The organism is Candidatus Ruminimicrobiellum ovillum (assembly GCF_002392975.1).
Lineage (GTDB): Bacteria > Elusimicrobiota > Endomicrobiia > Endomicrobiales > Endomicrobiaceae > Ruminimicrobiellum > Ruminimicrobiellum ovillum.
The window spans coordinates 57,672-107,328 of the sequence record NZ_DGIC01000003.1 but is presented as its reverse complement, the minus strand read 5'-3'; the positions used below and the strand labels follow the sequence as shown (position 1 = coordinate 107,328).

At 34.2% G+C, this 49,657-nt stretch carries 53 protein-coding genes and 1 pseudogene (1 of these 54 running past the window's edge); 52 read left to right on the top strand and 2 right to left on the bottom strand.

Translation table 11 applies throughout. The annotated features are described in order from the left end of the window. From tuf to B2Y85_RS01715, 34 genes and pseudogenes are all read left to right on the top strand, one after another. Positions 1 to 326 (top strand): annotated as a pseudogene (gene tuf / locus B2Y85_RS01880) (elongation factor Tu); the annotation flags it as partial. A 21-nt stretch (positions 327 to 347) separates the two neighbouring features. After that, a complete protein-coding gene (rpsJ, locus tag B2Y85_RS01875; RefSeq protein ID WP_372518780.1) occupies positions 348 to 680 on the top strand; it encodes a 30S ribosomal protein S10 in 333 nt (110 codons plus the stop codon). A gap of 103 nt (positions 681 to 783) precedes the next feature. Then, complete coding sequence (gene rplC, locus B2Y85_RS01870; RefSeq protein ID WP_372518779.1) at positions 784 to 1,455, top strand: 50S ribosomal protein L3; 672 nt, start codon at positions 784 to 786, stop codon at positions 1,453 to 1,455. A gap of 26 nt (positions 1,456 to 1,481) precedes the next feature. Continuing rightward, positions 1,482 to 2,102 (top strand): 50S ribosomal protein L4, encoded by a 621-nt coding sequence (gene rplD, locus B2Y85_RS01865; RefSeq protein ID WP_372518778.1) that lies wholly within the window; start codon positions 1,482 to 1,484, stop codon positions 2,100 to 2,102. Positions 2,103 to 2,113: 11 nt separating this feature from the next. Continuing rightward, positions 2,114 to 2,398: a 50S ribosomal protein L23 gene (gene rplW, locus B2Y85_RS01860; RefSeq protein ID WP_372518777.1), complete on the top strand. Its 285-nt coding sequence runs from the start codon at positions 2,114 to 2,116 to the stop codon at positions 2,396 to 2,398. Positions 2,399 to 2,548: 150 nt separating this feature from the next. Continuing rightward, positions 2,549 to 3,379, top strand: coding sequence for a 50S ribosomal protein L2 (rplB, locus tag B2Y85_RS01855; RefSeq protein WP_372518776.1), 831 nt, complete (start codon positions 2,549 to 2,551; stop codon positions 3,377 to 3,379). A gap of 23 nt (positions 3,380 to 3,402) precedes the next feature. After that, positions 3,403 to 3,687, top strand: a complete 285-nt coding sequence (gene rpsS / locus B2Y85_RS01850) for a 30S ribosomal protein S19 (RefSeq protein WP_372518775.1) — start codon at positions 3,403 to 3,405, stop codon at positions 3,685 to 3,687. 52 nt (positions 3,688 to 3,739) lie between these two features. Next, positions 3,740 to 4,231, top strand: a complete 492-nt coding sequence (gene rplV, locus B2Y85_RS01845) for a 50S ribosomal protein L22 (RefSeq protein WP_372518774.1) — start codon at positions 3,740 to 3,742, stop codon at positions 4,229 to 4,231. A gap of 25 nt (positions 4,232 to 4,256) precedes the next feature. Next, on the top strand, positions 4,257 to 4,970 hold the full coding sequence (gene rpsC / locus B2Y85_RS01840) for a 30S ribosomal protein S3 (RefSeq protein ID WP_372518773.1): 714 nt from the start codon (positions 4,257 to 4,259) through the stop codon (positions 4,968 to 4,970). A 15-nt stretch (positions 4,971 to 4,985) separates the two neighbouring features. Further along, positions 4,986 to 5,399 (top strand): 50S ribosomal protein L16, encoded by a 414-nt coding sequence (gene rplP / locus B2Y85_RS01835; RefSeq protein WP_372518772.1) that lies wholly within the window; start codon positions 4,986 to 4,988, stop codon positions 5,397 to 5,399. 15 nt (positions 5,400 to 5,414) lie between these two features. Beyond that, positions 5,415 to 5,618 carry a 50S ribosomal protein L29 gene (gene rpmC, locus B2Y85_RS01830; RefSeq protein ID WP_372518770.1) on the top strand — a complete coding sequence of 68 codons (204 nt, stop codon included), beginning with the start codon at positions 5,415 to 5,417 and terminating at the stop codon, positions 5,616 to 5,618. 19 nt (positions 5,619 to 5,637) lie between these two features. Beyond that, positions 5,638 to 5,892: a 30S ribosomal protein S17 gene (rpsQ, locus tag B2Y85_RS01825; RefSeq protein WP_372518769.1), complete on the top strand. Its 255-nt coding sequence runs from the start codon at positions 5,638 to 5,640 to the stop codon at positions 5,890 to 5,892. An 11-nt stretch (positions 5,893 to 5,903) separates the two neighbouring features. Then, positions 5,904 to 6,272 (top strand): 50S ribosomal protein L14, encoded by a 369-nt coding sequence (gene rplN, locus B2Y85_RS01820; protein ID WP_372518768.1) that lies wholly within the window; start codon positions 5,904 to 5,906, stop codon positions 6,270 to 6,272. Positions 6,273 to 6,294: 22 nt separating this feature from the next. Beyond that, positions 6,295 to 6,606 (top strand): 50S ribosomal protein L24, encoded by a 312-nt coding sequence (rplX, locus tag B2Y85_RS01815; RefSeq protein WP_372518767.1) that lies wholly within the window; start codon positions 6,295 to 6,297, stop codon positions 6,604 to 6,606. 18 nt (positions 6,607 to 6,624) lie between these two features. Further along, entirely contained in the window at positions 6,625 to 7,179 is a 555-nt protein-coding gene (rplE, locus tag B2Y85_RS01810) for a 50S ribosomal protein L5 (RefSeq protein ID WP_372518766.1), read from the top strand. Between the two features lie 60 nt (positions 7,180 to 7,239). Further along, the gene (locus B2Y85_RS01805) at positions 7,240 to 7,425 is read left to right on the top strand and encodes a type Z 30S ribosomal protein S14 (RefSeq protein WP_372518765.1); all 186 of its coding nucleotides are present in this window, start codon (positions 7,240 to 7,242) and stop codon (positions 7,423 to 7,425) included. Positions 7,426 to 7,469: 44 nt separating this feature from the next. After that, positions 7,470 to 7,865 (top strand): 30S ribosomal protein S8, encoded by a 396-nt coding sequence (gene rpsH / locus B2Y85_RS01800; protein ID WP_372518764.1) that lies wholly within the window; start codon positions 7,470 to 7,472, stop codon positions 7,863 to 7,865. A gap of 22 nt (positions 7,866 to 7,887) precedes the next feature. Continuing rightward, positions 7,888 to 8,448: a 50S ribosomal protein L6 gene (gene rplF, locus B2Y85_RS01795; RefSeq protein WP_372518763.1), complete on the top strand. Its 561-nt coding sequence runs from the start codon at positions 7,888 to 7,890 to the stop codon at positions 8,446 to 8,448. Positions 8,449 to 8,474: 26 nt separating this feature from the next. Next, positions 8,475 to 8,834, top strand: coding sequence for a 50S ribosomal protein L18 (rplR, locus tag B2Y85_RS01790; RefSeq protein ID WP_372518762.1), 360 nt, complete (start codon positions 8,475 to 8,477; stop codon positions 8,832 to 8,834). A gap of 50 nt (positions 8,835 to 8,884) precedes the next feature. Continuing rightward, positions 8,885 to 9,403: a 30S ribosomal protein S5 gene (gene rpsE, locus B2Y85_RS01785; RefSeq protein WP_372518761.1), complete on the top strand. Its 519-nt coding sequence runs from the start codon at positions 8,885 to 8,887 to the stop codon at positions 9,401 to 9,403. Beyond that, positions 9,403 to 9,849, top strand: a complete 447-nt coding sequence (gene rplO, locus B2Y85_RS01780; RefSeq protein ID WP_372518784.1) for a 50S ribosomal protein L15 — start codon at positions 9,403 to 9,405, stop codon at positions 9,847 to 9,849. Before rpsE ends, rplO begins: the two co-directional genes overlap by 1 nt. Before the next feature lie 27 nt (positions 9,850 to 9,876). After that, positions 9,877 to 11,220, top strand: coding sequence for a preprotein translocase subunit SecY (secY, locus tag B2Y85_RS01775; protein WP_372518760.1), 1,344 nt, complete (start codon positions 9,877 to 9,879; stop codon positions 11,218 to 11,220). 17 nt (positions 11,221 to 11,237) lie between these two features. Beyond that, positions 11,238 to 11,885: an adenylate kinase gene (locus B2Y85_RS01770; protein ID WP_372518759.1), complete on the top strand. Its 648-nt coding sequence runs from the start codon at positions 11,238 to 11,240 to the stop codon at positions 11,883 to 11,885. A gap of 10 nt (positions 11,886 to 11,895) precedes the next feature. Next, positions 11,896 to 12,654 carry a type I methionyl aminopeptidase gene (gene map, locus B2Y85_RS01765; protein WP_372518758.1) on the top strand — a complete coding sequence of 253 codons (759 nt, stop codon included), beginning with the start codon at positions 11,896 to 11,898 and terminating at the stop codon, positions 12,652 to 12,654. 60 nt (positions 12,655 to 12,714) lie between these two features. After that, a complete protein-coding gene (infA, locus tag B2Y85_RS01760; RefSeq protein WP_372518757.1) occupies positions 12,715 to 12,933 on the top strand; it encodes a translation initiation factor IF-1 in 219 nt (72 codons plus the stop codon). 10 nt (positions 12,934 to 12,943) lie between these two features. Next, on the top strand, positions 12,944 to 13,057 hold the full coding sequence (gene rpmJ / locus B2Y85_RS01755) for a 50S ribosomal protein L36 (protein ID WP_372518756.1): 114 nt from the start codon (positions 12,944 to 12,946) through the stop codon (positions 13,055 to 13,057). Positions 13,058 to 13,120: 63 nt separating this feature from the next. Continuing rightward, on the top strand, positions 13,121 to 13,519 hold the full coding sequence (rpsM, locus tag B2Y85_RS01750) for a 30S ribosomal protein S13 (RefSeq protein ID WP_372518755.1): 399 nt from the start codon (positions 13,121 to 13,123) through the stop codon (positions 13,517 to 13,519). Between the two features lie 37 nt (positions 13,520 to 13,556). Further along, positions 13,557 to 13,949: a 30S ribosomal protein S11 gene (rpsK, locus tag B2Y85_RS01745; protein ID WP_372518754.1), complete on the top strand. Its 393-nt coding sequence runs from the start codon at positions 13,557 to 13,559 to the stop codon at positions 13,947 to 13,949. Positions 13,950 to 13,997: 48 nt separating this feature from the next. Further along, entirely contained in the window at positions 13,998 to 14,621 is a 624-nt protein-coding gene (rpsD, locus tag B2Y85_RS01740) for a 30S ribosomal protein S4 (protein WP_372518753.1), read from the top strand. Between the two features lie 46 nt (positions 14,622 to 14,667). After that, positions 14,668 to 15,636, top strand: a complete 969-nt coding sequence (locus tag B2Y85_RS01735; RefSeq protein ID WP_372518752.1) for a DNA-directed RNA polymerase subunit alpha — start codon at positions 14,668 to 14,670, stop codon at positions 15,634 to 15,636. Continuing rightward, the gene (gene rplQ / locus B2Y85_RS01730; RefSeq protein ID WP_372518751.1) at positions 15,636 to 15,989 is read left to right on the top strand and encodes a 50S ribosomal protein L17; all 354 of its coding nucleotides are present in this window, start codon (positions 15,636 to 15,638) and stop codon (positions 15,987 to 15,989) included. Before B2Y85_RS01735 ends, rplQ begins: the two co-directional genes overlap by 1 nt. A gap of 162 nt (positions 15,990 to 16,151) precedes the next feature. Continuing rightward, entirely contained in the window at positions 16,152 to 20,726 is a 4,575-nt protein-coding gene (locus tag B2Y85_RS01725; RefSeq protein ID WP_372518750.1) for an autotransporter domain-containing protein, read from the top strand. A 70-nt stretch (positions 20,727 to 20,796) separates the two neighbouring features. Then, positions 20,797 to 21,264 (top strand): Cys-tRNA(Pro) deacylase, encoded by a 468-nt coding sequence (ybaK, locus tag B2Y85_RS01720; RefSeq protein WP_372518749.1) that lies wholly within the window; start codon positions 20,797 to 20,799, stop codon positions 21,262 to 21,264. A gap of 74 nt (positions 21,265 to 21,338) precedes the next feature. Beyond that, a complete protein-coding gene (locus tag B2Y85_RS01715) occupies positions 21,339 to 21,695 on the top strand; it encodes a hypothetical protein (RefSeq protein ID WP_372518748.1) in 357 nt (118 codons plus the stop codon). A 79-nt stretch (positions 21,696 to 21,774) separates the two neighbouring features. On the opposite strand, the gene B2Y85_RS01710 is transcribed toward B2Y85_RS01715, so the two are convergent. Next, a complete protein-coding gene (locus B2Y85_RS01710) occupies positions 21,775 to 22,959 on the bottom strand; it encodes a SurA N-terminal domain-containing protein (protein ID WP_372518747.1) in 1,185 nt (394 codons plus the stop codon). A 60-nt stretch (positions 22,960 to 23,019) separates the two neighbouring features. After that, on the bottom strand, positions 23,020 to 25,317 hold the full coding sequence (locus B2Y85_RS01705) for an AsmA family protein (protein WP_372518746.1): 2,298 nt from the start codon (positions 25,315 to 25,317) through the stop codon (positions 23,020 to 23,022). 208 nt (positions 25,318 to 25,525) lie between these two features. On the opposite strand from B2Y85_RS01705, the gene B2Y85_RS01700 reads away from it, so the two are divergent. The 18 genes from B2Y85_RS01700 to B2Y85_RS01615 form a co-directional block, all read left to right on the top strand. After that, positions 25,526 to 26,149 (top strand): site-2 protease family protein, encoded by a 624-nt coding sequence (locus B2Y85_RS01700; protein ID WP_372518745.1) that lies wholly within the window; start codon positions 25,526 to 25,528, stop codon positions 26,147 to 26,149. Between the two features lie 13 nt (positions 26,150 to 26,162). Continuing rightward, positions 26,163 to 27,143: a tryptophan--tRNA ligase gene (gene trpS / locus B2Y85_RS01695; protein WP_372518744.1), complete on the top strand. Its 981-nt coding sequence runs from the start codon at positions 26,163 to 26,165 to the stop codon at positions 27,141 to 27,143. A gap of 162 nt (positions 27,144 to 27,305) precedes the next feature. Continuing rightward, a complete protein-coding gene (locus B2Y85_RS01690; protein WP_372518743.1) occupies positions 27,306 to 28,172 on the top strand; it encodes a segregation and condensation protein A in 867 nt (288 codons plus the stop codon). Beyond that, positions 28,162 to 28,956 carry an SMC-Scp complex subunit ScpB gene (scpB, locus tag B2Y85_RS01685; protein ID WP_372518742.1) on the top strand — a complete coding sequence of 265 codons (795 nt, stop codon included), beginning with the start codon at positions 28,162 to 28,164 and terminating at the stop codon, positions 28,954 to 28,956. Before B2Y85_RS01690 ends, scpB begins: the two co-directional genes overlap by 11 nt. A gap of 105 nt (positions 28,957 to 29,061) precedes the next feature. Beyond that, entirely contained in the window at positions 29,062 to 32,043 is a 2,982-nt protein-coding gene (locus B2Y85_RS01680) for a serine/threonine-protein kinase (protein WP_372518741.1), read from the top strand. Between the two features lie 26 nt (positions 32,044 to 32,069). Then, complete coding sequence (locus tag B2Y85_RS01675; RefSeq protein ID WP_372518740.1) at positions 32,070 to 34,343, top strand: hypothetical protein; 2,274 nt, start codon at positions 32,070 to 32,072, stop codon at positions 34,341 to 34,343. After that, positions 34,340 to 35,596 (top strand): FlgD immunoglobulin-like domain containing protein, encoded by a 1,257-nt coding sequence (locus tag B2Y85_RS01670; protein WP_372518739.1) that lies wholly within the window; start codon positions 34,340 to 34,342, stop codon positions 35,594 to 35,596. The genes B2Y85_RS01675 and B2Y85_RS01670 overlap by 4 nt, the downstream gene beginning before the upstream one ends. 1 nt (position 35,597) lies before the next feature. Next, entirely contained in the window at positions 35,598 to 36,635 is a 1,038-nt protein-coding gene (locus B2Y85_RS01665; RefSeq protein ID WP_372518738.1) for a hypothetical protein, read from the top strand. 10 nt (positions 36,636 to 36,645) lie between these two features. After that, positions 36,646 to 38,715 carry a hypothetical protein gene (locus tag B2Y85_RS01660; protein ID WP_372518737.1) on the top strand — a complete coding sequence of 690 codons (2,070 nt, stop codon included), beginning with the start codon at positions 36,646 to 36,648 and terminating at the stop codon, positions 38,713 to 38,715. Positions 38,716 to 38,729: 14 nt separating this feature from the next. Continuing rightward, the gene (locus B2Y85_RS01655; protein WP_372518736.1) at positions 38,730 to 40,949 is read left to right on the top strand and encodes an FHA domain-containing protein; all 2,220 of its coding nucleotides are present in this window, start codon (positions 38,730 to 38,732) and stop codon (positions 40,947 to 40,949) included. Further along, positions 40,946 to 42,373 carry a PP2C family protein-serine/threonine phosphatase gene (locus tag B2Y85_RS01650; RefSeq protein ID WP_372518735.1) on the top strand — a complete coding sequence of 476 codons (1,428 nt, stop codon included), beginning with the start codon at positions 40,946 to 40,948 and terminating at the stop codon, positions 42,371 to 42,373. Before B2Y85_RS01655 ends, B2Y85_RS01650 begins: the two co-directional genes overlap by 4 nt. Before the next feature lie 13 nt (positions 42,374 to 42,386). Further along, positions 42,387 to 42,764: a response regulator gene (locus B2Y85_RS01645; RefSeq protein ID WP_372518734.1), complete on the top strand. Its 378-nt coding sequence runs from the start codon at positions 42,387 to 42,389 to the stop codon at positions 42,762 to 42,764. Continuing rightward, on the top strand, positions 42,761 to 44,911 hold the full coding sequence (locus tag B2Y85_RS01640; protein WP_372518733.1) for a hypothetical protein: 2,151 nt from the start codon (positions 42,761 to 42,763) through the stop codon (positions 44,909 to 44,911). Before B2Y85_RS01645 ends, B2Y85_RS01640 begins: the two co-directional genes overlap by 4 nt. After that, positions 44,908 to 45,897 carry a galactose-1-phosphate uridylyltransferase gene (locus tag B2Y85_RS01635; protein ID WP_372518732.1) on the top strand — a complete coding sequence of 330 codons (990 nt, stop codon included), beginning with the start codon at positions 44,908 to 44,910 and terminating at the stop codon, positions 45,895 to 45,897. The genes B2Y85_RS01640 and B2Y85_RS01635 overlap by 4 nt, the downstream gene beginning before the upstream one ends. Further along, positions 45,898 to 47,382 (top strand): glycogen synthase GlgA, encoded by a 1,485-nt coding sequence (glgA, locus tag B2Y85_RS01630; protein ID WP_372518731.1) that lies wholly within the window; start codon positions 45,898 to 45,900, stop codon positions 47,380 to 47,382. After that, positions 47,379 to 48,104 (top strand): hypothetical protein, encoded by a 726-nt coding sequence (locus B2Y85_RS01625; RefSeq protein ID WP_372518730.1) that lies wholly within the window; start codon positions 47,379 to 47,381, stop codon positions 48,102 to 48,104. The genes glgA and B2Y85_RS01625 overlap by 4 nt, the downstream gene beginning before the upstream one ends. Further along, positions 48,097 to 49,227 carry a murein hydrolase activator EnvC family protein gene (locus B2Y85_RS01620; protein ID WP_372518729.1) on the top strand — a complete coding sequence of 377 codons (1,131 nt, stop codon included), beginning with the start codon at positions 48,097 to 48,099 and terminating at the stop codon, positions 49,225 to 49,227. Before B2Y85_RS01625 ends, B2Y85_RS01620 begins: the two co-directional genes overlap by 8 nt. 67 nt (positions 49,228 to 49,294) lie before the next feature. Further along, positions 49,295 to 49,657, top strand: the start of a protein-coding gene (locus tag B2Y85_RS01615; protein ID WP_372518728.1) for a S41 family peptidase. 993 nt of this gene lie beyond the right edge of the window; 363 of the gene's 1,356 nt are visible here — the first part of the coding sequence; the start codon lies at positions 49,295 to 49,297; its stop codon lies off the right edge, out of view.

The following is a 49,657-nucleotide window of genomic DNA, read 5'->3' as shown; positions in this document are numbered from 1 at the left end:
TAGAAAGAGGACAAGTATTAGCAGCACCTGGAACAATACACCCACACAAGAAATTCAAAGGTCAAGTATATATATTGAAGAAAGAAGAAGGCGGAAGACATACACCATTCTTTAACGGATACAGACCACAGTTCTATTTTAGAACGACCGATGTAACCGGAGTAGCACATTTACCGGCAGGAACCGAAATGGTAATGCCAGGTGATAACGTAGAAATGGAAGTAGAATTGATAATGCCGGTAGCAATGGATGAACAATTGAGATTTGCAATCAGAGAAGGCGGAAGAACAGTTGGATCAGGCGTTGTTACAAAGATCATTGAATAATTAAAATACAGGAAAAATAATATGTCAAACGAAAAAGTAGCAGTAAACAAAACAGATAGAATAAGAATAAAACTTCGTTCTTACGATTGTAAAATGTTAGACGATTCTTTAAAGAAAATTGTAGAAACAGCAAGAAGAACAGGTGCAACAATAACCGGTCCTATGCTTTTGCCTACAAACATAAAGAAATATACGGTTAACAGATCAGTTCATACTGATAAGAAATCGAGAGAGCAGTTTGAAATGAGAGTTCATAAGAGATTGGTTGATATCTGTGAACCTTCAGGAAATACGGTGGAAGAATTGATGAAATTGGATCTTCCTGCCGGAGTAGATATTGAAATAAAAATGTAATTTTGCGAAAGCAAAGTTGCGAGGTATAGAGGGATAAAAGTATGGAATTTTGTTTCCATACATCCTCGATACATTAAACTAAAATTTAAAGTAGAGAGAAAATATGTTAAAGTCAATAATTGGTTCAAAAATAGGTATGACACAGGTTTTTGATGAAAAAGGCAAACTTGTGCCGGTAACAGTTATAGAAGCAGGACCATGTGTAGTTACTGCTATTAAAACTGTTGAAAATGACGGTTATAATGCCGTTCAGTTAGGTTTCAAAGATGTTGCAGAAAAGAAACTTACAAAAGCTCAATTAGGGCATTTAAAGAAAAATAATATAGCTCCTAAAAAAATCTTGAGAGAGTTCAGAACTGATGATGTTTCCGGATATACAGTAGGTCAAGAAATAAAAGCTGATATTTTTAAAGCAGGAGACTATGTTGATGTTAGCGGTATTTCAAAAGGTAAAGGTTTTGCCGGTGTTATAAAAAGACACAATTTTGGAATGCAACCGAGAACAAGAGGTCAATCTGATAGAATGAGAGCAAGAGGTTCATCAGGCGGACAAGGCCCTCAAAAATTGTTCAAAGGCATGAGAATGTCTGGACATATGGGTCAAGAATATGTTACAATACAAAAATTGCTTGTTGTAAATGTTGATGCAGAAAAGAACGTACTTCTCGTTAGAGGAGCAGTTCCTTCTGTTAAAACAGGTACTCTTATTGTTAATAATACAATAAAGAAAGTTCCTGTTAAAGTAGAAGAAAAGAAAGCAGCAAAGAAAAAATAAAAATTAGTAAATAGGACAAAAAGATAATGGATACAATAGTTTATACCGTTGAAGGTAAAGAAAAAGGAAGATATGAACTTCCGGAATATTTTAATACAGAAGTTAAAACAGCTCTTCTTCATGAAATTACAACAGGTTATCTTGCAAACTTGAGATCCGGAACACATGCTACCAAGACCAGAGGAGAAGTTTCTTTCTCAGGTGCAAAACCTTGGAAGCAGAAAGGTACAGGTAATGCAAGAGCAGGACAAAGAAATTCACCTCTTTGGAGAAAAGGTGGTATCGTATTTGGTCCTCAACCGAGAGATTATTATCAGAAGATGCCTAAACAAAAAAGAAAACTTGCATTAAGTATGGCATTTGCTAACTTAGCACAAGAAAACAATTTGGTTTTGGTTGATTTGATAAAATTTGAAGAAGCTAAAACAAAGAATGTAGCAACATTCTTAAAGAATTTGAAAGTTGACGGAAAGAAAGTTATTATCGCACTTTCAAAGAAAGATGATGTTGTTAAAACAGCAGCAAAAAATATAAAAGATGTTGTTGTAGAACAAATTGCAAATTTGAATGCTTATCAAGTTATGTGGGCAGATAAAATCGTTACAACACCTGAAGCAATTGATAGCATAAAAGAAAAGCAAGCATAAGAGAGAGTAAAATGGATATAAGAAACATTATTAAGAAACCTCTTGTAACAGAAAAAGCAGCTGTTGCAAAAGAAAAAGAAGGAAAATATACTTTCGTAGTTGATAAAGATGCTAACAAATATCAAATCAAACAAGCAGTAGAAGAAATGTTTGGTGTAAATGTAGTTAGTGTTCATACCGCAATTTTTAACGGTAAAACAAAAAGAATGGGTATGCACGAAGGTACAAAAAGTGACTGGAAAAAAGCTATAGTAAAGCTTAAAGAAGGTCAGGAAATAACAATAGAAGAAGCTTAATTTAGTTAAGCAAAAAAAATATGGGTCATCTCTTAGAAGTTATATTGTAAAAGATAGAAGTCTAAGCAGGTAATAAAGAGAGAGCTAATTCAGATAAGAATGAACATTCGGTATTGAATAGCTTTTCCGCCCGAAAAAAAGGAAAAAAAGATGGCAATCAAAACGTTTAAGCCGTACACTCCCGTAAGAAGATTCATTACGGTAGAAGATTTTTCAGAAATCACAACAAAGAAACCTGAAAAGTCTTTGATTGTTCCCGCAAAGAAAACCGGCGGCAGAAATAATACCGGTCAAGTAATGGTAAGATTTAGAGGCGGTGAACACAAAAGATACTACAGAATTATTGATTTTAAAAGAGATAAAATCAATATGCCTGCAAAAGTTCTTTCTATTGAATACGATCCTAACAGATCGAGCAGAATTGCTTTGGTTCAATATGAAGACGGAGAAAAAAGATACATAATACAACCTAAAGGTTTAAAGGTTGGGGATGTTGTAATGTCCGGTCCGAATGCCGAGATAAAAGAAGGTAATGCACTTCCTCTTTCCGCTATGCCTGTAGGTACGTTTATCCATAATTTGGAATTAGTTCCGGGTAAAGGAGCACAGTTGGTAAGAACTGCTGGTTCTTCTGCGCAGTTACTCGCAAAAGAAGACGAATATGCTCACGTAAGAATGCCTTCCGGAGAAATAAGACTAGTTCTAGTTAGGTGTTATGCAACAGTGGGACAAGTTGGAAATGTTGAACATGAAAACATGTCAATAGGTTCAGCTGGAAGACATCGCCACTTCGGTAAGAAACCTCATGTGCGTGGTACCGCCATGAACTCAGTTGACCATCCGCACGGTGGTGGTAGAGGTAGATCAAAAGGCAACAATCAACCTCGCAGTCCATGGAATCAACCAGCAAAGGGTTTCAAAACAAGACCAAGAAAAGTTTGGGATTGGATGATTGTAAGTCACAGAAACAAAGCTAAGTAATTTTAGCAACAGGAGTTTAACAGATGAGTAGGTCAATTAAAAAAGGACCTTATGTAGATGCGAAACTTTTAAAGAAAATGCAAAAGTTAAATGAGTCCGGCGAGAAAAAGATTATAAAAACTTGGGCAAGAGCATCGGTTATTACACCGGATTTTGTAGGACATACATTAGCTATACATAATGGTAAAAAATTTCTTCCGGTATTTATATCGGAACAAATGGTTGGACACAAGCTTGGTGAATTCGCACCTACCAGAATTTTTAAAGGTCACGGTGGAATGACAAAGCAAGAAACATCATTAACATAATGATGAAAGTTGAAAAATAGAGACGAATAAAAAAAGGCAAAGGACGAAAAAGATGGAAGCAAGAGCAATAGCAAGATTTGTAAGATATGCTCCTAGAAAAGTTAATCAAGTTTTGACTGTTATAAGAAATCAAAGAGTTGATAAAGCATTTGAAATTCTTTCTTTCTTACCTAAAAATGCAACTGAACTTGTAGAAAAAGTTTTGAAAAGTGCAGTAGCAAATGCAGGCAAACTTAAAGACCTTTCTAGCATCAAGATTAAAGAAGCTTGGGTAGGTCAAGGTCCTACATTGAAAAGAATGAGACCTGGTCCTATGGGCAGAGGTTTAGGTTACAAGAGAAAAACATCTCACTTAACAATAATTGTTACGGATGAAGGTGTTGTTCCGGCAAAAAGAAAGAAAAAAGCAGCAGCAGTTAAAGCTCCTGTAGCTCCTGCAGATGCAGCAGCAACAGAAGAAAAAGCTCCTGCAAAAAAGACAAGAAAAACAGCTGTTAAAAAAACAGCAAAAAAAGCAGAAAAAAAAGAAACTGCTGAAAAATAGAAAATTTAGTAAAAGGTAAGGAAATATGGGTCATAAAATTCATCCTAAGAGCGTTAGAGTCGGTTACATTAAGGATTGGGATTCTAAATGGTTTAACCTAAAAGAAATGCCTGACTTTATAGAAGAAGATTTTAGAATAAGAGCTTATTTGAAAGAAAAATTGAAAATGGCTTCAGTTTCAAAAATCGGACTTGAAAGAGCAGGAAAATATATTAGAGTAAACATCTATACTTCAAGACCCGGTATCGTTATCGGTAAAGGCGGTCAGGGTATAGAAAACATTAGAATGGAAGTTGAGCAAATGACAGGAAGAAAAGCTTTCGTTAATGTTATGGAAATTAAGAGAGCTGAAATCGATGCTCAGCTTGCCGCTGATGGTATTGCTTATCAATTGGAAAAACAAGTTGCTTTCAGAAGAGCAATGAAAAAAGTTATTGAAAAAGCAATGGCAGCAGGTGCTCAAGGTATAAAAGTTATGTGTTCTGGAAGATTAGGCGGAGCCGAAATCGCAAGAACAGAATGGTTGAAAGAAGGAAGAGTTCCTCTTCAAACATTCAGAGCAGAAATTGATTACGGTTTTTCCGAAGCAAACACAACAATGGGAAAAATCGGAATAAAAGTTTGGATATTCAAAAAAGAACATTTCCAAAAGACAGCAAAAGAACTTTTGGAAGAAGCTAAACTTGTTGAAAATGTTGAAGAAGTAGGTGCTTCACAAGTTGGCCAAGATAATAAGTAAGGAAGGACAAAATATATGTTGATGCCAAAGAGAGTAAAATACAGAAAGACTCAAAGAGGAAGAATGAAAGGGTATGCAAAAGGCGGAACAACTCTTTCTTTTGGTACTTTCGGACTTCAAGCTCTTGAGCCGGTTTGGTTAAACAGTAACCAAATCGAAGCAGCTCGTATAGCTTTGACAAAATACACAAAAAAAGGCGGAAAAATCTGGATAAGAGTATTCCCGGATAAAGCTATTACGAAGAAACCTGCAGAAACCAGAATGGGTAAAGGAAAAGGAGATCCAGCATTTTGGGTAGCCGTAGTTAGACCCGGCAGAGTAATGTTTGAAATGGAAGGTATTCCTGAAGCAGACGCAAGAGCAGCATTGAAACTTGCTTCAGATAAACTTCCGATACATTGCAAAATTTTAGTAAGACAAGAAATATAATAACGGAAGAGAAAGATGAAACAGAAAAATTGGCAAGAAATAAAAAGTATGTCATCGGTTGAATTGAATGCTAAACTTGTTGAATTAGAAGATAAATACTACAAGTTAAAGTTTAGAAACTCAACGGCACCGGTAAAAAATCCTCTCGAAATAAGAGAGATGAGAAGAACAATAGCAAGAATAAAAACTCTTCTTGCTGAGCAAAAAAAGGGAAACTAATTCCCGATAGGAAGGAACAATGGAAGCTAGAGGAAAAAGAAAAGTAATGCAAGGAATAGTAGTTAGCGACAAGTCTTCTAAAACAAGAGTTGTAGCTGTTGAAAGAACAATTAAACATCCATTGTATGGCAGAATAATAAGAGTAAAATCTAAATTTTCTGTTCATGACGAAAAAAATGAGTCTAAAATGGGTGATTTAGTTTCTATAATGGAATCAAGACCTATGTCAAAAACCAAAAGATGGATTTTGACGGCAGTTGTAAACAAAGCATAAGGAAAAAGACAATGATTCAAGAAAGAACAATTTTAAATGTAGCAGATAATTCAGGAGCAAAAAAAGTAAGATGCTTCAGAGTTATGAAAGGTTTGAAAAGAAGATATGCCGGCCTCGGTGATGTTGTAATGGCTTCTGTTCAAGATGCTATACCTCACGGCAACATTAAAAAAGGTGATGTTGTTAAGGTTGTTATCGTTAGAACAGCAAAAGAATATCGCAGAGAAGACGGAACATATATCAGATTTGATGATAATGCAGCAGTAATCATCAACGACGAAGGGGAACCAAAAGGTACTCGTATATTTGGCCCTATAGCAAGAGAGTTGAGAGAAGCAAATTATCTTAAGATTATTTCTCTTGCACCGGAAGTAATATAATTAAGTTTAACGGGATAGAAATATGCTTAACATTAAGAAAAAAGATAAAGTTGTAGTTTTAGCAGGAAAAGACAAAGGTAAAGAGGGCGAAGTTTTAAAGGTTTATGATGAAACCAATAAAGTTGTCGTTTCTAAAGTTAACTTTGTTAAAAGACATACAAAACCTACACAGAGAGACCCGGGTGGTATAAAAGAAAAAGAATCACCTATTTCAATCTCAAATGTTATGTTGGTATGTCCGAAATGTAATAAACCTAACAGACCTAAATTTGACAAATTGTCAGACGGAAAGAAAGTTAGAGTTTGCAGAAAATGCGGAGAAATTATAGTTTAGTTATAAGGAAAGATAAATATGAATCAAGTTCCTAGATTAAAAGAATTGTATGTAAAAAATGTAATACCGGCCTTGGAAAAAGAGTTCGGTTTTAAGAATGCAAACGAAGTTCCGAAAGTTTCAAAAGTTGTTATAAACATCGGACTTTCAGAAGCAAAAGAAAATGTTAAAGTTTTGGAAACAGCAAGTGCGGAACTTGCAGCTATAACCGGTCAAAAACCTGTTACCTGCAGAGCAAAAGCATCAGTTTCCAACTTTAAAATCAGAGAAGGTATGCCGATAGGTGTTAAAGTTACTTTAAGAGGAGCAATGATGTTTGAGTTCTTAGACAGACTCATGAACATCGCAATGCCTAGAATCAGAGATTTTAGAGGTGTAGAACCTAATAAATTCGACGGTAGAGGAAACTTTAATATCGGTCTTACGGAACAATATATATTCCCTGAAATCAACGTTGAAAAATCCGATAAACCCAGAGGAATGAATATAACAATCGTAACGACGGCAAAGAAAGACGAACATGCAAAGGCATTATTGGAATTTTTAGGTATGCCTTTCAAGAAAAGAAAATAGTAGTTATTGACGGACATTGTAGTAAACAATGTATATAAATTTTAAAAAATAGAGGCGTTTATGGCAACAACATCAGCAGAAGCAAAAATGCGCAAACCTCAAAAGTTTGCAACTAGGTTCAGGAATAGATGTCGCCTGTGCGGAAGACCTAGAGGCTACTACAGAGATTTCGGTTTATGCAGAATATGCTTTCGTAAACTTGCACACAACGGTGAAATACCGGGTGTTTCAAAGTCAAGTTGGTAATTTGCAGTTAGAAGTAATTTAAAATTAAAAAGAGGTTAGGTGTAATGATTACAGATCCTATATCAGACATGTTTGTTAGAATTCGCAATGCGAATGCAAAACTTCATGAAAAAGTTGATATCCCATCTTCAAAAGTAAAAACAGAAATAGCAAGAGTTTTGAAAGAAGAAGGATATATTGCAAACTATAAACACATTGAAGATCAAAAACAAGGTGTTTTAAGAGTTTATTTGAAGTATGATGTAAACGGAAAGGCAGTTCTTCAGGGAATAAAAAGAAGCTCAAAACCAAGCTTGAGAATTTTCAAAAGAGCTGAAGAATTGAAAAATGTTCTCGGCAGTTTCGGTGTAGCAATAATTTCTACATCAAAAGGAATGATGTCGAGCAAAAAAGCAAAACAAGCCGGAGTCGGTGGCGAAGTAATCGGATATGTTTGGTAAAATTTAAATATGAGGTTTTGAAATGAGTCGCTTAGGAAAAAAACCAATAACAATACCTGAAAAAGTAAAAGCAGAATTCAAAAACGGAATTTTGGAAATTTCGGGTGCAAATGGAAAACTCTCTCAATTAATCGACGAGAGAATAAATGTAAAAATTGAAAATTCAACTGTTACATTGGAACAGAAAGCAGAATCAAAAGAAGCAAATATGATGCAAGGTCTTATGAGAGGTCTTGTTTGCAATATGATTGAAGGTGTAACAAGCGGATACAAAAAAGAACTTGAACTTGACGGTTTGGGTTTTAAAGCTGTTATTAGCGGGAAACAAATCACTTTGACAGTAGGTTATTCTCATACAGTAACATTGGATATTCCCGAGGGAATAAAAGTTGTTACCGGTATGACACAAGACAAAATTCCTACATTAACAATCTCTGGTGCAGATAAACAAAAAGTAGGAGCTTTTGCAGCACAAGTCAGAGCTGTGAAACCGCCGGAACCATATAAAGGATTCGGTATAAAATATGTCGGTGAAAAGATTATTAGAAAAGCAGGTAAAGCAGCAGCAGGTTCTAAGAAATAATCTGATAAATAAATAGAGGGTTGTAAATGAAAAGTTCAAAAATAAGATTAGGTTTTCGTAAGAAAAGAATAAGAAGTAAAGTTGAAGGAACAACTGAAAGACCAAGACTCAATATTAAATGTGGTCATAAACATATTTATGCACAAGTAATAGACGATTCTAAAGGTTTTACTTTGGCAGCAGCATCAACTTTGTCTGCAGAAATTAAAGGTACATTGAAATCTACAGATACCGTTGAAGCAGCAAAAGCAGTAGGACAATTGATTGCTAAAAAAGCTGTTGAAAAGAATATTAAAAAAGTTGTTTTCGATAGAGCAGGAAAAGTTTATACCGGTAAAGTAAAAGCACTTGCCGACGAAGCAAGAGCCGGTGGACTTGAGTTTTAATTAAAACTAAAAATTTATATAATTGGCTTGTTGTCGTACAGGGGGATAAGTTGGCTGATAATAAAGTAAATAAAAAAGAAAAAGAAAATGAAAATGAAAGCGGTTTAATAGAAACCGTAGTAGCTGTCAACAGAGTTGCAAAAGTTGTTAAGGGTGGAAAAAGATTCTCTTTTAACGCTTTGGTGGTTGTTGGTGACGGCAAAGGTAAAATAGGTTGTGGTTTAGGTAAAGCAAACGAAGTTCAAGCTGCAATTAAAAAAGGCAGTGCTTATGCTCAAAAGAACATGGTATCCATAGCTTTAAGAAACACAACAATTCCACACGAAATCATCGGAGTTTCCGGTGCAGGAAAAGTTTTGTTGAAACCTGCAGTTCCGGGAACAGGTGTTATTGCCGGTGGTCCTGTTAGAGCCGTTCTTGAAGCAGTAGGAATTTCAGATATTCTTACAAAGTCTATGAGAACAGCAAACAAATTTAATGTTGTTTATGCAACAATAGAAGCATTGAAAGGTTTAAGAACAAAAGAAGATGTTGCTAAAATAAGAAATAAAGAGGTTGCAGAAATATGATAGGTCTTAACACATTAGCACCTGCAGCAGGTGCAAAACATAGAAAGAAAATTGTTGGTAGAGGTGAAAGCTCAGGTCACGGTAAAACCTCAACGAGAGGACATAAAGGCCAAAAAGCAAGATCCGGCGACGGAAAAATGTCTTGGTTCGAAGGCGGACAGATGTCTATCGTTAGAAGAACCCCTAAGAGAGGTTTCAGTCATGCAATGTTCCGTACGGAATATGAAATTGTTAATGTAAGCTCCATCGAATCAAAATTCGATGCAGGTGCCGAAATAACAAAAGAATCTCTTAAAAAAGCCGGAATAATAAAGAAAAACGGTTTGGTAAAAATTCTTGCTAAAGGTGATGTAAAGAAAAATTTCATCGTTAAAGCAGATGCTTTTTCAAAAACAGCAAAAGAAAAAATAGAAAAAGCAGGCGGAAAAGCTGAAATAGTTAAGTAATTAAAAATTTATATATAGGGAATAATTATGTTTAATAAAATTGCAGATATCTTTAAGATACCACAACTCAGAAGTAAAGTGTTATTTACATTAGCGATAATCGTTGCCTACAGAATAGGTGCGGCAGTACCTATTCCGGGAATCAATGCAGATGCCGTAAGATCTTTGTTTGAGGCAAACAGTAACGGGTTGCTCGGATTTTTGGATATGTTCTCCGGTGGAGCATTAAACAGAATGTCTGTTTTTTCAATGGGTATTATGCCTTACATCAACGCATCCATTATCATGAGTTTGATGCAGGGTGCCCATGTTATTCCTTATTTAGACAGATTGGCAAAAGAAGGCGAGCAGGGAAGAAAAAAACTTACCCAAATTACAAGATACGGAACTCTTATACTCGGTGCAATACAATCATTCGGTCTTACAATGGCTATAATGAGAATGCCTACCCCAAGCGGTATGCCTATAGTTTTGGATCCTACAATGTCTTGGATGGTTATGACGGTATTTACACTTGTAACGGGAACCGTTCTTATAATGTGGCTCGGTGAGCAGGTAACGGAAAGAGGTATCGGTAACGGTATTTCTTTAATCATTTTTGCAGGTATCGTTGAAAGACTACCGTCGGCATGTTTAGGTGTTATAAAGCTTATACAAATGGAAGAACTTTCATTGCTTTTGGCAATAGTTTTATTGGCTTTGGTTTTGGTTGTTTTAACACTCGTTGTTTGGGTAGAAACAGCACAAAGAAGAATTCCTATTAACTATGCAAAAAGAATGGTTGGAAGAAGAATGTACGGCGGACAAACATCTTTCTTGCCTATTAAAGTTGATCAGTCCGGTGTTATCGCAGTTATCTTCGCAGTATCAATTTTGTCAGCTCCTTTGACAATTGCACAGTTTGCTCCGGATTGGACAGTATGGGGAATTCCCGTATCAAAAACAATAACAGATTGGTTTAACAGAAGTTCATGGGTTTATAATTTAGTATATGCAGGTTTGGTAATATTCTTCTGCTATTTCTATAACTCAATTTCTTTCAACCCGAAAGATTTAGCGGAAAATATGAAAAAGTCTGGCGGATTTGTTCCGGGTATCAGACCGGGCGAACCGACAGCAGTATATATTCAAAAAGTTTTGGAAAGAGTTACATTGGGCGGTGCATTGTTTGTAGCATGTATAGCAGTTTTGCCTGATTATTTAAGAACCATGATGTCTGCACCTTTCTTCTTCGGCGGAACTTCATTACTTATCGTTGTGGGTGTATCTTTGGATACTATCGGTCAGATAGAATCTCACCTTATAATGAGACATTATGAAGGTTTCATGAAAGAAGGCAGAATTAAAGGCAGATGGTTTAACATAAAATAATTTTAAGAGAATAAACTATGAAACAATTTAATTTTATATTATTCGGACCTCCGGGAGCGGGAAAAGGAACACAAGCAAAAACAATAAGCAGCAAATTTAATGTAGTTCACCTTTCTACCGGTGATATGATAAGAGAAGCTAAAGATGATCCTATGTTTGCAAAATATTTAACTTCAGGTCAGTTGGTTCCGGACAGTGTGATTGTTGACATGGTTGTAAAAAGATTACAAAAAGACGATTGTAAAAACGGATTTTTATTGGACGGTTTTCCGAGAACAATATTTCAAGCACAAGAACTTGATAAGTTTTTACAACAATTAAACAGAAAAATAGCAGCGGTTTTTTATATAGATATTGCACAGGAAGAAGTTATAAAAAGATTAGCCGGAAGAAGAGTTTGTCCTTCATGCGGAGGCAGTTTTAATATAGAATTAAAACCGCCTAAACAAGAAGGTATTTGCGATTTTTGCGGTGCAAAACTTGTGCAAAGAAAAGATGATAATCCGGACACAATAAAGGAAAGATTGGTTGTTTATGAAAAACAAACAAAACCTTTGGCGGAATACTACGATAAAAGCGGTGTTGTTGCGAAAATAGACGGTGCCGTTTCTCCGGATAAAGTTTTTGAACAGATTGAAAATTTTGTTAATAATAATGTAAAATAAGAAGGATATCTTGGCCAGCAACATTGAATTAAAAAGTAAAGAAGAACTTGACAAAATGAGAGTTGCATGTAAAGCAACTGCGGAAATTTTGGAGAGTTTAAAAAGTTTTATAAAGCCGGGATTGTCTACGAAAGATATAGACGTTGAAGTATACAGAATGATAAGTTCTTTTAAAATGAAACCTGCTTTTTTGGGATACGGTGGTTTTCCCGGATCGGCATGTGTTTCAGTTAATGATGAGCTTGTTCATGGGATACCGAATGACTCTCGTGAACTTTCTTCAGGCGACATAGTAACTGTTGATGTAGGTTGTATTTATCAGGGGTATTACTCAGATGCGGCTTATACATATCCCGTAGGTAAGATAGATGCACAAACACAGAAACTTTTACAGGTTACCGAAGACTCATTATATAAGGCTATAGAGCAGGTCAAACCGGGCAATAGGTTGGGAGATGTTTCTTACGCAGTCCAAAGTTATGTAGAACCTTTCGGATTTTCAATAGTTCGTGATTATTGCGGTCACGGGCTTGGCAGACATCTGCATGAAGAACCGAGTGTTCCTAACTACGGAAAACCAGGAACAGGACCGAGATTAGTGCCGGGTATGGTTATTGCTATAGAGCCAATGGTCAATGTCGGAACACATAAAGTCGATGTGTTATCCAACAATTGGACAGTAGTAACAAGAGATGGTAGTATGTGTGCTCATTTTGAACATACTGTTGCCGTAACGGAAACAGGTTACGAAATTTTAACAAAAAAGTAACGGCAGTAGTGTGTAAGGTTATCTTTTTTAAGATAAAAAGTGAGTACCGAAGGTAAAAAAATGGCAAAAGAAGAAAAAATTGAAGTTTCCGGTAAAATACTTGAATCGTTGCCTAATGCAATGTTCAAAGTAGAAATAGAAGGCGGTCATGTAATTTTGGCACATATTTGTGGCAAAATGAGAATGCACTACATAAAAATTTTGCCGGGCGACAAAGTAAAAGTTGAACTTTCTCCTTATGATTTAACAAGAGGAAGAATCACATATAGAGATAAATAGGAGTAAAATAATGAAAGTTAGAGCATCAGTAAAACCTATATGCCAGAAATGCAAGGTTATAAAAAGAAAAGGTGTTGTAAGAGTTGTTTGTGATGATCCGAGACACAAACAGAGACAAGGTTAATTTTTAAGTTGTTGAATTTAGAAGTCAAATAATATAAAATAAATATTTTTAGCGGAGGAAAAGATGGCAAGAGTTGCCGGTGTAGATTTACCAAAAAACAAAAGATTAGATATAGCATTAAGATATATTTACGGTATCGGACCTGTTTTCTCAGATGCGATTATCAAAGAACTTAATCTTGATCCTGCAAAAAGAGTAAAAGATCTTACTGAAGGTGAAGTTAACCAAATCAACAATCTTATCACGAAAGAATATAAGGTTGAAGGTGATTTGAGAAGAGAAATTCAAGCTAATATCAAGAGATTGATAGATATCGGCAGTTACAGAGGAATGAGACATAAAAGAAATCTTCCTGTAAGAGGACAAAGAAGTAAAACAAATGCAAGAACAAGAAGAGGAAAGAGAAAGACCGTAGGTGCAGGTGCAGGAAAAGCAGCACAAGCTAAAGGTGCAAAAAAATAAAAAATAGTGTCAAATATAAGTTGGAGGCTTAAAGATAATGGCAGAAAAGAAAGTTAGCTCATCAAAAAGAAAAATAAAATTTGCCGGCGGAATGGCAAGAGCATATATTCAGTCAACATTTAACAATACAATCGTTAGTATTACCGACGATAAAGGAAATACATTGGTTTGGGCATCAGCAGGAGGTTCAGGATTTAAAGGTGCAAAAAAAGGAACTCCGTTTGCGGCTCAAATGACAGCAGCGGCAGTAGGTAAAAAAGCTATGGATTGCGGCGTAAAACAAGTTTCAGTTTTCGTTAACGGTCCTGGGCCGGGAAGAGAAACCGCAATCAGAGGACTTCAATCTTCGGGCCTTATGATATCTGCAATTAAGGATGTTACACCGGTTCCTCATGATGGTTGCCGTCCGCCAAAGCCAAGAAGAGTATAGTAGTTTTGTAATATAAAAAGGTAAAAATTATTCGGAGGATTTTAATAGATGGCTCGTTATATTGGTTCAGCCTGCAAACAATGCAGGGCAGAAAGAGAAAAATTATTTTTAAAAGGTGAAAGATGCTCTACAAAGTGTGCATTAGACAGAAAAAGAGGTAAAAATGCACCGGGACAGCACGGAGCAAAGAAAGGTAAAATTTCGGATTACGGAAAACATTTGAGAGAAAAACAGAAAGCAAGAAGAGTATTCGGTTTGACCGAGCAACAATTTAAGAGATATTTCGTTGTTGCAGAAAAAATGCCCGGTCTTACAAGCGATACATTGTTGAAACTTCTTGAAATGAGACTCGATAATGTTGTTTATAAATTAGGTCTTTCTTATTCAAGAAAGAATGCAAGACAAATGGTTATGCACGGATTAATTTGTGTTAACGGAAAGAAGATAGATGTTCCGAGATACCAAGTTAAAAAAGATGATGTTATAACGGTTAAAGCAAGTTATAAAGATAATGTTAATTTGAAGAAACTTATGGAAAACCCGGTAGCGGTTCCGAGTTGGTTAACATTTGATAAAAATGCTATTGAAGGCAAAGTTGTTAATGAACCTTTAAAGGAAGATTTTTCACATCCTATAAACGGTCAGTTGATTGTAGAATTCTATTCAAAATAAAAAATAACCGCTTGAAAGACAGTGGGTTAAAATGGAGTAATATAGCATGAAAATGCCAGATTTAGAAAAATTAAAGAAATTACAATTGGAAGAAAAAACAGCTACAAAAACATTCGGAAGATTTATTGCTCAGCCTTTCGACAGAGGTTACGGTAATACAATCGGTAACTCTTTAAGAAGAATATTGCTTTCAAGCATTGAAGGTGCAGCTATAACTTCTGTTACAATAAAAGGTGCAGATCACGAATATGCTGTTCTTAAAGGCGTTAGAGAAGATGCTTTACAAATAGTTCTTAATCTTAAAAAAATCAGAGTTAAATTAAATTCCGACGGTCCTGAAAAAATTTACTTAAAAGTAAATAAAGGCGGACAAGTTACGGCTGCGGATATAGAAAAAAATGCTTCCGTAGAGATTATGAATCCCGAACAGGAAATTGCCAACATAGATGCCGGAACAACTTTGGAAATGGAAATGGAAGTTTCTAAAGGCAGAGGATATGTCAGAGCGGAATCTATAAAAGAACACAAATATGCAGCAAATACGATTGTTATGGATGCTTTATTTTCTCCTATAACAAAAGTAAACTATCAGGTTGAAAACACCAGAGTAGGTCAAGATTTAAACTATGACAGACTCGTTATGGAAATATGGACAGACGGTTCTATTTCTCCACAAGATGCTTTAATAGAATCTGCAAAAATTTTAAGAAATACTCTTACGATTTTCACCGGTGAAGCTTCCGTTGCTGACGAAGCACAACAAGAAGCTGTAGCGGCAGAACAACCAAAACAGGAAGATAAAACCGAAGAATTGAAAGCTCAACCAATCAGTATATTGGATTTGACAACAAGAGCTTCAAACAGTTTAAAAAATGCAGAAATAGAAACAATAGGACAGCTTATTTCTTATTCCGAAGTTGATTTGATGGAATTCGATAAGTTCGGAAAAACTTCATTGAAAGAAATTAAAGAAAAATTGTCGGCAATCGGCTTGTCTTTGAAGGAGCAATTATAATGATAAAAAATCATAACACAAGAAAATTAGCAGTTACACCATCACATAAAAGAGCTATGATGAGAAATATGACAACATCTTTGTTCTTGCACGAAAAAGTTACAACAACAGTTCCAAGAGCAAAAGAAGTTGTAAGATATGCGGAAAAACTTATAACAAAAGCAAAAGCAGCAGACTTGAATGCCAAGAAAGCTTTACATTCCGAAATAACGGATAAAGAAGTTGTTAAAAAAGTGTTTGAAGTTTTGGTTCCGAGATACAAAGAAAGAAACGGCGGATACACACAGATATTTAAGCTCGGATTAAGAAGAGGCGATGCTGCGGAAATGGCAGTAGTTAAATTGGTTATATAATTTAAAATAATCGAAAATACAACAGGCACTTTACCATTGTCGGTAGAGTGCCTGTTTTTTTATAAAAATGTTATAGAAATAAATTAAAAAATATACTATAATTATGTCGTTATACACTTACATAAATTTTATGCAAATATTTATAAATAATTTGGAGGATTAATGAATTTAAAAAAACTTATTGTTTTTTTAGTTTTGAGTCTTTTTTGTATTCCGACGGGTTTTGTTTTTGCAGAAGATAATAATCTTGAAATCGAAGAGGGTAAAAATTTAAAGTTCGATTTTAAAGGTTTTAACGATTGGTATGACGATACACAAATATATGATAATGTAAATATTGGAGCGGGAACGAAAGTTATTTTAAATAGTGATTGGGAGTATATGTATAAAGGCGAGGGGGAAGGAGAAAAAGAATATATTTATGCCAATGAAGAAAATTTAGCGACATTGTCAATAAATAATGCAGGAAAAATAATTTTAAACTCGGGCAGTGAATTGTCGATAAGAAATGAATATAATTTAGTAACTAAACTGTATGATGTTTCTTTGCAATATAAGCAAGATCCATATGATGATGAAACAATTAATATTTCATCTGTATCCTTTAATAACGGATTACATGTATATGAGGGGAAAGAAAGATTTTATTTCAATAGAGAAACAAATTTTTCAGAAGGAAATGTCGATGATTATTTGTTTACGGGCGACATTGTTTTTGAAGACGGAGATGCCGAAACAATTTTAACTTTTAGAAATGTTTCCGATGTTACAAGCGAAGATTATATCCTTCCCGAGGCTAAAGAGGGAGATAGTATTACGGAAGTTCAAGATCTTGTTCAAATGGATAATCAAAATAATATTGCTCATATGACAAATAATTTCATAATCAACTCCAATAGAGCTGTTTTTAATGTTGAAGGAGAAGGTCCTGATGAAACCGGTATATCCAAAAGAGTTGTTTATTTAGATTATAGTGATATATCCGGTAGCGGAACTTTTGTAAAAAAAGGTGCAGGATGGTTGTCGTTAGCTTCTGCCGACGGAACGGGATTAACAGGTGCAAATTCCGGCGGTTTGGGCTGGTCTATAGAAGAAGGTATGGTTATAGCAAACTTTCAGGAAAATTTAGGAAGTGCTGATATATATATAGCTAACGGAGGCTCTTTGGGTCTTTCTTCTCCCAATATATCCCTAAATCCTTCGCAAGTTATTAATCAAATTAAAAATAATGAGTTAGAAACAAATAAGTTCAATAATACTATTTTCAGTTCAAACGGAAGTATATCAATTACCGGCGGAGATCAGGTAGAACTTACCGGTCAAATAAAAGCCGAAGAAGGCAAAGATTCTTTGGGTTTTGCTTTTGTTCGTAATTCATTGTTAAAATTGTCAAGTGATGAAGCTAATGATATGAAACATTTTTATATATCTTTCGGAAATAAAGAATTGGGTGGAGGAGAATCTAATTATTTAGTGTCGAATGTTGATAATTTAGCGGATGAAACAATAACGGTTGCCAATGGTATTACAGAAGATTGTATAGAAAAAGAAACTGCTTTCTTTGAACTTGTGTTACAAGAAGATGAAGATAAAGAATATTCCGGTTCTTTAAGAGGTGAAATGTATTTGAGGAAGTTGGGATCGGGATTAGTAACTATTTCCGGAGAAAATACATATGATAGGGGAACATATATTACCGAAGGCGGATTATTACTTGCGACATCAAATTCAATCGGAACGGGAAATATTTTGTTTGACGGAGGTGTTAAAGGAGATTCTACCACCTATGCTTCAATCGGTGTATCCAGTAACACAACGGCCGGTGATGTAATTGTAACTAACAATATACATGTTAAAAACGGTGCAATTTTAGATGTTGCGGATAATCAGAATTTATATTTGCAGGGAGACTTGGTTCGTTATGATGCAAGACCCGGATACGAAGCTGAATTTATTAAAAACGGACTTGGTAATGCAACAATATCCGGAATTGAAGGTGTAGACAGAAAAATAAACATTTCTTCTTTCACCGTTACCGAAGGCGGATTTATTTTAGATAAAGGTGTAAACTCGGATTCTTATTTTTCTTTGGATGGTCAACAGGCTTTCTTGGAACTTAGAGAAAATTCCGGAATAAAAAATAATGATATAGATATATTTAACGGAGATTTAATAATATTTAACGAAAAAAATATCTCGTCTGCAACGGCTATAAATTTTTATAATGAGGCCACATCTACGGAAGCTTTCTCTAAATTTCATATAAAAAGTGATGCCGTTTTATCTAATGATATTTTGGACGGCGGTATAAATATTGCCAAAAATATAGAGTTTGTTACCGATGCAACAACAACTGTACAAATGGATAAAATTAATTTTCAATCGGGTGCGGATACAACAATAGTAAAATCCGGAGACGGAGATTTGATTGCCGAAGGCAATGGGGATTTTGCATTGGACAGCTTATATATAAACGGCGGAAGATTTAGAATAGAAGATACGGATATGACAGTTTCAAATACAACTCTTATAGACGGTGGAATTTTGTCTATAAGCAGCACATCTCATTTTGCATCTACGGCCGATGAAAAGAAAATAACCGTTTTAGATGGCGGCGGTATCGGAATTTATGATGATAACAGTATAGACGGAGATACAAAACTCAGTTTTGAAGGAACAGATGAAGAAAATCTTTCACGATTGGTTGTTGAAGCGGCGGATGTAAATTTAACAAACGACATTTATGTTAGAACGGGTGTGATTATTGAAAATGAAAATACATTAACATTTTCCGGAGATTCCATTGATTATGACCCTTCTACCGCAGGTATATTGGCAAAAGACGGTAACGGAGACATGATAATAGATTCCGAAGGAACTTTTAGAATGGGTGAATTGAGGTCGTTGGGAGGAAATTTACTTGTAAAATCAGATATTGAAGTCAATTCCATTTCCGTTCTCGGAGAGAATGCTTTATTATCTTTTGAAGATGTAAACAATGCGACGATTGCCAATAATTTATCGTTGGCAAGCGGTGGTACTTTATCGGTATCAACATCAACATTGAATCTTGATGATTTAAGAATGATTTCGGGAAATATCATTAATAATAATTCCGTCATAAATGCCGATGTTATAGATTGCAGCGATGCTATGATAGACTTAACAACAGATACTTCCGTTATTAATGCCGGAACAATTAATTTAGGAAATTCCGTACTTAAAGGTTTTGGAAATCTTAATGCAACCGTTAATGTCAGAAACGGTTCAAGCGTATACATAGGTTCCGACGGGGAAACCGGAGAAAAAATGAAAGCCAAAAATGTTACTTTTGGATCAGGCTCTTCATTGTATATAGATGTTGATAGTCAAAACGGTGTTACCGCAACAGATGTTCTTGAAGTTTCCGGTGATATAACGGTTCAATCAAATTCGACATTATATGTTAATCTTATGGGCGACGACAGCGAATATGATAATACATTGAAAGAATTTGAATTTATAACATTTACCGGAAGTTATAATTTTGATAATACTACAAATAAAATTTTCGATATAATTTTAAGCAATCCTAAATTCAGTGCAAGTACGGCTTTAATAGGAAATTCTATTTTCTTGGCGATAGCACAAGAATGGTCAATGTATGATATTCCCGGTGTAACAAAGAATCAGGAAGAAATGATTGATTTGTTTAACAAAATCGCTTCCGATGATGTTGCATCAAGAAACATGGAATCCGTTTTGTCTACATTGAACCAATATTATTCTAATTACGTAGATACGGGAGATAAGGCGGCATTCCTTAATGCTCTTCAAGATTTGTCCGGAATTTTCTATTCGAATTCTTTTATGGCAAGTACAATGTTTTCCAAGGCAGGTATTATTTATAACAGATTAAACGATTATTCCGAAAGAAGAGAAGATATTAACAGAGTTTGGGCACAAGTTTATACAACTAATTTTACTGTTGCCGAAAACGAAGAAAATCCTAAATTCGAAAATAATATGTATGGCTTACTTGCCGGATACGATACAATTAAAGAAGATAATTTGGTATTCGGTATTGCGGGATTTTACGGACAAGGTGAGTTAAAACAAATGGATGACAAAGCGGATGTTATTGATGCCGGTATTAATGCATACGGAGATTACAAAATTAACGATAATATAGATATTAAAGGTTTAATAGGTTACTCTATGCAGGATTATGATACAACAAGAAAGTTAAGATTTAATAAACAGGAAATAACATCCAAATATGCCACAAATACAATAAGTTTTGATGTTGAAGCCGGATATAAATACGATTTCAATGACAGAGTATCCATAAGACCTATTGTCGGTGCAAATTGTGCCGTAGTTTCCAACGGAGATATTGAAGAAGACGGTAATACGGAACAGAGATTAAAAATAAATAAAGATACATATTCCAAGGCTGAAGCAAGAGTAGGTGTCGGCTTACAAAGCAGAGCCGTTTCACCGTTTAATTGGTATGTATCAACGGCAATTAAACAAATTTTGTCGGGAGATAAATTCACGACAAAAGGTAGTTTTATAAATGCTCCCGATTATGAATTTGAAATAGAAAGTACAAAACTTTCCGGTACATCTTTCTCGGGCGGATTGGGATGTGCATATGATATAAATTCAAATATTAATATTTCGCTTGATTTAAGTGTTGATGCCGGCGCCGTATCGCAGTTCGGCGGAAATATCGGAGCATCTTATAAATGGTAATTCTTTAAAAATATAAAAGGCCTATGACTAAAAATCATAGGTCTTTTTATTTTAAGTTATGGATAAAAATATGATAAAAACAAATGCAATGAGAATTTTGGATAAAAATAATGCCGAATATAAAACTTATTCTTACGACAGTTCCAAAGCAATAAGCGGTATAGAAGTCGCACAATCGTTGAATCAAAATCCGGCATATGTTTTTAAAACTCTTGTAACGGTAGCAAAATCCAAAAATCATTATGTTTTTTTAGTTCCGGTGGCAAAAGAGCTCGATTTAAAAAAAGCGGCATTATCCGTAGGAGAAAAATCGGTAGAAATGCTTAAACAAAAAGATTTGTTTAATTTAACAGGATATGTGCACGGCGGATGTTCTCCGCTCGGTATGAAAAAGTTTTTTACTACCGTAATAGATATATCCGCACAAAATAATCCCGTAATTATTTTCAGTGCGGGAAAGATAGGTTACCAGATAGAAACCACCGTTAAAGAACTTCAAAAAGCCATAGAATTTAAGTTGGCTGATATCATAATGTAAAAAAATACTGTAACTTTTTTATTTTTTGTTTTGTCTTAATTGTGTACTTGAAAAAAGTTTCAAAGGAGGACAAAATGAGAAATTTAAAAATTACAAAAATTTTATTGAGTTTAATGTTAATGTTCGGACTTACAACTTCAAGCTTTGCTGCAGGCCATAGCAGTAAACCGAGCAAACCGGATAATAAACCTAAAATCGAAAAGAAAGTACAGGTTTCTGCTCATAAAAATGTCCATAAAAAAGAGCATCATAAGAAAGATGTAAAAGTAGTAAAAGTTTATAAAGAGGTTAAACCTCATCATAAACCGCATCACAAACATCATCACGATAAAGTTGTTTATTATTCTTACAATAACGGCAGCGATATTGCACTGCAATGTATAGGAACGGGGCTTTGCTTAGCTGTTTTGGCTGCGGCAATAGGCAGTTAATAATTCAAACTCGCAAAAACGAAAAAATAGCTCATATCGGGAAAGATATGAGCTATTTCTTATTTATAAACTGTTTCTGTTAAGCGGCAGGTTGCTCTGTTGTTTGATTTGCCGGTTGTGAACTTTGAGCAACTTTATCCATTTTAAAAGTTTTAATTATTTTTATATCAGCTTCTTTCAAAAGAGTTTGTACAGCTTGTGAAACTATGCTTTCGGCTCTTTTTTGATTTATATAATCTTTTAATTGTTGTTCAAAAGAAGCATAGGTAAACTTTTGTCCCGCAGCTTTTTCAATAATATTCATTATAAAGTATCCTTGAGCTGCATTTGGTTCTGCGTTATCTCTAAATATCTCAAAAACATTGCTTACTTCGCCTACATTCAATTTGAAAGCTTTTGATGACAATTCTACAGGTTTCATACCTTCATACATACTCATTTTTGAAGAATAAATTCTTGAATCCTGTTGTTGAGCATATTTATTTGCGACATCTGCGAAGTTTGATTTATCTTTAATTTCTTTTCTTATTGCGTTTGCTATTTGTTTTCTTTGTGCCAATTCTTCTTTGGACATGTTGTTATCCGCATAAACCAAAATCAAGTCAAATTGTACTTTAGGAGCAAGAGAAATTTTTAATTGCTGTGCAACGATATCGGCTTCGTTATATCTTCCTTCATTTTTTTGTAATTCTTCTATTTTCTTTTTGTCGTTGTTGTAAATAGCAGAAACATTATCGAAGAAAGTCTTTGTTTCTTCGTCACTTACAGGTTTTAAGTTTGTAGATATAAGACCTTTTCTGTATTTTTCTATTATGACATCGTCAGCTATTGCAGCTAAATATTGCTCTTTTGTTATTCCCTGTTCTTTTATTGCATTGTCAAGAGCGGTATCTTTTTCTTCCGGAGTTAATTCTTTACCGTCGGCATTAAATTTAAATTGTTCTTTTACTTTTGTTAATATGCTGTCTATTTCTTCTTGTGTTGCTTCGATATTCGATTTCTTTGCTTGTTGTAAAAATACTTCTTTTACTATCATATCCTGAAGAACTCTTTTACCTAAAATATCTCTTGCAAAAGGTTGTTGCAGAGCTTGAGGATTTTGATTTTTAACTACATTAACAACTCTTTCCAAATTGTTATCGAATTCAACGGAAGATAATTCCACTCCGTTTACCGTTGCAACAGCAGTTTGAACTTGCTCCTTTGTACAACCCGTAATAACCAAACATAAAAACAACAATACTAATCCGCCAAATTTTTTCATGATTTTTTACACCTTTCCTTTTTATTTTTAGCAACAATTATACAAAACTAAATTTAAAATTTAAATACCCGATTGGTTTACGGTTGTTTCCGTTTCCGTAGAAGTTTCGATTGAATTTGTATTTATTGTATCTGTCGATTCTATAATTTCGTTACCGTTTTCATCATGTTTTTTTAAGCCCAACAATTTTGTAAAACCGGACTTTAATGTATCCGATACCGCATTTTTCATTAAAGCATCTCCTACAAGAGTCGTAACACTTCCCAATAAACTTAACGAACCGCTCGGTTCTTCCATCGTTCCGCCGATTTTCATCGTTAAAGGCATTATACCGTCATCTTCATGTCTTCCGGGTGCTGCATTTACAGTCATCTTTAGTAAATCGTCTCTGAAATTTATTTCTCCAGTAACTTTAAAAGATAAAAGATTTGAAACGAAAGAACATTTGTCGAAAAGGCCTCTGCCTTCTTCAAAGTTTATTGAAGTTATAAACGACATAAAATCTATTTTTCCGTCAATTTTTTTGCTTTGTTCCTGTGCATGCTCCTCGGTCATTTCGGTAATATTTTCTTCTTCTTTATCGGAAGAAAGAAGTGCACTTCCGATATTACCTAAAATTTCCAAAACATTTAAAGCATTTATTACATCGCTTACTATTTTTAAAGACATAAACATTACTTTTACAACCGTATTTGCTTCGGTCAATTTATAAATATCTTTAATGGTTCCGTTATCGGTTGTTAAACTTAATGTGCCCACAACATTGTTCATATCGGAAGTTACTTTTTTCATGTTCATTTTAAAGTCTATGTTTTTTCCCATAAAATAAGGAACATCCATATCCTTTACATTTGCAGAAACAAGAATATCCAATGGTGGTAAAGAAGATTCTTCTTTTACTTTATTTTGTCCTTCCGTTTTATTATCTTTTTGCGTTGTTTCCTGTTCGATTTTCTTTTCTTGTTCGTAACCTTTAGCCATTTTTCCGTAAAATCTGTCTGCGGTAAAGTTTGCGGTTATTGTTCCTTTATCTTTTCCTATAACATAAGAAGCGGAACTTTTAAACGGATACTTGTTCAACTTTCCGGTAAGAGAAGGAATTTTTATATCGTTTATACTATTGATATTTACCTGCGAATTTATTTCCGTAAAATTCCCGAGTTGCGGGGTGAAAGCGGAAATATCAAACAAAGAAATATTTCCCGATAATACCGATTCCGTGTGTGTTATATTAAGGTTAGCTTTAATAGTTCCCGTAGGATTATACGGATTTATTAATTTTGTTACATTATGTATTTTATCGAGTATAAAATTTATAATAACATTTATGTTGTATTCAAGTTGTTCTTTTCCGTAATTTAAGTTTCCGGATGCATTTATTGTGGAATCTAAAACCGAAACATCAAATTTTTCAATTTTAACCAAACTGTTATCCAAGTTTACATTAGTTAATGTTTGAATTCTTATTTCAGGTATTTTAAATTCGGGAAGATCCGCAATTTCGGAAAAACTTTCCGAACATAAATTTATAATTTTTACCAATATGTTTGCTTTAGGATTTGTAAAATCGGAAATAACACCTTTTGTAGTGATAATGGTATCTTTTAATCTTAAAACAAAAGATAGAATTTGTATTTCTGCCGTTGTTAAATCCATTTCATTTAAACTTGCATTGGCACTTAATGCGATATCCAAAGATTGTATTTCCATTTCAGCGGTTTTTAAATAAACATCTGTAAAAAAATCTATTTTAAAAAAGTTATCGAACTTAAAACTTTTCATATCAAAAGAAGTTTCGGATAATGCAATTGTCATGCCGGATTGTTCATCGATATATGTTATATTGCAATTTTGTAATTGCGTGCTGTTTAATAAAAGGTCTAACGGATTTGTTTTTTCGTCTTCCTTGTTATTGTTTTTTTCTTCTTCTTTCTTTGCCTCTTCCTCGGGGTCGGTTTTGAACATCGGTGATTCGAGTATAGGATCAAAATTAAACTTACCTTGCTTATCTTTAACTATAAGCATATCCATGTTTTCGATTGTTATTCTGTTAACTTTAAGCTGACCTTTTAATAATTTGATAAGGGAAAAATGTATATATAAAGAATCTATTTTTGCTATATTTTGATTTTCTATATTAAGTTCTATATCTTTTACATGAAAATCAAATATACTTGCGGATATGGAACCTATTTTTATATCCGCTAAAGTTTGTTCGTGAACTGTGTTTATAATTTTAGCTTTTACGGAATCCAACGGAGCAAAATAAACAAGTGCGAAATGTAATCCCGCAACAAGTAAAGATAAAAGAACTAAAAAACAAAATAAAATTTTTGCCAACAGCTTAATTTTTTTCATTTTAAACCTCAAAAAATAAAAAACAAATATTCAAAGTTTGATTATACAAAAAAAAATAAAAATTAAACAATTCACGGTTAAGTCATTTCTATACCTCCATACTTCCATGTATCCATGCCTCAAAAATCGCTTTGCGATTTTTGTTGACAACCGACTATAAAAAAGTATAAAATCTATTGATATTTTATATTGATAAATCAGGCGAAAAATGAAATACGTTATATCGGTAGTTGTATTATTGTTTTCTGTAATAGTTCATGAAGTGGCACACGGTTTTGTCGCATATAAAAGGGGAGACTCTACGGCAAAGCTTATGGGGCGACTGACTTTGAACCCTATATATCATATAGACATATTCGGTTCAATAATACTTCCGGCGGTTTTGTTGTTGATAGGTGCTCCCGCTTTCGGTTGGGCAAAACCTGTTCCTGTTAATATGTACAACTTAAAAAATCCCAAAAGAGATATGATTTTTGTTTCTTTGGCGGGTGTAACGGCAAACTTTTTACTTGCGGTGTCTGCAGGTTTAATAATGTTTCTTATAAGAACTTTCGGTGCGGATGTTTCCGTATTGGTTTCCGTTTATATCATAATGCAATATGTTATAGTTATAAATATTGTTCTTATGATATTCAATTTAATACCTGTTCCGCCGTTGGACGGTTCAAGAGTTGTATTGTTTTTGTTGCCGAGAGATTTGGCACAAAAATATGCAAAAATAGAAAGATACGGCTTTTGGATAATATTGATATTACTTATGACAAATATTTTATGGAAAATAATTGGTCCCGCTGCAAATTTTTTAATAAAATTTCTAAGCGGAGCAATGTAATAAGGATTTTATAATGACAAATAAAAGAGTTTTATCGGCAATGAGACCGACGGGAAGATTACATTTAGGTCACTATTTCGGAGCTTTACAAAATTGGATTAAGATTCAGCAGGATTTCGAATGTTTTTATGCTGTAGCAGATTTACATGCATTGACGAGTAACTATGCAGATACATCAAAAATAAAAGATGATTCAATAGATATGGTTATCGACTGGTTAACCGTTGGAATAGATCCTCAAAAAGCCGTAATTTTCAGACAGTCGGAAGTTAAAGAACATGCGGAACTTTTTTTGATTTTATCGATGATAACACCGTTAGGTTGGTTGCAGAGATGCCCGACATATAAAGAACAATTAAAAGAAATTCAAAATAAAGATTTGAATAATTACGGATTTTTGGGATATCCCGTTCTTATGGCATCCGATATTTTATTATATAAAGCACAGAATGTTCCCGTAGGTGAAGACCAACTTGCACATTTGGAAATGACAAGAGAAATAGCAAGAAGATTTAATAATTTTTACGGTGAAGTTTTGTTGGAACCGCAGGCATTACTTACAAAAGCTGCAAAAGTTCCCGGACTTGATAAAAGAAAAATGTCGAAATCTTACGGAAATTCTATTCTTATAGCTGAAACCGAAGATGAAATCGCAAAAAAAGTTAAAACGATGTACACGGATCCTTTAAGAATAAAAGCTACAGATGAAGGTCATCCCGAAGGTTGCGTGGTGTTTGCTTTCCACGAACTTTTTAACAAAAACAGTGAAGCAAGAAAACAGGAATGTAAACAAGGTTGTATAGGTTGTGTAAAATGTAAAAAAGAGTTGACGGCTTTGATGTGCGAATTTTCAAAACCGTTAACAGAAAAAAGAAACGAACTTTTAAAAGATAAAGCATACATAGAAAAAATATTGGCTGAAGGTAAAGAAAAAGCAAGATTTGAAGCAAACAAAACAATGCAGGAAGTAAAAAAAGCAGTAAAGATTTTGTGAGGTATAGAAGTATAGAAACGGCAGTTGAAAGGGTGAATGGTTGAAAGGTTGAAAGGTTTTCGGAAAACCTAAATATTATATTTTTTGCTCTGCAAAAAATACATTAAACCGTTCAACTGTTAAACTGTTCAACCGTTCAATAAAAATACGGAGTATTTTTTAATGGAATATGATGTACATTTAGACACTTTCGAAGGTCCGTTGGATCTTCTTCTACATTTGGTTAGAAAGACCGATCTTGAAATACAGGAAATTCAAGTTTCGGAAATAACAACCGAATATTTGGCATATCTTGATACAATACAAAATTTGGATCTTGATACTGCCGGTGATTTTTTGGTTATGGCATCTACTCTTATGCAGATAAAAGCAAAAATGTTGCATCCCGATAACGAAAAAGATAAAGAAGATGCCGATACGGAACTTGATAAAATAAAAGAAAGATTGCTCGAGTATCAAAAATATAAAGAGGTTTCTAAACTTTTGTCCAACAAAGAACAGGAATATTCTCAAACATATTACAGACCGGAACCCGTAATTCCAGAACAGGAATATGAAATAGATGCAACAATTTACGATTTGGTAAAAAGTTTTCAAAATGCTTTAAGAACATTACCCGAAGAAGTAAGAGAAATAATGTATAAAGAAATTCCCATAGAAACAAAAATAAGGGAAATTCTCGATATTCTTGAGGGAAAGCAGTATCTTACATTCAGCGAAATAGCAAAAATTCAAACTTCAAGATCGGCAATGGTGGTATGTTTTATGGCGGTTTTGGAATTGGTAAAGAATAAACAGGTTGTTGCAAAGCAATCGGAACTGTTTGAAGATATAAGAATTTACAGAGTATACAACGATGAAGAAAATGAAAGTATTGTAAAAGAAACGAGAGATGAATTAAGTTTGGAAATAGAAAAAAATATACCGGAACAAGAAGAACCGGTTGTTCGGCAGGAAGTTCCTTTCAAATTGGAAGCGGAATCCGTAAATTCGCAAAACAAAGATATAGGGGTAACAGATGGAAATTAGTGATTTAAAAAAAGTAATAGAATCTTTATTGTTCGTTTCTGATAAACCGTTACTTAACAGAGAAATAAAAGCTGTTATAAAAGAAGAGTTACCCGAAAATGTAAAACTTGAAGACATAATGCAAGAAATGCAGCAGGAATATGTTCAACTTAACAGAGCATACGAACTTAAATTCGTTGCCGACGGTTGGACATTTGCCACAAAACCGGAATATTCTCCGTGGATAAAAAAACTTCTTAAAGAAAAAACAATATTGAAACTTTCACCGTCCGCAATGGAAGTTCTTGCGATAATCGCATATAAGCAACCTATAACAAGAGCTGAAATAGATACTGTAAGAGGTGTGGATTCCGGCGGTGTTATAGATACTTTAACCGATAGAAAATTTATAAAAATCGTTGGAAGAAAAGAAACTTTGGGAAGACCGTTGTTGTACGGGACAACCCAAGAATTTTTAAGACATTTCGGTTTAAGTCATTTAAGTGAACTTCCCGTTATTGAAGCAGCAAAAGATGTTTTACCGGATCAAAAAGAAAATATACAAGAGTTACCTTTTGATAATCAGGTAAACAGTGAACAACCCGCTTCCGATACCGTTGAAAATTCAAGTGAAAATCAAAATTTCTATACAGAAAATAACGATTTGCAACAATCTGCCGTTACCGAAGAAAATACGGTTGTTGAGTCCGGTTCGGATAATAGTTCTGATAAAAACAGTGAAACAAATGTTGATAATATTGAAACTCAAAATTCGGTTGAAGAACAAAATAATACTGAAAAATAAATAAGTTTTATAAAAAAAATATTGTTTTTATAAAATTTATATGTTATAATTTTTACTATAATGTTTAGTACAATTTACAGTTAAATATTATAAAAGGGGATTTTGATGGCAGATAATAATCAACCTGTTCCCAATAGGAACGAATTGCAATTAGGTCTTTTTATAAATAACCAGTACGTTGCAGTAAAGAAAATCGGTGTCGGCGGTTTCGGTATCGTTTGGCAAGCATACGATTTTAGTTTAAGAAATTTTATCGCAATAAAAGAACTCCTTCCCGAATATGCCCAGCCTAAATTTGTAGAGATGTTTTATAAAGAAGCGCTTATAGCCAAAAATATTATACACGATAACATCGTGAGAGTTCAGCATTTTTGGCAAGGCAGCAACGGTTCATATTATGTAGTTCTCGATTATGTCAGAGGAACCGACTTAGAGAATTTGATTCAAAAATGTAACGAGATGAACACAAAAATTCCGTGGCAATTATCTACGTTTATCTGTATGAGTGTTTTAAAAGCTATAGATTATGCCAACAGAATCGCAAGAGACTCTATCACGGGTAATGCTTACGGAATAGTTTACAGAGATATTTCTCCCGGAAATGTTTTGTTATCTTTTGACGGAAATATAAAATTAAGTGATTTCGGTATTGCAAAAACAGCCGATGAAATAAGAGATTCCATTCCGGAAAAAGTTATTACCGGAAAATATCCTTACATGTCTCCGGAACAAATACAAGGTTTGCCCGATATAGATCACAGAACAGATATTTTTTCGGTTGCGATATTGTATTCCGAAATGTTAACCGGACAAAAATTGTATCAAGGTACCAACGAAGAAATAAAAGAACAAGTTTTAAATAAAAAATTCAATCCCGCAGATTTAAAATTAGATGCAAGTGTTCCTGCGGAAATAGGCGATATTATTGCAAAAGCTTTGGAAAAAGACAGAGATAACAGATACGAAAGAGCCATTGAAATGTACAGAGATATAAGGAGAGTTTTGAAAGGTGTCGAAACCGACGAACTTTCGGTTGAACTGTCCGAATTTATATTGAAAATGATGAGAGAGTCCGTTGCTAATTCCGAAAAACTTATAGAAAAAGTAAAAACTTTAACGGTTCAGGATGTAGGTCAAACTCAAGGTATAAGAAAAATTACCTGTCAGGATTTTATAGTAGGTCAAACAAAAAATCTCGGAGCAGCTGCCGTTGGAGGAGCTGCCGTAGGTGCTGCAGCAATGGGTGCAGCCTCTCAAGGCGGAACAGGTAAAGTTTTAACTCAAAGACTTTCTGCCGCACAAGCTCAAGGGCAAGTTAACAATGTCCAAAGACCGCAACAACCAAAAGGAGAAGAAAAAGGTAAAACCGTTTTCGAAGAAGTGGGCGATTGGTTGTTCAATAAGTTTGATGAAATGAAAAAGAGTTTAATAAGAATAATAATAGCTATTCTTTTGGCTCTTTTGATTTTTGGGCTTTTAGATATTTTCTTATTGCAAATAACACCGTTCGGTAAGAGTATATATTCAAGATTATATCCTCCGGATGTAGTTATAACCACGGTTCCTGCCGGAGCTGTTGTAAGTATGAAAACTAAAGAAGGCGACGTTGTTTTGAATAATGTGTCTTCCACAAATCCTATACCGGTAAGAAAAGTTCTTCCTAAAACTTATATTGTAACCGCAATAAAGGAAGGATTTAAGCCTGTTCAAAGAGTTGTTCAAATAGAACAAAGCGATAAAGGTAAAAAAGTAAGAAAAGAAAAAATAGAAATAATGTTCGATTTCTTGTTGAATGTTGATTCCGAGCCCAGAGGAGCAAGTGTTTATATAGACGGAAATAAATTCGGTGTAACACCTTGTAAGGCTCAACTTTTGGCAGGAGCACATACCGTAAAACTTACGTTGGACGGATTCGATAATTTGGGATACGATTCCGCTTCCGGCGGTAAGGAAGGTCAATGCGATATTGATTTCACCAAGAGCATTATAGAAGAAATGTTCTCCGGTGTAGACAGAAGATTCTGGAATTGCGAACTTAAAAATATAGAAGGTGAAAATATATTCAGTGTGACAGGTTCGTTATTTAAGAAAGTAAAAATAGATTCCGAACCTAAAGGAATGATGGTTCATGTTCAGGGAGAAAGTCAACCCAGAGGAGATACTCCTTTGAACACGTTGTTTAAAGTAGGTAACTATAAGGTAAGATTTTTGGATCCGAGTGCAAAATACGGTGAAGCTTTGAAAGATTTTGAAGTAAACAAAGATTCAAAAACAGATTTGTTTGTAAAAATGAATAAGATTATTTCTTTCAAAGTAAAATCGAAAGATAGTCCTACAGATACATTCTTAACAAAAGTTACAATATCCAATAAAGATATGGAAATTACAAAAGATATTTCTACATCCAAACCTATAAGAATTCCGTTACCTGTGGCTGTTTACAATGTAACATTCCATGGTGATAACGAATACAGACCTTGTAAATTAACGAATGTAGATATAAATAATACGAGTTCCGTTGTCGGTGAAATGGAATATTTGAAAGTTGCATTGGCATTAAAAGCTACCGACAGCAAAACTGCAAATCCGTTATCCGGAGCTTATGTATGGCTCGATAAAAAGATGATAGGAAAAACGGATAAATCAGGTATTTATAACGGAACATTTAAGCCCGGTAAATATGAATTTAAGGTAATTGCAAAAGGATATAAAGAACAAATAGTATTTGTTGAAGTATTGTCCGGTAAAAAATCAGAATTGCAAGTTATAATGGAACCGGAAGTTAAAGAAGAAGAAATAGTTCCTATAAATACGAATGCATATGTGCCTACACAAACCGATGCTAATTCCGATATTTCAGACGAGATAGCTCCTACTAACGATAAGATTGTTCCTAAAGAAACTTCTAAACCGGTAGCAACAAAGAAAGAAAAGAAGAAAAAACAGGAAGAAAAATTAACGACAACGGATGAAGATATTACTACGGAAAATCAGGTTGTTGTTTGTTTGAACTGCGGTTATGTTAATACCGCACCTGCAGGAAAGAAACTTAGATTTTGTATAAACTGTGCAAAATCTTTAAAATAATAATAATGTAGTATGGAGATAGTATAATGAAAAAAATACTGTTATTAACAAAAAGTTTTGTAATTTTGAGTTTGTTGTTCTGTTCGGTTGGAGTCTTTGCGGGTGACGAGAGGGAGCCTATAGTATTGTCAAAGACGCCTACGGATAATGTCCCTAAAACCATAAATGTGCAGGGAAAGTTGACTACCGATTCCGGTGGACCGATAACTGCAGGTGCTCAAGAAATAAAGCTAAAAATATATGGTAAAAATTCTGAAACCCCAATAAAGACTAGTTCTACAACGGCAAATGTTGACTCTGATGGTATATATACTGCTAATATTGATGTTAAAACTGTAGATTTCAGTAAGCCGTTGGATTTTGAGGTTGTAGCAGGTAATGTAACATCAAGTAAAACCCCTTTTTCTTCCAGTCCATATGCTTTCTATGCTTCATCATCCACGTGGGCACAGGGCGATTCCAGAAATCAGATGATAGCAGATACATATATAAAAGATTTAAAAGTGTATCAAACTTCAATGACGATAACAAAGGGTGATGGTACTCATATACCTAGAGACTTTATAAGAGCATCAACTTATACATTCGGTATAGTAAAAGTAGGAAAAGGATTAGATGTGTCGGGAGAAGGTGTTATATCTGTAAATAGTGGAGTACATGTAGAGACAGCGACATATGCACAGTATGATTATATTGGTCAGGAAATAGCGACTAACTATATAAAAAATTTATCGGTAAGCGGAAGTACAATAACAATACACAAAGGGGACAACACAACTACTTCAGATATACCTTTAGCAGCAGCAACAAACTCCGCTTGGGGAGTAGTGTCAGTACCGACTTCAGACTACGGCTTGTCGTTAAGCAGTGGTGCAATAACAATAAGTTCGGCGTCGGCAAATCAATATGGAACAGTGAAAGTTAGCAGCGCGATTACATCGGATGGAACAAATGTAGTATACAGCAGTGCAATATATTCGGTTATAAATGCCACATATACGGCATTAAATAATAGCAAGGCAAATACAGATGCTTTATATAGTATAGCTTTTAAGACCAATATAAGTAGTGGTAGTGTACAAGAGGGTGATGTACTAGCATGGAATGGAAATAAATGGGAGCCGACCTCGTTTGGGAGTGTTTCTGGAAATATTGCTGCAGGTCATGACATAAGAATAACTTCTAGACAAGAAAGTTCTTGGTTCGGTCCAAAATATACTTATTATATACACTTAGATACAGCCGCACTTAATACTATCCCAGAAGCAGGTTCAAGTGAGCCTATAACCAGCGGAGCAGTATATACGGCATTGAGCGGAAAACAAGCCACATTAGGATCTTCAAATGTTATAACAACCGGAGAAGGAAATGTAGTAGATAGTGTAACAGCATTAAATGGAACAATAACTGTTACTAAAAATACGACTTTAGCAGAAGTGGCAACAAGCGGAAGTTATAATGATTTGAGTGATAAGCCGACAATACCTGCAGCTCCAGTACAATCGAATTGGGCAGAAACAAATACTGAAAGTTTAGCATACATAAGCAATAAGCCAGATTTAGCAGAAGTGGCAACAAGCGGAAGTTATAATGATTTGAGTGATAAGCCGACAATACCAACAGTAACAAATAGTTATGTTGCGACAAGTACGGAAGCTATTTCTGGACAAGGTGTAAAGGTTGCACTGGATACTTTAGTATCTGGTTCATTTACACCGGGTACAGGATTAGAAAGAGTTGGTAATACTGTGAATGTAACTACAGCACCATATGCACAACAGATTGACAGTGGAGAAGATATAGGAGCAATGGCGCAAAACGATACTGCGAAAGTTTGGGCAAAAAGAACTGTTAATGGTGTAGAAAAACAAGGTTGGTATAATATACAAAAATCTAATAACAATCGTATAAATGGTGCAGACCTTGCAGAAATTTATCAATCAACCGAAAAACTTGTTCCGGGTGATGTGGTTTCGATAGACCCGGCAAAAGATAATGCAATAGTAAAAACAAAAGTAGCCGAAGACACTATGGTTGCGGGAGTCATTTCTACCGAACCGGGTGTATTAATGAATCAAGACGAAAAAGGATATAAGTTGGCCTTGGTCGGTAAAGTTCCAACAAAAGTTTGTAACGAAGGAGGAGCTATAAAAAGAGGAGATTTGCTTGTATCCGCCTCGATACCGGGGTATGCAAAGAAAGCAGGTGACAATCCGAAAGTAGGAACGGTTATAGGAAAAGCACTTGAAAATTCAGATTCTCAAAAAGGGACCATATTGGTTTTGGTGAACTTACAATGATAAATAAAAAATTATTTGTATTATCTTTTTTGTTGTTGTTTGTCTTTTTAGTGGCTTACAATTGTGCTGATGGTAAAAATTTTGTTACCATATTAAATGGTGCAAATTTTAAAACTGATTCCGGTAAGAATTCGTATTCTTTTATCGGTCAACCGGTAGTTTTTGCTACTACGGAAGGAACAGATACAACTTCCCAATCTGCATTTGCATCTGTGTTTTACATTACACAAAGTTCCAGTATTACTTTTAAAAATGATACAGGCAGTGATCCATTTGAAGATATCAATGTTACATTAAAAGTTAATATAAAACCTGAATATGGTGGGGAAATAACAAAAATAAGATATAGGTTTTGGCAGGGAGAGAATGCTGATTGGAATGATTATACTACAAGTCCGGAGTATGACTATCCTGATTTTTCTATCAATGATGATGGAACTGTTGATTTTGAACAAAGTGTATCTTTTTCAAAAGGAAACCCCATAAATTCTTTTATGGTTTATGCACAATTGAAAGATGGTTCAAAGAGATGGTCGGATGCTTACACTGTAAGGCTTTTCTCAGGTTTGTCAAGTGGTGTGGAAATTACATCTCCGGATAAATTTACAGGATTGGCAACTATCGATCCGACGATTGAAACAACAAATTATTCAATAGATTTAACTTCAGCAACGATTACTTTGTATAGAGGCGAGGTAAAAGTTGAAGATGAAGGCTATGAAACGACTTTTGAAGATAGTGTTGTTTATACCGCTACTGTAAGTAGTAGTAGTGATACTTATGGCTTGTATAAAACAGAAAAGGGCAAAATATCATATGTTCATTCGGACATTGCTAGTCAACTTGAAAGTGTTCCCAAAACACTTGATAATAACACAACATATACCTTAGTAATAAAATCTCAGAATAATGATTCTTCAACCATAAACAGAGATTATGTAATATTTAAAACTTTATCCGGTGGAGTTGCGGATATCTTGACTTATCCGTCACCGTTTAATCCTAAGAGACAAAAAGTTAAGATTAGATATTTATTAGCAAAAACATCAAATGTTACTATCAGGTTATACGATAAAGCAGGTAAAGTTGTATGTAAGTTGGTTGATGGTGAACAAAGGTCGGCAGGCACAAATGAAGAAGAGTGGGATGGTAGAAATTATGCAGGTGAAACTCTTGCAACAGGTGCTTATATAGTAGAAATAATTGCCGGAAGTGACAGAAGATATACGGCATTAGCTATAGTGGGTAAATAATATGAAAAAAATAAACAAATTATCATTGGTTTTAGCTTGTTTGGTTTTTGTAGGAGTAACAAATGCTTTTGCAGGAACAGATGCAGCAGCTTTCTTGAAGAAAAGTGTCGGTGTTAAAGCTATAGGTATGGGCGGAGCTTATACTTCACTTGCGGATGACACATCGGCAATTTATTGGAACCCTGCAGGTCTTGCACAAATACAGGATTATTATTCTGTATATGCAATGGCTACAACAGGCGGTTCGGATAAATATCCCGGACTTAAAGATGTTACGCCCACACATCAATTCTTTGCAGCTTCAATACCGTTACAAAAATTTACCGATGTTTTGGGTAAAACAGTTGTAGGTATAGGTTATATATCTTCTAAAATGGACAATATTCAACATACGGATGAAAGCGGAGAAAGACTCGGAACAATAAGTGATACCGATGCGGCATACTATTTATCTGCCGGTATTCCTTTATGGCAATCTACAACAAGTTTATATGTAGGTGCTTCTTTAAAATACATTACTAAAAATATGTCCGAAGTAGGTGTATCGGATGGCGGTTTGGATATAGATGCGGGTGTTATATATTCGATAGATGCCGCAGATTACGGATTAATAAGTTTCGGTGCGATATTTCAAAAGGGTGTAAATATCGGTGATGATAGTGCACCTATGACAACAAAAGTCGGTGCTTCCGATAAAGTTCTTTTTGCGGAAAAATATCAACTTACCGGAGCATTGGATTTGGTTCAAAGACAAAACGAACCTTTAAGCGGAAACCTTGGACTTGAGTTTGGGGTTATAGATCTTTTAAAAATGGAAATGTTTTCCATTAACGGAATATATTTAAGAGGCGGTGTTGAAGGTTATGCGGTTGAAAGCAGATACGATATAACTTCCGACTACAACGAAACCGCATCTTATAATTTCGGTTTAGGGTTTGACTTTAGTATTATGAACACATATTTACAGTTGGATATTGCAATATGCAGCGGTAATATATTTGAGCAGAATACAAAGTTTGCTCTTAATTTCTTTTTTTAGAGGGTAGAATATGAATAAAAAAATTCTTAGTGTCTTGGTTTCAGTTTTATTTTTGTTGAATTCAAGCGGTATCGTTTTCGCAGAAAAGAAAGATGTTGCCGATCCGGCTTTACAGGCTATTATAACGGAATTGAGCAGTAAAATGCCGAGATTTATCAATAAGTACGGAGCCGCTGTTTTCGTTGCGGACGAACAAATAACAAGAGGTTCTTTGTTACAGGCCTTGTATGAATTTGATAAGAAATCTTCTTCCGGCAGCAGTGCATCCGCTTCGGGAGTTATTTCCAAAAAAGATTATGATGCTCTTAATGCAAAACTTGCCGCATTGGAAAAGAAAGTTCAAAGCGGCGGAACGGCTTCTTCATCAAAAGGTTCCGGAAATACTTCGGTAGATATGGTTGAGTTGATGAACGATTTGGAAACGAACATGCCTATGATGTTGGATAACACATTGTCTTCTTCGAAAGTGTTCAAAAATTTAGAAGCACAAGTTAAAGCAGGCGGTGGTTCGGGAACAGGTTCAAGCACTGGTGTTTCCGTTGCAGTGGTAAACAACTTGCAGAAAAACATAAACGATTTAAGTAAAAAAGTTACCACCGTTGAAACAAATTTGGCTAAAAAAGCGGATGCTTCTAAGTCCGATGTTTCTGCGGCGGTTTTAAAAGACTTACAGAAGAATATAACGGATTTAAATACAAAAGTTAATAAAGTTGAAACATCGTTAGCCAAAAATACGGACACAAAAGTTTCCACGGCACAACAGGCCGAATTAAATGTTTTAAAGAAAAATGTCAGTGATTTGACGGCAAAGTTTAACAGTATGGAATCGACATTGGTATCGGCAAAATCCGATTCGAAATCTTCCGCAACATCGGCAGAAGTAACATACTTACAAAAAAATATAAATGTTTTGAGTAAGAAAATAAGTGATATGGAAACGGCAATGGCTAAAAGCAGTTCCGATGCGAAATCAAATGCATCTCAAGCAGAACTGACGGCATTGAAAAAAGAAATGAGCGATTTATCTTCAAAGTTTAACAGTATGGAATCGACATTGGTATCGGCAAAGTCCGATTCAAAGTCCGCTCCTACTTCTGCTGAAATAACATATTTACAAAAAAATATAAACGCTTTAAGTAAGAAAATAAATAATGTGGAAGCATCGGTAGCTAAAAATGTTGATACGAAAGCTGCTGCAACACAAGCAGCGGAAGTGTCTGTCTTGAAAAAGAATGTCAGCGAATTAACAACAAAACTTAACAGTATGGAATCGGCATTGGCATCGGCAAAATCCGATTCGAAATCTTCGGCATCATCTGCAGAAGTTGCATCTTTGCAAAAGAATATAAACGATTTAAACAAAAAAATTAACAGTATGGAAACAAATTTAGCTAAAAGTACCGGAGCAAGTTCGGAACTTTCTTCATCCGTATTGAAAAATATACAAAAGAATATGAACGATTTAAATTCAAAAGTTAATAATGTTGAAACATCATTAGCTTCTTTAGGTAAAGACAGTTCGAAAGTCAGTTCTTCCGCAAATAATGCTCAAGTTTTGTATGAAGTAAAGAACTTTAAAGATGAAATAAATACCGTAAATAAAAAGATTTCGGAAATGGAATCAAAGTTGGCAAATGCAAAAACGGAATCTTCCGTTTCAAGTGCACCTTCTCAAGAAGAAGTTAATGAACTTAAAAAGACTCTTGTTCAAATGCAACAGAGTTATGTTGCTTTAGGTAAAAGATTGGATTCTATAGAAAAGGAGCAAAGTATGGTAGCTTCTTCTAAAGATTCTTCCGAAGGTTCGGCTTTAAGCACTTCTCAAATGAGACTTATAAATGCAAAAATAAGTTCAATAAGAGAAGAAGTTGATAATATAAAAGTAGGAAGTTCTTCTTCCGATACAAGTAATAAAAATACTGCAGATATAAAGAGAATAGAAAAGAGATTGTCTAATTTGGAAAATTCAGACAGAAGTTCCGGCGGTTCGGATTCCGATTCCGGTTCGGGAAAAGGCGGAACAATCGCAAAAGTAAGTTTAGGATTATCTTTAGTTGCAGCATTATTTATAGCCAGATAAAAAAGGAGTCTTAAATGCCAAGACTATTAGTAAAGAAAAGAGAAGAAATTATATCTGAATATGTTGCCAGAAAAAATAAATTAAAAATTTTTATAGGCAGCAAAAAAGGAAACGATATCGTAATTCCGGATAAAAATGTTTCCGAACATCATTGTACTATTATTTTTGCAAATAACCAATATACGTTAAAAGATCAAAATACCATAATGGGAACGCAAATAAATTTCCGTTCCATAACGGAAGCACCTTTGAATTTCGGTGATGAAATTTCGATAGGTGATTACAAGATTATGTTCTTGGATGATGCTTTAAGTAAACAAGATGTTGTTATACCGCAATATTATTTGATAGGAGTTTACGGAAGATTTTTCGGTAAAAAGTTTTTCTTGAAATCGGACGGAGATACTTTTATCGGTAGAGAAAGTCTTTCCCCCAGAGGTATAGAAAACGATGTTGTTTTGTCCGGAGATATGACGGTGTCTAAAGGTCACGCAAAAATAAGTGCCGTTCAGGGACAATACACGATTACAGATATAGGTAGTACCGGCGGAGTTGCCATAAACGGAGAAAAACTCGGTCAATTAAACAGTACACAACTTGCAATAGGCGATGAAATTTCAATAGGTAGAACAATTTTCAGACTTGTTGATTATTTCAGTGAAGATTATTCTTTGCCTTCAAAACAGCATATACTCGCATTAAAGATTTTTAAGTTTATGAGAGTGTTTGTAACATTATTGGTGTTGGTCGGAGCGGCATTATCAATATATTTGGGATATACATCTTACTCTTTGATAACTTCTTCACCTAATAAATTGAATTTGTCGTTGGATTTGGATTGGTCTAAAGAAATTCCGTTAAAGGCCGATACATCATCTTATGAAATTACATCCACGCCTATAGTTGCGGATCTTGATAACGACGGGAAAAACGATATTGCAATGTTAACAAGTTCCGGCTTTTTATATGCATGGAGCGGAGCAACGGGTGATAGAATGTGGAAACCCGTGGAAGTTTATAATTCGGGTATAGCATCGTTGGTTTGTGATGATGTTAATAATGATAATGTTCCCGATATTGTTGCTGTTTCCGATTCGTCTTTAATTTATATTATCGACGGACAGACAGGTAATATAATAAGAAGAGAAATTTTAGGCGGACATATTTCGGAAACTACACCGGTTATTTGCGATTTGGATGGCGACGGAAGAAAAGATATTGTCGTTACTTCCGAAGACGGTGCTGTTCATTTTATGTATGCACCGGGCTTTGACAGTAACTATGCAAAATATTCCGAATTTATTGACGGTCCTATATATGCAAGCCCGGTAATATTAACAAGAAAAGATTTTTCACCTTTTGTTGTGATTGCAAATTATGACAGTAAAGTTTATTTCATTGACGGTAAAACAAGAACGAAAAAAACAATTAACTTACAGGAGTTAACAGGTAAACCTCATCTTGTAGCAGGTGCACCTGCCGTAGGAGATTTAAACGGTGACGGTATAGATGAAGTTGTTGTTATGTCTAATGTTCCTCAATATGTTTCAGCTATAAATACATCCAAGTTTTCTGCTATGTGGACATATTTTATAGAACCGGTACCTCCTGCAAATTTAAAGTTCAATGCATCTCCGGTTATTGCTGATTTTACCGGTAACGGTATGTGCGATGTAGGAGTTGTTTCTGCAAACGGAACGGTTCAAATATTGAAAGGTAACACTACATACCTTTCCGGAGAAATGTTATGGAAATTAGCTCTTCCGGAATCAAAGAGATTAATATCTTCGCCTGCGGTTTACGATTTCGATAAAGATAATATTCCGGAACTTGTTTTCGGAACGGAAGACGGAAGATTAATAGTTGCAAAGAGTAATGTTAAGAGAAAAGAAGTTGAAGTAATGGCAGATATTAAAGCAAGTAATTTGGCAATAACATCTACACCTGTACTTGCGGATTTAAACGGTGATAAATTAATAGAAATTTTATATACAAATATGCAAGATTCTATACAAATAGTAAACACCAATGCTAAAATCCTGAAGAATCTTAGAGTTTGGCCGATGTTCTTGGCAAATCCGGAACACACTTCTACTTTTACCTTAAAGGACTATAAGTTAAAATCTATAGAACTTATGGGAATAGGTTTAGTGTTGTTACTTTTGTTCTTCTTCTTTAAGATAAGGTCATCATTAAAGAAATCGAAGAAAAAAGTTAAGGTTACATATTTATGATGATATTAAGTTCGGCGCAAACAAATACGGGTGTTGTAAGAACGGAGAATCAGGATTGTTTTGGTGTTAAGCAAGAAAGAGATTTCTTCTTCGTTTGTGATGGTATGGGCGGCGGAGTTGCCGGTGATTTTGCAAGCAAAAGTGCAGTAGATGTAATGCTTTCTTTGTATGACAATATAAACAAACAAGATTGTTTGGATATTTTGGGCGATTTGTATTACACATATGACGAAGAAGTCCTTAAGCCGATAGCTTTAATAAAAATAGCAAATAATTATTTGCACGGTTTAACGAAAAAATATCCGAAGTTGTCGGGTATGGGAACAACTTGTTCGGGAGTTTGGTTCGACAGAGAAGCTAAGTTAGTACATATATACAATGTCGGAGACAGCAGAGTATATAGAATAAGAAACGGGAAAATACAACTTTTAACGGAAGATCATTCTAAAATTCAAGAGCTTATAGATAGCGGGAAAATGACCAAAGAAGATGCCAAAATGGCAGAAATTCAAAGCATGATAACGAGAGCTCTCGGTATAAACAAAACGGTAAAAGTTGATTATAAGTCCGAAATAGTTAAAAACGGTGATATATATGTTCTTTGTACGGACGGATTAAACGGTGAACTTTCCGACTTTACAATAAACGATATCGTTAATTTACAAAAACCGGATGTTGTCGCTATTTCAAAAGAATTGATAACAGCTGCAAATAATGCCGGCGGAAGAGACAATACTACTGTCATAACCGTATGCATACAAGATGATTTTAATGACAGTGCTGATGTAATAGGAGAGCCTACGGAAGGTATAATTATTTTTCCGGACGAATTGAAAAATCATTCCGATAAGGAACATTCTTTAATTCGTAAATTTGAAAAAGGTTTTACCGTTCCTATCCCTAAATTGGCAAAAGAGAAAAACTTGTTAAAGAGCCCTCTTTTTATTGCAATAGCCTTGGTATTGGTTCTTATATGCGGAGTTTTTGTTTACACTGCGGTGTTTAAAGATAAAGGCGAGCAAAAAAGCATTGTTGAATTAACCGGTAATATTTCCGGAATAAATTTAAACATTATGACATTGAACAGTGATAAACTTGTAGAAATAAAAACCATAAAAGACAAGGTGTTTAAAATTCAGGTTATACAAGAATGTTTTTCAAATCCCGAAAGCTTTCTTACACCGATGCAGAATGTTACGGTTACTTTATCTCAAGACGGGCAGAATAAGTACATGGGATTATCCAGTTTTAGACCTTTGGACATAAAGTTGCCTAAAGGAACTTACGATATGACATTGTCGTATCCTGAATATAAAATGTTGGATGCAAATTTAAATTTAAAAGATACAGTAAGTGTTACGTTGGAAACTTCCGATGAGTTGTCTAAAATGTTAATAATAATGGTTCCTGAAAGGGATTTTTAGAAAGGAGTAGTAAATGCAAAAGAACGAAAAAAATAAAATTTTGGTAATAGATGACGACGAAATTTTTTTAAAAACAGTTACCGTGGTTTTAGAAGAAGAAGGTTTTGAAGTTTATGAAGCCACTACCGCAGAAAGCGGTTTTGAAGCTTTGGTTAATATACATCCGGATTTGGTTATATTGGATAAGAATTTGCCGGATAAAAGCGGATTTGAAGTTCTTAAGGCCATGAAAAAAAGTAAAACTTTTTCCGAAATGCCTCCGGTTATGTTGATAACGGCAGATACTACAATATCCGTTGATGAAGCTTTTGATAAAGGTGCGGACGATTGTATCTTTAAACCTTTAAATTTAAAAGAAACAATAAAAAGGATAAGAAAATTATTAAAATGATATTAAAAAAAATATTGCCGGTGATATTGGCAGGATTTTTATCCGCGCCTGTATTTGCGGCTTCGGACGATTTTATTTATGTGTTAAATCCGGATGCTTATTCTCAATCTATAGGTGCGAGTATTTTAGCTTTGTCACCTTCCGTTTTCGGCTTTTTTACAAATCCGGCATCCAATTACAAAAATATTTCAAAAGAAGTTCAACTTTCGTATTACACCGTATATAATAAAAACTATGGTGCCAATGTCGGTTTGATAATACCTACCGAAAAAAGCGGTAACTTTTCAATTACGGTTTCCGGTGCCGACCTGAATGAAGACGAAACGGGATTTAAGAATTTTTTAATGGCAGCAGTCAATTATGTGTATCCCATAATAAGTAAATATCCGGTTCCGGTGGAAAAAGGTTCCGTAGGTGCTACCGTTAAATTTTACAATATATCAACATATGCGGACGATGGCTCGGATAAATCAATAAACCTGTTCAGTGTTGATTTGGGGTGCATATATTCTTTGGATTTTATAGATAACGATTTAACCGGAGCACTTACCATAAAAAATTTAGGTAATGCTTTTGAGTATGATGATTATTCCGTAAATCAGGCACAGTTGTTGACGGCATCCGCAAGATACAATTTGTATGATTTATATAAAGTGGCAATGGTTGCCGATATGGTAAAAAATTTACAGATTACGGATTTGGGATATGCTTGCGGTGTTGAAGCCGTGCCGATATATCCGTTATCGGTAAGAGTAGGTTGGAGAGATTACAGAGACGGATTTAACAAAGGTATAACGGCAGGTTTAAGTTTGATTTTTGACAGAGTAAATTTATCTTACTCTTTTTCCGATATAGCGGGCAGCGATAACGATCAACATATTTTTTCTTTGGGAATATATTTCGGAAAAATAGCCAATTCGGGTAAAGCGTATGAGCATTATTTGGGATATTATTTAAATAAGGCAAAATACGATTACGATAAGAAAAATTATGTTTCCGCAAGAAAGCAATACGAAGATATTTTGGCTGTATATCCTAATGAACCTTCGGCAAAAAGATATGTTAAACTTTTATCCGAAGATTTGTATCAAACGGATATGGATCTTTCCGATAAGACAGAGAAATATTTGGCAAGAGCCGATTCCGCATTGTTGAGAAACAATTTGGTAAAAGCAAAAAATTACTATGAAAAGGCATTGGAATTATCACCCAGAAATAAACAAGCTTTGGAAGGGATGGAAAAAACAAACAATAGAATAAGAGAAGAAGAAATATATGCAAACAGAAAAAAACATCAAAAAGAAATTTCCGAACATTGGATAAAAGCCGTTAAGCACTATGACGACGGTGAGTTTGTATATGCAAAAGACGAATTTAATAAAATATTGGAAATAGATCCGGAAAATGCCGGTGCATTGCAATATTTGGAATTCATACAGAAAAAAGTTGATAAGGTGACTGCGGTTCAATCGCATAACATATTTAAACAGGGACTTGTTGAATATGAAAAACAAAATTACGAGAAAGCGTTGTCTTATTTCAATGCGGCATACTTATCCAATACTTCAAGAAACGATATTAAAGAATATATTGTTAAATGCGAAGAACAAATAAATCTTGCAAAGCAAGCAGCTTTGGAAGAAAGCAAAAACAATCCGAATAAAACATTAACCAATAAACAATTAGAAGCGCAAATGAAGAAAATTTATAATTTAGGTGTGGAACAATACACATTAAAAGATTATGAAGAGGCAATAAAAACATTTACTAAATTGAAAGCAATGTCTGAAGAACACAAATATTACAGTTATAACGAACAAATAAAAACATATCTTTCCAAATCCAACAAAGAAGTGTCCAAAATTCTTTATACCGAAGGAAGAGATTTGGAATTGAAAGAAAAGTTGACGGAAGCTTACGAAAAATATAAAGAAGCATTATCTTACGATGAAACAAATTCGTCGGCTAAGAAAGCAATGGATAAGATAAATGCCGTTACGGCACAAAAATATTATGATGACGGATTAAAAGCTTTTGCTTCCGGAGATAAAAATAAAGCGATAGAGTTGTTGAAAAAATCTTTGGAAGCCGAACCTACCAAAATAGAAGCTACGAGAGCATTGGAGAGGATACAAAATTTAAAATGATAGAACTTAGAAAAGATCCTATAACGGCAAGATGGGTTATAATAAACGATTCAAGAGATTTTCAATTTGATTTGGCAGAAAATACCGATGATAATTCCGTATGTCCTTTTTGTATAGGAAAAGAAAATCTTATTCCCGAGCCTATAGCATGTTATGATCAAAAAGGTAACAGAATCGACAAATACAGCAGTAAATGGCAGGTAAAGGTAATTCCGAACAATAAACCTATACTTACTATCGAAGGCAGTATTTTAAGAAAGGCCGAAGGAATATACGACAAAATGAAAGGTGTCGGTGCTCATGAAATTTTGATAGAAAGCCAAAATCATAGAGTTGACGCTATAAAAACCGAAAATTTCGTTGCAAGTATTTTAGCTGCACAAGACAGAATAAACGATTTAAAAAATGATTTGAGATTTGAGTATATTTTGGTTTTTAAAAATCATGGAAAAAGTGCAGGTTCAACTATTGCACATCCGCATTTTCAGTTGGTGGCATTACCAATCATTCCTAAATCCGTTAAGGAAGAAATGACAATATCAAAAAAATACTATGATTTTAAAGAAAGATGTTTGTTTTGTGACATTATAGATCAGGAAATAACTTTCGGAACAAGAATAGTTATGGAAACAAGTTCTTTTGTCGCTTTTGTTCCTTTTGCTTCGAGATATCCTTTTGAAACATGGATTTTACCGAAAGAGCACAGTGAAGATTTTAGAAATTTGAAAGATAAATACAAGTTGGAAGAACTTGCGGAAATTTCAATAAGTGTTTTAAGAAGATTAAAAAAAGCTTTAGGAGATATGCCGTATAATTTGGTGGTACATTCTTATCCGTTAAAGCAGGAAAGAATCCCTCATTATCACTGGTATATAGAAATTATTCCTAAAATAACAAAGTTTAGCGGCTTTGAGTTCGGTTCGGGTATTTATGTTAATCCCACGATACCGGAAGAATCTGCTAAATTTTTAAGGGAAGCGGAATAAATGAATATATTAATGGTTGCAGCCGAATGTGTCCCTTTTATAAAAACAGGCGGTTTGGCGGATGTTGTCGGAACCCTTCCGAAATATTTAAAACAGCAAGGTCACGATGTCAGAATAATAATCCCGAAATATCGTTTAATTGACGGAGCTAAGTATAACTTACAAGCTCTTCCTTACAAATTGTCCGTATTTGTAGGCAAAGAACAGGAAAATTTCAGGATAAAAACTTGTATGTTGGACGGGAATATTCCCGTATATTTTATAGAAAATTTAAGATATTTTAACAGACTCGGTGTTTACGGAGATGATTCCGGTGTGGGTTACGGCGATAACAGAGAAAGATTTATTTTCTTTTCAAAAGCCGCAATAGAAGCAACAAAAGCTTTAATGTTCAGACCGGACATTATTCATTGTCACGATTGGCATACGGGTTTAATTCCGGCATATTTAAAAACGACAAATTTAAATGACGGCTTTTTTTGGAATACATCAACCGTTTATACAATTCATAATATAGCCTTTCAAGGCAGTTACGATGCCGCATCGACAGTTCCTTTGGCGGGCTTTTCCTGGGAAGATTATAAAAGCGATAAATTGGAATTTTATAATACATTCAATTATATGAAAGCAGGTCTTGCATATACCGATATCATATCTACGGTTAGTCCTACTTATGCGAAAGAAATTCAGGGACCGGCGGGTAAAGGTATGGAAGTGGTTTTGCAAACAAGGAAAAACGATGTTTACGGAATATTAAACGGAATAGATTATTCTTATTGGAATCCCAAAGACGATAAAAATATAGTTGCGAATTTTTCTGCGGATAATTATGAAAACAAAAAACTCTGTAAAAAATATTTGCAGGAAAAATGCGGATTTAAACAAGATGAAAATGCTTTTATGTTAGGTTGTGTGTCGAGATTTGATATGCAAAAAGGTTTTGACCTGATAATGGATGCGATAGGGAAACTTACACAATTCAATATTCAAATAGTTATTTTGGGTTCGGGCGACAGATATATAAAAGACGGTATGTTATATTTGCAAAGCTTGTATAAGGATAAAGTGAGTGTATGTACGGATTATAACGAGCCTTTATCTCATCAAATATATGCCGGTGCAGATGCTTTTTTGATGCCTTCGAAATTTGAACCTTGCGGACTTAGCCAAATAATAGCATTGGCTTACGGAACCATTCCTATAGTAAACAAAACAGGCGGTTTAGCCGATACAATAAATGATTTTTCCACATATAATACAAAGGGTAACGGTTTCGTTTTTGATTTTTATAAAGGTGAAAAATTTATTGATTGTGTATTAAGAGCATACGATATATATAAAAATCAGTTCTTGTGGAACGAAGTTATGAAAAATGCTTTTGCAAGCGAATATTCTTGGAAAAATTCCGTTCAAGAATATGAAAATATGTATAATGTTGCCGTAAACAGAAAAACGGCATATAATATATATCAAAAAAACATATGAAAATAAACCTGTCAAAAATTCTCAGATATATTTTAATAGTATTGATAAATATTTCGTTTATATTTGTTTTACAATACTATTTGAATTCGCAAACGAACATAAATAAATCTTTGTCCGATTTAAAAATAGCAATGTTTATAGACAGTTCTTCGGAAAAAACTGAAGACGATATTTTATCCGAAATGTTGAAATATAAAAAATTAAAAAGTGTTGAATTTGTAAATTCTTACGATGACGACAAATTTTCGAAAATAAATCCCGAATTGGAAACCGTTGTGCCGGAAGATGCAATTATATTTCCTTCTTTTATGTTGGTAAATATAACGGATATGAACAGTTTATCCGAACTTGAAAATTTGAAAAAAGAACTTTTAAATACTGATTTTATAAACGATATTGTTTACGATCAAAAAGCATATAAAATGTTTTTTGATAATAAAATTCTTTTAAACAGATATAACAAAATATTCAGGGTAATTTTTTATTTAATAACAGCGGTATTCTTTTTTAAGTTTTTGTTTTATATATTGAAAGGTTTATATAAAGACATATTGTTTGAAATGATTTGCGGTATTTTATTAGGTTTGTGTGCATATGCATTAATATGTTTGGCAACAATATTCAAACAAAACGATATTTTTATGTTGAGCGGACAAATTTTATATGTCTTGGTTCCGCTCAGTTCAATGGTTACTCTTGTAACAAAAGAATCAAATGTTTAATATAATCAAAACATTTATCATCCTGTTACTTATGTTTTTTTCCGTAAATGTTTCTTTTACGGATGTCAATTCGGATTTAAAAAACAGAAAACAAGAATTAAATAAACTGCATACCGATATTTCCAATAAAAAAGCCGAAAAAAATAAACTTGTAAAAGAAGAAAAAAAAGTAAAGCAAGAACTCCAAAGGATACAAAAATCAATAGATAAAAACGAAAAAGAATTAAAATCTTTAAAAGATAAAATTTCCGAAACGGAAAAGAAATTGCAGTTTGCTTCGGATGTATACAATGAGTCCGATATGAGCAAACAAAAGTATGCGCAAAAGTTAAATAATAAATACTTATCTTATACAAAAATGAAACTTGTATCGTATTTCGATTATCCGATAGAGTACAAAATAAAATATGAGGATATAGAAAATAATTCCCGAAAATATAACGTTGCAAAAGACACAAACATAACGGCACAATCCGATATAAATAAATATACAACCGCAAAGAAGGAATATGAAAATCTAAAAAACAAGCAACAAAATTTAATGGAAAAAAACAAAAAATTACAGAAAGATAAAAATGCTTTATTAAAAACCACCGCAGGTAAAAGGGTTAAAGCCGAACATGATATCAAAGAACTTAACAATTCGGAAAAAGCATTAAAAGCATTGGTGGATAAGTTAATGAAAGCCAGTCAAAATCAAAATAAAACAACAAAACCCGCAAGTACAAACACAAGAAAAAATAATTTACCTTGGCCCGTCAACGGGAAAATAGTTTTGAATTACGGGAAAAACAAGCATCCCGATTTGGATACGAATGTTATAAGTAACGGTATAAAAATAAAAGCACAAGATTATTCAACCATAAAGTCCGTTGAAGACGGAACCGTTGTTTTTGTCGGAGAGTTTAGAAGTTACGGAAAGATGATAATAGTGGACCACAAAGGTATTTTCTTCAGTGTTTACGGACAGTTAGATAAAATATCCGTTAAAGAAGATCAAAAAATCGTAAGACAACAGGAAGTTGCGAAAGTCGGAAAAGGTGATGAGTCAATACTTTATTTCGAGATAAGACAGTATAATGTTCCGGAAAATCCGTTATTGTGGCTGAAAGAAAAAAAATAAGTTTTAAAATGCTATAATAAAACATTGTTATTAAAATTTTCAAATTATATGCAAGCAAGGGGAAAAAATGTTTAAGAATAAAATTAAAGTTTTGATGATAGCTTTATTTTGTTTTGTTTTTCTCGGTAATGCGTATGCCAAGTCGGATACGACATACGACGAACTCAGAAAAATGATAGATATAATGGAAATAATAGATAATAAGTATGTTGAAGAAAGAGAAAATAAAGATTTGGTTATAGGTGCAATAAGAGGTTTGGTAAGAACGTTGGATCCTTATTCTCAGTATATGACCGAAAAAGATTATAAAGAAATGAAAACGGAAACACAAGGTTCTTTCGGCGGAGTCGGTATAAGAATAACAATACAAAATAACGAACTTACCGTTGTAACTCCTATGCCCGATACACCCGCATATTATGCCGGAATT

Bases quoted from the DNA above. Each gene is read 5' to 3' on its own strand.
- rplW (WP_372518777.1), top strand. From the start codon at position 2,114: ATGGATATAAGAAACATTATTAAGAAACCTCTTGTAACAGAAAAAGCA.
- trpS (WP_372518744.1), top strand. From the start codon at position 26,163: ATGACAAATAAAAGAGTTTTATCGGCAATGAGACCGACGGGAAGATTA.
- B2Y85_RS01690 (WP_372518743.1), top strand. From the start codon at position 27,306: ATGGAATATGATGTACATTTAGACACTTTCGAAGGTCCGTTGGATCTT.
- rplF (WP_372518763.1), top strand. From the start codon at position 7,888: ATGAGTCGCTTAGGAAAAAAACCAATAACAATACCTGAAAAAGTAAAA.
- rpsC (WP_372518773.1), top strand. From the start codon at position 4,257: ATGGGTCATAAAATTCATCCTAAGAGCGTTAGAGTCGGTTACATTAAG.
- secY (WP_372518760.1), top strand. From the start codon at position 9,877: ATGTTTAATAAAATTGCAGATATCTTTAAGATACCACAACTCAGAAGT.
- rpsS (WP_372518775.1), top strand. From the start codon at position 3,403: ATGAGTAGGTCAATTAAAAAAGGACCTTATGTAGATGCGAAACTTTTA.
- rpsH (WP_372518764.1), top strand. From the start codon at position 7,470: ATGATTACAGATCCTATATCAGACATGTTTGTTAGAATTCGCAATGCG.
- rplP (WP_372518772.1), top strand. From the start codon at position 4,986: ATGTTGATGCCAAAGAGAGTAAAATACAGAAAGACTCAAAGAGGAAGA.
- B2Y85_RS01635 (WP_372518732.1), top strand. From the start codon at position 44,908: ATGATAGAACTTAGAAAAGATCCTATAACGGCAAGATGGGTTATAATA.
- rplX (WP_372518767.1), top strand. From the start codon at position 6,295: ATGCTTAACATTAAGAAAAAAGATAAAGTTGTAGTTTTAGCAGGAAAA.
- B2Y85_RS01650 (WP_372518735.1), top strand. From the start codon at position 40,946: ATGATGATATTAAGTTCGGCGCAAACAAATACGGGTGTTGTAAGAACG.
- rplE (WP_372518766.1), top strand. From the start codon at position 6,625: ATGAATCAAGTTCCTAGATTAAAAGAATTGTATGTAAAAAATGTAATA.
- B2Y85_RS01770 (WP_372518759.1), top strand. From the start codon at position 11,238: ATGAAACAATTTAATTTTATATTATTCGGACCTCCGGGAGCGGGAAAA.
- B2Y85_RS01655 (WP_372518736.1), top strand. From the start codon at position 38,730: ATGCCAAGACTATTAGTAAAGAAAAGAGAAGAAATTATATCTGAATAT.
- B2Y85_RS01735 (WP_372518752.1), top strand. From the start codon at position 14,668: ATGAAAATGCCAGATTTAGAAAAATTAAAGAAATTACAATTGGAAGAA.
- rpmJ (WP_372518756.1), top strand. From the start codon at position 12,944: ATGAAAGTTAGAGCATCAGTAAAACCTATATGCCAGAAATGCAAGGTT.
- rpsQ (WP_372518769.1), top strand. From the start codon at position 5,638: ATGGAAGCTAGAGGAAAAAGAAAAGTAATGCAAGGAATAGTAGTTAGC.
- rpsD (WP_372518753.1), top strand. From the start codon at position 13,998: ATGGCTCGTTATATTGGTTCAGCCTGCAAACAATGCAGGGCAGAAAGA.
- B2Y85_RS01645 (WP_372518734.1), top strand. From the start codon at position 42,387: ATGCAAAAGAACGAAAAAAATAAAATTTTGGTAATAGATGACGACGAA.
- ybaK (WP_372518749.1), top strand. From the start codon at position 20,797: ATGATAAAAACAAATGCAATGAGAATTTTGGATAAAAATAATGCCGAA.
- B2Y85_RS01640 (WP_372518733.1), top strand. From the start codon at position 42,761: ATGATATTAAAAAAAATATTGCCGGTGATATTGGCAGGATTTTTATCC.
- B2Y85_RS01675 (WP_372518740.1), top strand. From the start codon at position 32,070: ATGAAAAAAATACTGTTATTAACAAAAAGTTTTGTAATTTTGAGTTTG.
- B2Y85_RS01715 (WP_372518748.1), top strand. From the start codon at position 21,339: ATGAGAAATTTAAAAATTACAAAAATTTTATTGAGTTTAATGTTAATG.
- rplQ (WP_372518751.1), top strand. From the start codon at position 15,636: ATGATAAAAAATCATAACACAAGAAAATTAGCAGTTACACCATCACAT.
- rpsK (WP_372518754.1), top strand. From the start codon at position 13,557: ATGGCAGAAAAGAAAGTTAGCTCATCAAAAAGAAAAATAAAATTTGCC.
- B2Y85_RS01725 (WP_372518750.1), top strand. From the start codon at position 16,152: ATGAATTTAAAAAAACTTATTGTTTTTTTAGTTTTGAGTCTTTTTTGT.
- rplD (WP_372518778.1), top strand. From the start codon at position 1,482: ATGGATACAATAGTTTATACCGTTGAAGGTAAAGAAAAAGGAAGATAT.
- rpsJ (WP_372518780.1), top strand. From the start codon at position 348: ATGTCAAACGAAAAAGTAGCAGTAAACAAAACAGATAGAATAAGAATA.
- rpmC (WP_372518770.1), top strand. From the start codon at position 5,415: ATGAAACAGAAAAATTGGCAAGAAATAAAAAGTATGTCATCGGTTGAA.
- B2Y85_RS01700 (WP_372518745.1), top strand. From the start codon at position 25,526: ATGAAATACGTTATATCGGTAGTTGTATTATTGTTTTCTGTAATAGTT.
- rplC (WP_372518779.1), top strand. From the start codon at position 784: ATGTTAAAGTCAATAATTGGTTCAAAAATAGGTATGACACAGGTTTTT.
- B2Y85_RS01660 (WP_372518737.1), top strand. From the start codon at position 36,646: ATGAATAAAAAAATTCTTAGTGTCTTGGTTTCAGTTTTATTTTTGTTG.
- B2Y85_RS01625 (WP_372518730.1), top strand. From the start codon at position 47,379: ATGAAAATAAACCTGTCAAAAATTCTCAGATATATTTTAATAGTATTG.
- B2Y85_RS01805 (WP_372518765.1), top strand. From the start codon at position 7,240: ATGGCAACAACATCAGCAGAAGCAAAAATGCGCAAACCTCAAAAGTTT.
- B2Y85_RS01620 (WP_372518729.1), top strand. From the start codon at position 48,097: ATGTTTAATATAATCAAAACATTTATCATCCTGTTACTTATGTTTTTT.
- infA (WP_372518757.1), top strand. From the start codon at position 12,715: ATGGCAAAAGAAGAAAAAATTGAAGTTTCCGGTAAAATACTTGAATCG.
- rplB (WP_372518776.1), top strand. From the start codon at position 2,549: ATGGCAATCAAAACGTTTAAGCCGTACACTCCCGTAAGAAGATTCATT.
- B2Y85_RS01670 (WP_372518739.1), top strand. From the start codon at position 34,340: ATGATAAATAAAAAATTATTTGTATTATCTTTTTTGTTGTTGTTTGTC.
- glgA (WP_372518731.1), top strand. From the start codon at position 45,898: ATGAATATATTAATGGTTGCAGCCGAATGTGTCCCTTTTATAAAAACA.
- B2Y85_RS01680 (WP_372518741.1), top strand. From the start codon at position 29,062: ATGGCAGATAATAATCAACCTGTTCCCAATAGGAACGAATTGCAATTA.
- scpB (WP_372518742.1), top strand. From the start codon at position 28,162: ATGGAAATTAGTGATTTAAAAAAAGTAATAGAATCTTTATTGTTCGTT.
- rplR (WP_372518762.1), top strand. From the start codon at position 8,475: ATGAAAAGTTCAAAAATAAGATTAGGTTTTCGTAAGAAAAGAATAAGA.
- rplV (WP_372518774.1), top strand. From the start codon at position 3,740: ATGGAAGCAAGAGCAATAGCAAGATTTGTAAGATATGCTCCTAGAAAA.
- rplN (WP_372518768.1), top strand. From the start codon at position 5,904: ATGATTCAAGAAAGAACAATTTTAAATGTAGCAGATAATTCAGGAGCA.
- B2Y85_RS01710 (WP_372518747.1), bottom strand. From the start codon at position 22,959: ATGAAAAAATTTGGCGGATTAGTATTGTTGTTTTTATGTTTGGTTATT.
- rpsM (WP_372518755.1), top strand. From the start codon at position 13,121: ATGGCAAGAGTTGCCGGTGTAGATTTACCAAAAAACAAAAGATTAGAT.
- B2Y85_RS01665 (WP_372518738.1), top strand. From the start codon at position 35,598: ATGAAAAAAATAAACAAATTATCATTGGTTTTAGCTTGTTTGGTTTTT.
- B2Y85_RS01705 (WP_372518746.1), bottom strand. From the start codon at position 25,317: ATGAAAAAAATTAAGCTGTTGGCAAAAATTTTATTTTGTTTTTTAGTT.